47 protein-coding genes (2 of these 47 running past the window's edge) are annotated in these 57,671 nt (G+C 39.5%); 11 read left to right on the top strand and 36 right to left on the bottom strand.

Annotated features, from left to right (window positions below; translation table 11 throughout):
* The 4 genes from UABAM_RS10045 to UABAM_RS10030 all read right to left on the bottom strand — a co-directional run.
* Positions 1–528, bottom strand: the 5' end (the start) of a protein-coding gene (locus UABAM_RS10045; protein ID WP_151967871.1) for a pentapeptide repeat-containing protein. 2,334 nt of this gene lie to the left of the window's left edge; 528 of the gene's 2,862 nt are visible here — the first part of the coding sequence; its start codon is at positions 526–528; its stop codon lies off the left edge, out of view.
* A gap of 55 nt (positions 529–583) precedes the next feature.
* Positions 584–1,639: a fibronectin type III domain-containing protein gene (locus tag UABAM_RS10040; protein ID WP_151967870.1), complete on the bottom strand. Its 1,056-nt coding sequence runs from the start codon at positions 1,637–1,639 to the stop codon at positions 584–586.
* 151 nt (positions 1,640–1,790) lie between these two features.
* Positions 1,791–3,584 carry a hypothetical protein gene (locus tag UABAM_RS10035; protein WP_151967869.1) on the bottom strand — a complete coding sequence of 598 codons (1,794 nt, stop codon included), beginning with the start codon at positions 3,582–3,584 and terminating at the stop codon, positions 1,791–1,793.
* Positions 3,585–3,596: 12 nt separating this feature from the next.
* Complete coding sequence (locus tag UABAM_RS10030) at positions 3,597–4,613, bottom strand: peptidylprolyl isomerase (protein WP_151967868.1); 1,017 nt, start codon at positions 4,611–4,613, stop codon at positions 3,597–3,599.
* A gap of 21 nt (positions 4,614–4,634) precedes the next feature.
* On the opposite strand from UABAM_RS10030, the gene UABAM_RS10025 reads away from it, so the two are divergent.
* Positions 4,635–5,069 carry an SRPBCC family protein gene (locus UABAM_RS10025; RefSeq protein WP_151967867.1) on the top strand — a complete coding sequence of 145 codons (435 nt, stop codon included), beginning with the start codon at positions 4,635–4,637 and terminating at the stop codon, positions 5,067–5,069.
* Positions 5,070–5,413: 344 nt separating this feature from the next.
* Here UABAM_RS10025 and UABAM_RS10020 read toward each other — a convergent pair whose 3' ends face one another.
* The 6 genes from UABAM_RS10020 to UABAM_RS09995 all read right to left on the bottom strand — a co-directional run bounded on the left by UABAM_RS10020 (position 5,414) and on the right by UABAM_RS09995 (position 13,062).
* Positions 5,414–6,433 carry a hypothetical protein gene (locus UABAM_RS10020; protein WP_151967866.1) on the bottom strand — a complete coding sequence of 340 codons (1,020 nt, stop codon included), beginning with the start codon at positions 6,431–6,433 and terminating at the stop codon, positions 5,414–5,416.
* A 132-nt stretch (positions 6,434–6,565) separates the two neighbouring features.
* The gene (locus UABAM_RS10015) at positions 6,566–7,063 is read right to left on the bottom strand and encodes an ExbD/TolR family protein (RefSeq protein ID WP_151967865.1); all 498 of its coding nucleotides are present in this window, start codon (positions 7,061–7,063) and stop codon (positions 6,566–6,568) included.
* A gap of 11 nt (positions 7,064–7,074) precedes the next feature.
* Complete coding sequence (locus UABAM_RS10010) at positions 7,075–7,530, bottom strand: ExbD/TolR family protein (RefSeq protein ID WP_151967864.1); 456 nt, start codon at positions 7,528–7,530, stop codon at positions 7,075–7,077.
* 17 nt (positions 7,531–7,547) lie between these two features.
* The gene (locus UABAM_RS10005; RefSeq protein WP_151967863.1) at positions 7,548–8,279 is read right to left on the bottom strand and encodes a MotA/TolQ/ExbB proton channel family protein; all 732 of its coding nucleotides are present in this window, start codon (positions 8,277–8,279) and stop codon (positions 7,548–7,550) included.
* A gap of 112 nt (positions 8,280–8,391) precedes the next feature.
* Positions 8,392–9,480: a tetratricopeptide repeat protein gene (locus tag UABAM_RS10000; protein WP_173013233.1), complete on the bottom strand. Its 1,089-nt coding sequence runs from the start codon at positions 9,478–9,480 to the stop codon at positions 8,392–8,394.
* 294 nt (positions 9,481–9,774) lie between these two features.
* Complete coding sequence (locus UABAM_RS09995) at positions 9,775–13,062, bottom strand: hypothetical protein (RefSeq protein WP_151967861.1); 3,288 nt, start codon at positions 13,060–13,062, stop codon at positions 9,775–9,777.
* A gap of 112 nt (positions 13,063–13,174) precedes the next feature.
* Between UABAM_RS09995 and UABAM_RS09990 the strand changes: the two genes are divergently transcribed.
* Genes UABAM_RS09990 through UABAM_RS09980 form a run of 3 tightly spaced genes read left to right on the top strand, consistent with a single transcriptional unit; the run spans position 13,175 to position 17,635 of the window.
* The gene (locus UABAM_RS09990; protein WP_151967860.1) at positions 13,175–15,034 is read left to right on the top strand and encodes a hypothetical protein; all 1,860 of its coding nucleotides are present in this window, start codon (positions 13,175–13,177) and stop codon (positions 15,032–15,034) included.
* A 1-nt stretch (position 15,035) separates the two neighbouring features.
* On the top strand, positions 15,036–15,974 hold the full coding sequence (locus tag UABAM_RS09985; protein WP_151967859.1) for an ABC transporter ATP-binding protein: 939 nt from the start codon (positions 15,036–15,038) through the stop codon (positions 15,972–15,974).
* Positions 15,974–17,635, top strand: a complete 1,662-nt coding sequence (locus tag UABAM_RS09980; protein WP_151967858.1) for an ABC transporter permease — start codon at positions 15,974–15,976, stop codon at positions 17,633–17,635. Before UABAM_RS09985 ends, UABAM_RS09980 begins: the two co-directional genes overlap by 1 nt.
* 75 nt (positions 17,636–17,710) lie before the next feature.
* Here the strand turns inward: UABAM_RS09980 and UABAM_RS09975 are convergent, their stop codons facing one another.
* The 7 genes from UABAM_RS09975 to UABAM_RS09945 all read right to left on the bottom strand — a co-directional run bounded on the left by UABAM_RS09975 (position 17,711) and on the right by UABAM_RS09945 (position 28,102).
* Complete coding sequence (locus UABAM_RS09975) at positions 17,711–19,636, bottom strand: ABC transporter substrate-binding protein (RefSeq protein ID WP_151967857.1); 1,926 nt, start codon at positions 19,634–19,636, stop codon at positions 17,711–17,713.
* A gap of 7 nt (positions 19,637–19,643) precedes the next feature.
* Positions 19,644–20,951, bottom strand: coding sequence for a hypothetical protein (locus UABAM_RS09970; RefSeq protein WP_151967856.1), 1,308 nt, complete (start codon positions 20,949–20,951; stop codon positions 19,644–19,646).
* A complete protein-coding gene (locus UABAM_RS09965; protein WP_151967855.1) occupies positions 20,951–21,205 on the bottom strand; it encodes a hypothetical protein in 255 nt (84 codons plus the stop codon). Before UABAM_RS09965 ends, UABAM_RS09970 begins: the two co-directional genes overlap by 1 nt.
* A 9-nt stretch (positions 21,206–21,214) precedes the next feature.
* Positions 21,215–22,321: a hypothetical protein gene (locus UABAM_RS09960; RefSeq protein WP_151967854.1), complete on the bottom strand. Its 1,107-nt coding sequence runs from the start codon at positions 22,319–22,321 to the stop codon at positions 21,215–21,217.
* A gap of 2 nt (positions 22,322–22,323) precedes the next feature.
* Positions 22,324–25,143: a GumC domain-containing protein gene (locus UABAM_RS34330; protein ID WP_229759380.1), complete on the bottom strand. Its 2,820-nt coding sequence runs from the start codon at positions 25,141–25,143 to the stop codon at positions 22,324–22,326.
* Positions 25,144–25,194: 51 nt separating this feature from the next.
* A complete protein-coding gene (locus UABAM_RS09950) occupies positions 25,195–26,793 on the bottom strand; it encodes a hypothetical protein (RefSeq protein ID WP_151967853.1) in 1,599 nt (532 codons plus the stop codon).
* A 337-nt stretch (positions 26,794–27,130) separates the two neighbouring features.
* Positions 27,131–28,102 (bottom strand): S1C family serine protease, encoded by a 972-nt coding sequence (locus UABAM_RS09945; protein WP_151967852.1) that lies wholly within the window; start codon positions 28,100–28,102, stop codon positions 27,131–27,133.
* A 580-nt stretch (positions 28,103–28,682) separates the two neighbouring features.
* Here UABAM_RS09945 and UABAM_RS09940 point away from each other — a divergent pair.
* A complete protein-coding gene (locus UABAM_RS09940) occupies positions 28,683–29,525 on the top strand; it encodes a hypothetical protein (protein ID WP_151967851.1) in 843 nt (280 codons plus the stop codon).
* 4 nt (positions 29,526–29,529) lie between these two features.
* Here UABAM_RS09940 and UABAM_RS09935 read toward each other — a convergent pair whose 3' ends face one another.
* From UABAM_RS09935 to UABAM_RS09910, 6 genes are all read right to left on the bottom strand, one after another.
* A complete protein-coding gene (locus UABAM_RS09935; protein ID WP_151967850.1) occupies positions 29,530–30,522 on the bottom strand; it encodes an SPL family radical SAM protein in 993 nt (330 codons plus the stop codon).
* A 34-nt stretch (positions 30,523–30,556) separates the two neighbouring features.
* On the bottom strand, positions 30,557–31,372 hold the full coding sequence (locus tag UABAM_RS09930) for a hypothetical protein (protein ID WP_151967849.1): 816 nt from the start codon (positions 31,370–31,372) through the stop codon (positions 30,557–30,559).
* Between the two features lie 2 nt (positions 31,373–31,374).
* Complete coding sequence (locus tag UABAM_RS09925) at positions 31,375–32,961, bottom strand: hypothetical protein (RefSeq protein ID WP_151967848.1); 1,587 nt, start codon at positions 32,959–32,961, stop codon at positions 31,375–31,377.
* On the bottom strand, positions 32,961–33,413 hold the full coding sequence (locus UABAM_RS09920) for a TrmH family RNA methyltransferase (RefSeq protein ID WP_151967847.1): 453 nt from the start codon (positions 33,411–33,413) through the stop codon (positions 32,961–32,963). Before UABAM_RS09920 ends, UABAM_RS09925 begins: the two co-directional genes overlap by 1 nt.
* Positions 33,406–33,951 carry a TrmH family RNA methyltransferase gene (locus UABAM_RS09915; protein ID WP_151967846.1) on the bottom strand — a complete coding sequence of 182 codons (546 nt, stop codon included), beginning with the start codon at positions 33,949–33,951 and terminating at the stop codon, positions 33,406–33,408. The genes UABAM_RS09920 and UABAM_RS09915 overlap by 8 nt, the downstream gene beginning before the upstream one ends.
* 181 nt (positions 33,952–34,132) lie before the next feature.
* Positions 34,133–34,852 (bottom strand): SDR family oxidoreductase, encoded by a 720-nt coding sequence (locus UABAM_RS09910; RefSeq protein ID WP_151967845.1) that lies wholly within the window; start codon positions 34,850–34,852, stop codon positions 34,133–34,135.
* 144 nt (positions 34,853–34,996) lie between these two features.
* Between UABAM_RS09910 and UABAM_RS09905 the strand changes: the two genes are divergently transcribed.
* Complete coding sequence (locus UABAM_RS09905) at positions 34,997–35,293, top strand: hypothetical protein (protein ID WP_151967844.1); 297 nt, start codon at positions 34,997–34,999, stop codon at positions 35,291–35,293.
* 346 nt (positions 35,294–35,639) lie between these two features.
* On the opposite strand, the gene UABAM_RS09900 is transcribed toward UABAM_RS09905, so the two are convergent.
* From UABAM_RS09900 to UABAM_RS09870, 7 genes are all read right to left on the bottom strand, one after another.
* Positions 35,640–36,560 (bottom strand): glycosyltransferase family 2 protein, encoded by a 921-nt coding sequence (locus UABAM_RS09900; RefSeq protein ID WP_151967843.1) that lies wholly within the window; start codon positions 36,558–36,560, stop codon positions 35,640–35,642.
* Between the two features lie 151 nt (positions 36,561–36,711).
* Positions 36,712–38,652 carry an ATP-dependent DNA ligase gene (locus UABAM_RS09895; protein ID WP_151967842.1) on the bottom strand — a complete coding sequence of 647 codons (1,941 nt, stop codon included), beginning with the start codon at positions 38,650–38,652 and terminating at the stop codon, positions 36,712–36,714.
* A gap of 7 nt (positions 38,653–38,659) precedes the next feature.
* Positions 38,660–39,121, bottom strand: a complete 462-nt coding sequence (locus tag UABAM_RS09890; RefSeq protein WP_151967841.1) for a dual specificity protein phosphatase family protein — start codon at positions 39,119–39,121, stop codon at positions 38,660–38,662.
* Positions 39,118–40,008, bottom strand: coding sequence for a glycerophosphodiester phosphodiesterase family protein (locus UABAM_RS09885; protein WP_151967840.1), 891 nt, complete (start codon positions 40,006–40,008; stop codon positions 39,118–39,120). The genes UABAM_RS09890 and UABAM_RS09885 overlap by 4 nt, the downstream gene beginning before the upstream one ends.
* A gap of 27 nt (positions 40,009–40,035) precedes the next feature.
* Positions 40,036–40,794 carry a hypothetical protein gene (locus UABAM_RS09880; RefSeq protein WP_151967839.1) on the bottom strand — a complete coding sequence of 253 codons (759 nt, stop codon included), beginning with the start codon at positions 40,792–40,794 and terminating at the stop codon, positions 40,036–40,038.
* An 18-nt stretch (positions 40,795–40,812) separates the two neighbouring features.
* Positions 40,813–41,352, bottom strand: coding sequence for an RNA polymerase sigma factor (locus UABAM_RS09875; protein WP_151967838.1), 540 nt, complete (start codon positions 41,350–41,352; stop codon positions 40,813–40,815).
* Positions 41,353–41,475: 123 nt separating this feature from the next.
* Complete coding sequence (locus UABAM_RS09870; RefSeq protein ID WP_151967837.1) at positions 41,476–42,975, bottom strand: serine/threonine protein kinase; 1,500 nt, start codon at positions 42,973–42,975, stop codon at positions 41,476–41,478.
* 196 nt (positions 42,976–43,171) lie between these two features.
* Here UABAM_RS09870 and UABAM_RS09865 point away from each other — a divergent pair, with 196 nt between their 5' ends.
* The 4 genes from UABAM_RS09865 (at position 43,172) to UABAM_RS09850 (ending at position 49,113) form a co-directional block, all read left to right on the top strand.
* Positions 43,172–43,777, top strand: coding sequence for a CPBP family intramembrane glutamic endopeptidase (locus UABAM_RS09865; protein WP_151967836.1), 606 nt, complete (start codon positions 43,172–43,174; stop codon positions 43,775–43,777).
* Positions 43,778–44,001: 224 nt separating this feature from the next.
* The gene (locus UABAM_RS09860; RefSeq protein WP_151967835.1) at positions 44,002–44,910 is read left to right on the top strand and encodes a prepilin peptidase; all 909 of its coding nucleotides are present in this window, start codon (positions 44,002–44,004) and stop codon (positions 44,908–44,910) included.
* A 23-nt stretch (positions 44,911–44,933) separates the two neighbouring features.
* Positions 44,934–47,306, top strand: coding sequence for a protein kinase (locus UABAM_RS09855; protein ID WP_151967834.1), 2,373 nt, complete (start codon positions 44,934–44,936; stop codon positions 47,304–47,306).
* Complete coding sequence (locus UABAM_RS09850; protein ID WP_151967833.1) at positions 47,284–49,113, top strand: O-antigen ligase family protein; 1,830 nt, start codon at positions 47,284–47,286, stop codon at positions 49,111–49,113. The genes UABAM_RS09855 and UABAM_RS09850 overlap by 23 nt, the downstream gene beginning before the upstream one ends.
* A 115-nt stretch (positions 49,114–49,228) precedes the next feature.
* Here UABAM_RS09850 and UABAM_RS09845 read toward each other — a convergent pair whose 3' ends face one another.
* From UABAM_RS09845 to UABAM_RS09835, 3 genes are read right to left on the bottom strand one after another with little or no spacing between them, the layout of a single operon-like run.
* Positions 49,229–50,074 carry a hypothetical protein gene (locus UABAM_RS09845; protein ID WP_151967832.1) on the bottom strand — a complete coding sequence of 282 codons (846 nt, stop codon included), beginning with the start codon at positions 50,072–50,074 and terminating at the stop codon, positions 49,229–49,231.
* Between the two features lie 38 nt (positions 50,075–50,112).
* Positions 50,113–51,975, bottom strand: coding sequence for a TGF-beta receptor interacting domain-containing protein (locus UABAM_RS09840; protein WP_151967831.1), 1,863 nt, complete (start codon positions 51,973–51,975; stop codon positions 50,113–50,115).
* A complete protein-coding gene (locus tag UABAM_RS09835) occupies positions 51,976–52,659 on the bottom strand; it encodes a lysoplasmalogenase (RefSeq protein WP_151967830.1) in 684 nt (227 codons plus the stop codon). It abuts the gene before it with no gap.
* Positions 52,660–52,936: 277 nt separating this feature from the next.
* Here UABAM_RS09835 and UABAM_RS09830 point away from each other — a divergent pair, with 277 nt between their 5' ends.
* Positions 52,937–54,637: a hypothetical protein gene (locus tag UABAM_RS09830; RefSeq protein WP_151967829.1), complete on the top strand. Its 1,701-nt coding sequence runs from the start codon at positions 52,937–52,939 to the stop codon at positions 54,635–54,637.
* 36 nt (positions 54,638–54,673) lie between these two features.
* Here UABAM_RS09830 and UABAM_RS09825 read toward each other — a convergent pair whose 3' ends face one another.
* The 3 genes from UABAM_RS09825 to UABAM_RS09815 form a co-directional block, all read right to left on the bottom strand.
* Positions 54,674–55,504, bottom strand: a complete 831-nt coding sequence (locus tag UABAM_RS09825) for a DUF4388 domain-containing protein (RefSeq protein WP_151967828.1) — start codon at positions 55,502–55,504, stop codon at positions 54,674–54,676.
* A 98-nt stretch (positions 55,505–55,602) separates the two neighbouring features.
* On the bottom strand, positions 55,603–56,880 hold the full coding sequence (locus UABAM_RS09820; protein ID WP_151967827.1) for a pentapeptide repeat-containing protein: 1,278 nt from the start codon (positions 56,878–56,880) through the stop codon (positions 55,603–55,605).
* On the bottom strand, positions 56,873–57,671 hold the 3' portion of the coding sequence (locus tag UABAM_RS09815) for an FAD binding domain-containing protein (RefSeq protein ID WP_151967826.1). It continues 68 nt past the right edge of the window; 799 of the gene's 867 nt are visible here — the last part of the coding sequence; its start codon lies off the right edge, out of view; the stop codon is at positions 56,873–56,875. Before UABAM_RS09815 ends, UABAM_RS09820 begins: the two co-directional genes overlap by 8 nt.

Raw genomic sequence — 57,671 nt, 5'->3', positions numbered from 1 at the left:
TAAAATGTCTTGCTCGGAAGACTCTTCTGTGGCAAAGTGTTTTTTCTTCAGTTTGTTAAAAGTGTTGTTAAAATTTGTGATTCGTTCTTCGACGTCGGACACCAAATCCTTTTTGGTGTATTGCATGATCATAGAGCGAAACAATAACTTTTCATCTATCTTGGTAAAAGCTGTTTCTAATTTCTTATAGCTTTCGCTTGCTTCTTCTACATCGGAATTCAAATCAGCAACAAAGATAATGCCATCTACACCTTCGAGCAAAGAGAGTACCTTTTTGGACTGAAGACCTTGCTCAGGGATGCAGTATATTCCACATTTAATTTTCATGCCCGCAAGTGCTTTTTTCGGAATGTGGATAAAATGATGGACAATGACATCATCAAAATTTTCATCTTGTATTTTTGTTTTTTGTTTTGATTCAAGATGTTTATGTAGGCTACGCAGCGTAGTTTTTTTTCCTACACTATCTCGACCATAATAAATAAATTTTAAGCTGATTTCTTTTTGGAAGAAATTTGTTTGTACCATCGAAATTCACCTTCTAAGCATGGAGATCCATTACATCAATTTGCCATCTATGGTGCTACTTTTTTTGATAAGCTTTTACCTGTTGTTTCTTTTCATCTATGTAGATAATCGCTGGTGTTTCGTAAAGTCGCGGTTTTTCTACCGTTTTGTATACCGCGCGCTTTGTGACTTTGTCCATATGGCTGAATACTTTTTCTTTCACCATCTTTTTGCGTTGAGCACGTGTGGTTAGGTTGATCAACTTCCACCCAGGAGTGAAGTTTATACGCTTTTTTAAACCTTTGACTTTTACATTGAGTGCTTGTATTTCCTGGCCTTTTTTGATGTTACAAGTGGTTTCGCGGTTAGATCCACGATAATAGCGACGCAATTTGACAAAAGCGCTGTCTCCTGCGACACCGAGTAGCTCAATTTCGTACAAGGATTTGATTTTTCCTTGGACTGTTTTCGTGAAGTCACTTAGTATGGCTTTTTTGTCTTTGATTTTACCTTCTTTACCACCTTTGGCTTCTGCGTTGTAGCTGTAAGCACGCACTTTGTATGTGTACAAGGTTTTTGTTTCTACTTTTTTATCTACAAGACTTGTTTTGCCGTATCGGAATAGAAATTCTTTGGTACGGTCCTTACCATCGCGATCTTTCCAATTTTTGATAAGTTGGTAGCCTTCGATTTTGGTCATCTGTTGCACCTTACCATTTTTGCGCAGTGTGGTAGGACGCTTCCAGTTAACGGTGATTTTTTCTTTGCCTATCTTGATGCTAATACCAGAGGGCTTGTTGATCCATTGATCTTCAGGGGGAACTTCGTGTTCAAAGGTAATATTTGCCGATGGATAAATCGATTGGTACCCAGGAGATTGTGATACTTCTTTCGAAATACTCCAGTTGGCAACAACACTTTTGCTGTAATCAGCGACCGCTTTTACATCTTTTGGTTTTTCTTTGAGTTTTCTTTTGAGTTTTCTTTGAGTACTGTCTACTTTGGTGATTAGACGCTCTGCCATTTCATCACCTGATTTCATAAACCAGAACCCATTAAATGCTATACAAACAACGAAAGCTAAAATATGTCCGTACTGGACCAATAATTCTTTTGGATCCATGTCTTTCATTCGTTTTCCCTCTCAAATTTTCTATGAGGTTGCGAAGAGTAGCGCAAATTTAGAGAATAGGCGCTTTTGTAAACCTCTTTTTTTCACAAGCTTAATGCTTTACCCATTTGCATGATTGTATTCGAAATTCCGCTATATTTCAACAGCGATTTTATATTTTTTGGAGTTCGCGCAAAATCGCATCGATCTTCTTACTGTTGTTATAATGTTTTTCGTAATTCTTGTACGCTTCGCGACGTGCGTTGGTGTTTTCCTCACTCTTGTATTTTTGCAGATGATAGTTTGCGATTTCCATTAACTCTCCGGCCAACTTATCTAAGAAAGATCGCGACTTTAACAACACATAACGGTCGTTGTATATTTCGCGATGTTTCTCCTGTTCGTTGAGTATCTTGACCGCTTGAATAATATCTTCAATTTTTGTCTCTGTTATGTTTTGAGCATTAAAGGTAAACACGGTTCGCGATAAAAGTATACGTGCTTTGCCAAAGCGGGTATTTTCTTGTAAAAGTAAGACCTCAATTTTTTTGATACGTTTTACGATTTCTTGGTAGCCTTGGTTTTTCTCCTCGGGAAATGGCCACAATTTTTGTGCTTTTTTCGCCAATTCCAAAGCCTCTGTGTATTGGAATTCATTTACTTTTTCATCTGTTTGTTTCAACAACGCAATGCACTGTTTTTTGTTGCGATTGGCTTTTTTTTGCCGTAGCGCAGCTTGGTAGACGTTCTCTAACTTCGCGAGGGCACTTTTTAAGGAAGGTTCTTTCTTCATCTTTTTTGTTAGATTCTTTGCGTATTCTAGGGAAATGATGGCTTTTTCCAAATCAGCAGATTTCATATAACTTTTTGCCTGTAGTATTCTTTGCACCACTTCGTTCTTTACACGCGTCAGTTGCCGTTGCGAAAGTTGCTGTTTGCCCATCGCTTGAATTTCTTCTAGCGTTTGTGCCACTAGCTTTAGTGGTGATTTTTGATTTTCGACGATGATATGCTTGCGCACGATGGGGAAATTAACCTTGTTGATATTTTTCATGATGGTCAAGAATATGGGAGCCTTTTGTGTGTCTTGCAATTCAAAACGTCCTGAAATATCTGTTGTTCCTCGATAATTTTCCTGATCATCGTCAAAGCCTTCGTAGCTAGTGAAGATAGAAAAACCTTCTTGGGGCTGGCCTTGATGATCGACAAGCTGTATTTTTTGCACACCACCCGTAAAGTAAATTTTCTGCGCCGTTTCAAAACCACGCGGTTTATAGGCACCTAGTACATCTACTTTGCTGTAGATGTATGTCGAAAGAGAGAGAAGTTCTCCACTGCGGACATAAGTATCAGCAATACGCACGTTGTTGCGAAATAAATAGAATGTGTGATCACCCTTATCGAGAATTGACTTTGTAAAAGGAGCGCCACCACGAAAAAACAAATACAGCTCCTTGTTGTGGGCGACGAGCATACCCTGCAATCCGAAAATTTGCGGCATTATGTCATTAATTTTTTTTACCAAATCACTATGTGTAACAAACGACAACTTTACAATAGGACTAAATGTATTCGTTGTATTGCAAAATGTGCGTAGTATGGCACTACGTTCATAACCGTACACTTCAACGGCGAGTATATACTCTTGTTTTATTGCCTGACGCATTTTCGAAGGTATATCTTTCGCCGACTGAGCACGGAGTATTTTCTTTGTCAAAGTAGTGTTGTAGTATTGACTCGAATAATTGTTTTTGTACTTTTGGGAAATGGCATTCTCAAGTTGTGTTTGAAAGATGTGTTGCTGAACTTCGTGGTACGGCATATCAAATATTTTGTACAAAATCGCTGTTGAATACGGTTTCTGTAATGTCTGTGCATCATATGCACGATGAAACGCCTGCAACAACTCATCGTTTTTTTGCGCAAAAATAGAGGTCAATATTATTAATGTGCACAACCATCTCATCGTAGCACCTCGTTAGTCAATTTCATTTTTTTCGCCAAATATATTTTCTGGCCAGATAAAAGAATCGCGACGCAATTGCTTCAGCATGCCCTTTAACGCGGCCACAATTTTTTGATTTTGTAATTTGCGGCGAATTTGTGGTTGCACTTCCGTAAAAGGAACAAGTCCTCCTTCAATTACATCTTCTATTTTCACAATTTGGCAATGCAACTCGCCGTCCATCATAATTGGGTCACTGATTTCATCTTTTGACATAGAAAAAGCAATGTCATCTACTTCCTTTGCCAGAGTTCCTTTGGTGATAAAATCCCAAACTTCTTTGTCGTCTTTAAGAACGCGAGGCCAGCTTCCGCCACTTTCGGCATATGGATCATTTGAGTATATTTTTGCTATTTCTTCGAAAACAGCTCCTGAGCGCAATTCGCGAACAATGGATTCTGCTTTAACAAGTGTTTGTTCGCGGCCACCGTTTTTTGTGTAAAACAATGTGATGATACGCGTCTTAATCTTCGGCGGCTTCGTGTAATCATCCATGTTATCTTTGTAGTACTGACATATTTCGGAAGGTTGTACAAAAGTGTCGATGTTGGCGCGACGTTCACCTTGCTCGGAATATGCAGAACGCGCTTGTAGTAGGTTGCGAAGTAACTCTCGCGAATAAAAAACATCTTCTAAGGCGAATTTGTCGAGTCCACGTACTTCTTTTTGCTTTTGCAGTTCCTGCTCTACTTTTTTGCGAATGTTCTCGCGATTGGGTAGATCTAGCTTATATTTCTTCGCTTCCTGCTGCATCAACACCGTGTCGACCATATCGCGTAGTTTTGCTTGCATACTAGCCACTTTGCGCAATTCTTTTTGCTTTCGCGGCAAATTAGACGCTTCGATACTGTCGATGATACTTTTTACTTTTTTGTACACATCGCCATATGTTATGATATCTTCATTTACAATAGCTACAATTGTGTCCGATCTTTGCTGCTGACTAAGTATCGGCGCGCAAATGAGAAAAACATAATATAGCCATTTCATAAGGTAACTCCTGAGGAAAAAATGGAAAAACAACAAAAAACTATTGAGATAAATGCAGATATTGAAAAGTGCTATGCGACAATCTGCGACTTCGAATCATATCCGCAATGGCAGGAAACAATACAGTCCGTTTCCGTCTTGGAAAAAGATGCGGAAAATCGACCTACTATTGTCGAATACGATGTAAAAATATTAGTAAAGAAACTCAATTATACCCTACGTTATGAGTATGATTCCGAGAAATATACGTTAACTTGGGGCTATGTCGGTGGTGATCTTAAAAACATCGAAGGTAGTTATGTCTTCACCAAAATAGATGATCAAAAAACATCTGCGACTTGTACCTTCGAAATCGAAATAGGTCTATGGGTACCAAAAAAGATCATGAACACTTTAAAAGATGTGAGCATGATCGATTCTATGAAAGCCTTGAAGAAACGTGCTGAAAATAGTTAATTTGGCTGTGAATGGATAGTTATTGATATATTCATCTCCGTATTGGTGCCCTCCCTGCTTATTTGTACTTCAGCTAACGCTGAAGCACATAATCGCTGTCCCTCCCACAGGGAGGGACGTAACACGTCTGAATTTGTCTCCATTTGATTTCATTGATGCATATCACAGTATAACATCAATGAACTAGTTTGTTACATGACAACTCGTCCCGCACACCAAGTGAATTTTGTTTTTATCAAAAGAGACGCATTATGCCTCTCCCACAAGGAGATGCATGAGAATTAAGGGTTTTTCGCGTAGCGAAAACCTTACATTCGATGGTGAGGGCACCAATACGGAAGCGACTACTCTTCTGTAGCATCAGTCTTTTCATCGTCATCGCTGTCCGTATCTGATTCGTCCTGTGTCTTGCGCTTTTCACGCTGCTCTTTTAGGCGTTTTAATTTTCGCTCGGCGTATGAATTGGTAAATTTTTTCGCTTGTTGACGTTCGTAGACTATTCCGTAGCCAAGTAAAATACATATCACAGCAAATACAATTAAAAATAATACGGTAATTTTTTGCTGTTGATTTGATTGTAAACGGGGAATCACTTTGATGTTCTTCCCTAAAAAATATGGATTTTTCGCTTCACCACCAGAAGTAGTTTCGTAAATCCAAATTTTGAAAAACATTGCGTACAACTCAACGCCTTGGCCTTTTTTGATACCTTCTGGTGGATCTGTCGTGGTAAAAAGATACAAGCGCCCATCAGAAGAAAAAATTACCCCACGCCAAACAGCAAGTCCTTTCATCTTTCTTTGGTCTGCGTACTTGCCTTTTAATACTTCTTTGTCTAGTTTGACTAACTCTCCGGTAATACGCATGAATTTTCCACGCATTGTTTCGCGTTCTTTGATTTTAATTAAATTGCGCCATCCGAGTTTTAAGTCTGTTTGTTTTTTTATATCCTCGTCTGTCATAAACAATATTTTGTGAAGATAATGATAATAAGCCTCTGTGGTAATGTATTTTGAGTCGAGAATATTCTCTTCAACAAATTTGTTAGGTTCAAACTTCACAGGCTTTATCTGTTGTTGTTTCTCTTTGTCATAGTCTAGTTCAAAATCTTCATAATCTGTCGAGGAGTTATTTTGAGCAATTTTAGAGTAATCGTCCATACTTTTTACGATATAAAGCCCTATTCCAACGGCTAACAATATCAAAATTGCCAAATATATCCATTCTTTGCGTGAAGCAATAGGGACAGTTTTATTTTGCGACATGTCTTCCTCACTGTTGTTGGAAATTTCTTCGTTATTTTTGGTGTGGGATTTGGGTTTGACTACGATATTCGGAACAGCAGAACTGCCAAAAAGTAGCATGAGGACTGTTCCTATCGCAGTGAAATAGTTCTGTAGAACTAAGAGTGTCCTTATTGAGATTTTGGCGTATTGTGAATCTACGATTTACAAATACACTGTAAATTTTTAATAAGAACACTCTTTGTGTAAAATTTATTCATTTTCCAGTTCTTCGAGTGCTTTCGCCGCAAATTTAACCTGTAGGGGTTTTTTTCCTGGACGAGATTCGTCTACTTTGCGACATGCATTCAACGTTGATACGATATCTTGAAAAGGAACATCAATGTCGGGATCTATGACGACAGGCGGATTTGAGTTGGGACTTGCTTGAACGATACTACGTATTTTGTTGAACAGACGCGAATATTTTCTTGGCCCTTCGAACTGTTCACTCCCAACCCACACTACCGTAACATTTCTAGACGACTGTAAAATTTTCACGGTAATAGGTTCTTCAGGATCTCTTTCTGCCGATGTATTTTGCATCCCTTGGTCTTTAGGTAAGTGCGCTTGCAATATCCCCTCAAGAACTTTAAAATGCAAAGTACACATGAAGAAAATGAGTAGTAAAAACGTGACATCGATCATCGGTGTCATGTCCATATCGGCTTGTTCATTTGCCAAATTTTCTAAAGATCGAGAAACAGCCATATCAAAACTCCTTACTCATCAGATTGTATTTTAGTTGCAAAAGACACTTTGTAAATTTTCTGTTTTGAACATTCAATCATCACACGTTGAACCATTCGATAGGGAGTTTTTATGTCTGCGCGTATCAATACCTGGCGATCTGACACATCTTCGTTTTCGTTGAATTTGGCTTGTGCCTCTTCGTAGAGAAGTTGCGATAATTCTGCCCATGTGTGTTTACCAAGACTTGTTTCTATCCAACGACCTTCCTCATCGGGTTTTTCGTGGATATTCACAATAAATTGATTTTTATCTTCGACTTCTTCTTCTTGGGCGTTATCTGCTCTTGGTAACTCCAATTCAGCGCGTTCTATGGTTACCATTTGCGTTACTAACATGAAAAATATGATTAAGTTAAAGACGACGTCGATCATGGGGGTCATGTCCATTTCGACATCTTCCATCTTTGTAGACTTGCGACGTTTCATTTTTTCACCTTTTCATTTTAAGCGTCTTGCCTGAAACGTTCCAACAATTCCTCAGATATACCGTTGATTTCCATGCTGATACGAACTACTTTATTACGGAAATAGAAATAGCAAGCGATCGCTGGAATTGCCACAATAAGTCCCAGACAGGTAGTAACTAACGCCTGATAGATACCTTTCGCAAGGTCTTTCGGTTTTGGTGCGCCTGACATGGTCGCGATTTGGCTAAATGCCCCGATCATACCAGTTACTGTACCCAATAGCCCAAGCATCGGAGCTACAGCTGAAATCAATTGCATCCATGAAATTTTTTGTTGTAGTTTTACAGATTCTTCTTCACTAATGCTATGTACAGCTTCCATCATTGAATCGTAACCAGAGTTAACTCTTGGCAATGCCGCACCAATCACATTTGTAAAATAACCTGGTTCAGCAGCACATGTTTCCATTACCTCTTCGTAAGCTTCTTCTTCGAATAAGTCTTCGATTTCTTGTAGAAGATCGGGAGGAATTAGCTTGTCGCGTCGTAGAGATACTAAGTGCTCAATTGCGAGAGCTAGGGTAGCAACAGATAACAATATAATTAGCCATCCGATAGGACCAGAAACTTTTATGAGACCCCACAAGGTATAATCGTCTTGGAATTCACCTTCGATACCCGCATCGTCTTGTGCTATTAAAAGTGAACTTGCACAAAATAGAGACATTATCAATAAGATTGTTGTCCACAGCAGTTTTTTGCTACTCATGACTGCCTTTCTATATTAAATTAACTTTCTGCAGTGATTTGCAGAATTACCAAAAAGTTCAAATAAATATTTTTACTTATTGTATCAGTACTGTAATAACACTGCAATGATTTTATTCTTGACGCGCAATTTTTTGTAATCTGCGCAGCGCTTTTATCGTCCAGGGATTACCAGGGTAACCTTTGGTTAAAAATTGATAACATGCCTGGGCTCTTTTTAAGTGTCGTTTTTCTTTTGTCGCCTTTTCGTAGCATAAACCCGCTATGTATAATGCTTGGGCGCGTTCTTCTTCTGCGGCAAAATACTTCAGTATTACATTGAGTGCTCTACGTCTTGCGTCGGCTACCTTTCCTTCTTGTAGAAGGCTCATGGCTAAACCGTTTTCCGCAGCAGCGATGATTTCAACGTCACCATCCGCAGAACCTCTCATGGTTTCAAAGTGGCTCTTTGCCTGGGAAAATTTGTTGTCTTGAATGTAGCAGTTTCCTATGGCCACACCAGCTTCGCGACTTAAAGTGTTTAATTCTTTTTTCCCTGCCAGAGTTTGCGCACGTTGGTACTTACTGATGGCAGTGGTGAAGCTCTTTTGTTCGGCAGACTTATGACCTTGCCACAACATTGCTTGGATTTTCCAGTAGTCGGAATTGTTGCTACCAGCATCTGACTCTAACTTTGTTAAGTAAGTGCTTGCTTTGCTGTAATTTTTTAAGTTTAAATAGCTTTGAGCTATGCCAAAGTAACATTCGTACAGATAGCGACTACCTGGTTTTGCAGCAGTTTCGTAGTGCTTGATGGCGGTTTTGTATAAATCTGATTGCTGTGGATCACTGTCCGCCCAACTTTGGTAAGCTTTGCCCAAAAAGTAGTTATTGTAAACCTCAAACCACGGGCCGGCTGCTGGTGGCATGCTCGCTACTTCTGCTGCGCTATTTAGCAGTGCAACTGCACCCTCGTAGTCGCCCTTGTTAATGGCACCTTTACCGGCGACAAGTTCTTGAGGACCGTCGCTGTGTTCAATGAAATCTACAGTTTCTGTTTTGACAGAGATACTACGATTGCGTAGTTCATAGGACACTTTGGTATTGCTTTCACTTAGCACACGTACATCGCTACGTGAGGTACCGTTTTTAAAGTAAATCGTGTCGGCAAACGCGCAAGCGGTTACTACACACACAAAGACAAGATATCTTAGTTTTCTCATAGTTCTGTGAGAGATACAAAATTTATGATCTCCCCCTCCTTTCGCAGTCGTCAGTTTTGAAATTGCGAGTGGTGTCATCCGATGGATCTTGAACCTCGAAGTGTCATTCCTGCGAAAGCAGGAATCCACAACACGAAGTCGACTTGTAAACACCTGGATCCCTGATCAAGTCAGGGATGACACGCTAATGAAGTTTCCTGTTTTCAGAGATGTCGAAGTAATAGGTAGTTCAAAAACGTTTCCACTCGTACCATTTCTTCTAAGTAAAATAACGGCAACAGATAATTCTTCTGTCTAGCGTTCTGACAATTCTTGGAATTTCTTCTGATAGACAGGTCCACCCATCTTGCGTTGGTTGAGACGTAAGGCTTTGATTAAACCTTTTACTCTCTCTCCTTCTCCGCGCAGACTTAGAATAAGTAGCTGACGATACTTTGTTTCCCACCATTGCGGATTATCATAGTTACCAAAACGAACTTGCGGATTTTGATAGGGAGATAAGCGATCTAGAAGTTTCGAGGTGTAATCATATGCTAAGTACAAACACATATTTTTAATACGCGCTCCCGCATCTCCTGGCGCACCTTTGGCGTTTTGTGGAAGTTTTGTATTAATTGCCTGAATGGCTTTGTCGCGATATACGACCTGTAGTGTCTTGATACCACGGTCCAATTGTTCCTCTTCGGTCATTTGACTTAGTTCACTTTTTTTGCTCTTGAACTCATTGGCAAATTCTTGACGCTCGCCGTCACTGATTGCGGAACTTTCGACTTTGGCGATAATTTCCAAAGCGCGAAGATATTCATTGTAGAAAACCGTGTCAGCAGCTTCTTGTGGTTTGTGCTTGGCAATATCGCTCTGTAGTTCTTTGCTCAGGTATGTTTGTAAGAAATTGTGTAATTTATCGGTATCTTTGTAAGATACTTGTTGTGACAAACCAGCGAGAATACGTGACAAATAGTCTAGATATAGTGCGTCTTCTGGTTGATCATCGCCTGCTTTTTTGCGAGCTTCGCGGTCGTTGTCGAAGATAGGATAGAACACGTAAATAGCTTGTTCCCAGTTTCCGGTTTCTATCGCGCATTCGGCGGTCTTTTCTTGTAATTCTTTTTCCTTTTGTGGATTGTTATTCAGTGACAAACACTTGCGGAACAGTTTCAAGGCGCTACCAAACATTTTACCAGACTCTTCGTTTTTTCCGCTTTCTTTTAGGAGTTTAGCGGTAATTACTTGGGTACTGGCAATCCAATCCAGAGAATTGATCGATAGATTGTTGCGATACAAATACCACTTGTTCAGATAGTCGGAACTTTTTGTGTAGTACTGAACGCGTTTTGCCATGGCTTGTTTTAGGGCTTTGGCATCAGGTGTATCTTGCTTCTTAAGTGCTTCGTACTTGTTATCGGCATCTATGGCCAAATTATAGTACTTCCTACCCGCCAAATTGTACGCTGCGGCACGGAAAATTGCACTACCTGAAGTTCCCCCTTCGGCACCATAAATATCTTCGGTACGCTTGATAAAACCTTCGGCTTTTTTCAGGTTGCCGGCATTGATGTTCGACTTTACCAACAGATATGTTGATTGTGCGAGCATGTCGGATTGTTCCGGGAATTCTTTGCACAAACGTTCTAAGTACTTACTTCCGCGATTGACTTCATTGATACGCAAATAAGAACGACCAAGGAAATAAAATGACTCGGCTGTCGCTTCTTTACGCCGTGACTTTTTCTCTAGATCAATGTCGGAAAGACGATTGCTCTTTGTATATTTTTGATAGCCAAGAAACTCTTTGACCGCTCGTTTGTATAAATCCGCGGAAGTTTTATTCATGCGGAATGAGCCAGGCTTTTTACTTGAAGTTTTGGCCTTTTGCTCGTATTTCTTCGCGGCATTGTAGTAGCATTTTCCCACGTTTACTAAAGCGCGTTCGAAAGCATCAGCCTGTGGAGAAACTTTACGATAGGCTTTTGCCGCTTTTTCGTATGCCTTGGCAGACTTCACATAGTCTTTGGTGCTCGACGCGATACGTTCTAGATCATCCGCAGAACTGTACGAAAGGTTCTTCGCATACGGAGAGTTACTGAATTTTTTGACCAAGTAGTCGCGCATTTTGTTGGATTTTTTCTGAAGATACTTGTCTTTGGTTTGCTTGTAGGCTTCTTTGTAACCTCGATATCCCCAGTATGCAGACTTGGCGCGGATGCTAATTTTTTGTTGCACCACTTTGCCTTTGACCTTCTTTTCGACAACTTTCTTTAGCCCATATTTTCTATCCATGGCGCATTTTTCATAGCACATTGCCGATTCTTGGTATAGCCCGAGGTGCCAATAAAGCTGTCCCATTTTTTCCCAAGCGTCGATGCCGTATTTGGCAATGTCTTCTTTGCTTTTGGAGTATTTCACCACTTTTAGATAGGCCAAGATCGCTTCGTGGTATTGCTCTTTGCTGGATAAACCACTGGCGACGAGGTGGGCGTTTTTCGCATTTTGTAGTGCGGTAGGGTCTAGTTTCCCCCACTCGAGAAGTAGTCTTCGCGCCACAAATCCCCAATAGGTTTGTAAACTGGCGATTTCTTCGGCGATTTCTAGTGCTTTGCTGTATTCCCCTTGTCCTACATATGCCTTACCTAATTCCAACTTCAACGCTTGTCCGTAGTTTTCACGTTTGAGCTTGACGTTGAGTTTGCTCGCCATGTGTTTTTCAAAGTCAGTGGCGAGTTGAATGGATCTGGAAAATCTTTTCCATTTGTTGTAGGTTTGCAATTGATAGTAGCATGCTTGTAGACTGAGTTCGATGGCTTTGGGGTGATTGACATTCATTAGCGGGCGCAATACGCCGTCGTAGAATATAATCGCATCACCATAGGAGCCTTTTTCGTGTAGAACTAGACCGTTTAGGAGCATGGCAAAGTACGAACCGATGAGTCCCTCGTAGTCGGTCATGTAGTCTTCTAGTTCACTACTACACATCTCCAATCTACCCTTTTGACCAGCAAGTCCTTGGAAATAGTATACGCGACACAGTCCGTACCACGAGTGATAGCGAAGATTGGCTTTTTCGCGTACACTGGTATTCTTGGCCTCTACGTTGACGCCAGCGTCATCATATTGACCTTTGACATCGCGAAAGCGCTTTTCCGCTCCGGAAAGGATTTCGTCGACTCCGGAAATTTTTTCGTTCTTTTGACGACTTTCTTCAATAATTTCTTGTGCCTGTGTTACCATAAGGTCTGCCAGCTCTAATTTTAGCTTTGCATTTTCAATTCCGCCAACAGAACCGAGGCGACTTTCGTAACACTCTATAGCTTCACTGTAAGCGCTTTTCTTTTTTTGCGGATCAGATTGGCGCTGTGCTTTTTCTTTGATGAACAGACATCTTAAAAGCTCTGTTTCTTTGCGTTGTTGTCGGGAACCTTTTTGTTGAATGAGCTGTCTAACATCTTCAGCAAGTTCATAGTACCCGCTGCGCGCTAGAGCTTTTGCGAACTCAACATCGTCGCGACCATTGATAATGCCATCATTTGCATACATGTTTAAGCTAAAGATGGCAAAAACGCATACAATAAATTTTCGAATCATCTGTTGCCTTTCTAAAATAAAGTTAGAAGTCGATGGATTTTTGATTATAATTTCTAGCTGTTTAGAATGCAATACTCTTTATGTTTACTGTCATTTTTTTGGGAAAGTTTTCATGAGACGACCACTACTATTATTATTTTTACTTTGTTGCTGTTATGGGCAGACAGTGCTTTACGATACATTGGTTAAAACGAAGAGTAAGTTAAAAATAGAAAAGTTAAGAGCCATTGGCAATTTCTCTTCGCACGCCATGGAATACATGACGGTTTCCGGTGTATTTGTTACCGATGCTTCTTGGAAAAAAAAGAAAATCTCACTGCGTGTTCATTCGACAGATTATGGTCAAGAATGGACCATTTCACAAGATATGGAACTTTTGCCAAGTAGTAAACGTTCCTTTCGCCTATATGGCCATACAAAACGTCGTGTAGACGAAATAAAATTTTCGGTATTTTTTGATGGCAAAGAGGTGATTCGCGCCTCTTTTTCTCCTAGCCAAAGATACGACACCTTTCGAATTCTCTATGTTTCTCCGAAGAATTATCTCGACGGCTCTTTGTTGCAACCACGTATCCAAGATGATTTGAAAGGGTATCGCAACGGTGTTGAGATGGAGAAAATACAACCCCACGATTTACCCACACATTGGTTAGAGTACCGCAACGTTGACGCTCTTATTATCAATAGCGATCGTCCTTTTTTAGACATAAAGTCGATGTCTGACCCGCGTGCCACAGCTCTTTTCGACTGGCTCAAGATGGGAGGCCATGTTATTGTGAGTTGTGGTAGCCATTTGTTCTTATCGAAAAATACTTTTATGCAAAATTTATTTTCGGTCGCGGAAATCTCCACAGAATCGCGGTCTTCAGAAGAACTGCAAAAATTCTCTTTTGGTAAGTCACAATATGCGTTTAAACACCCGAAACAAAGTGCGGTCGTCGACGATTTGTTGTGGACTCTCGACTACGGCTATGGAAAAATCACTTATATCGGTGGTGACGTAAAGAATTATGCACAAGCAAACAAAGAGCGTGGTTTCTGGTTAAATTGTTTTTCTCCGCGACAAAACGCACAAAACTCCACAGTGTTTTTCAAAGATGACGAGGGGGACTACATCAATCGCGCTGATTTTACCAAAGAGCGCGCTCCGATTTTGACTCTCATCATCACATTGATGCTCATCTATGTACTGGTCATTGGTCCTTTCAATTTCTCCTTTTTACGCAAAAGAAACCGGACAATTTATTTGATATTCACTATACCCGCCATCGCGATATTATTTTCTTTTGTCGTTTTGTTTTATGGCTTTTTTTCCAAAGGTGTCTCTAATATTGGCAAAAAGATTTCTTTTTACTATTCCTTAGAGGATAACAGATGTTATGCAAAAGAATACTTATCGGTTTCTTCTGGGGCAAAAAGCCTTTACGACATCGCAGGTAGTGAAGGGGCAACCGTTACCAAATTATTTGATCGCAGAGATGAACATATACAATACCGGCAAGACAACGGTATTTTTATCAAAGACTATCCGATCAATTTATGGGAAACACGATTTTTTCGTGTAGACAGCGTTTTTGATCACAACTCTCTTACTGTAGAAAGACGCAAAAATCGTCTCTCTGTTCAAAACAATTTACAGGTAAAAATAAAAAAAGCTTACTACGTCGAAGGAACAACGCGGTATGTGTATACATTGTCTGCGGAGGAAAATTCCTCTTTTACCTTTCAGGCAAAACCTGACTATTCTCTCAAGCGTTATGGAGATAGCCAAATTTTTTGGGAAAAACAAGGAGTGCCTTCGCACTTCGCAAAAGTAATTTCCTCTGAAATACAGCGTTATATTTCCTATACCAAAAGAGATTTCATCATGACATTTATCGACAAGGATTTCACACCGACACAAACCAGTCCGCGTGTAAACTTTAACGAAAATTTACAAATTTTAATTACACCGCTAACTAGGGAAAACTAATATGATTTTATTGAAAGACTTAACAAAGATTTTCGGTAGTTTTCTTGCTGTTGACCATTTATCTTTTGAAGTGCCTGCAGGAGAAATATTTGGATTTATCGGCCCTAACGGTGCTGGCAAAACGACGACGATTAAAATGTTAGCGACATTACTACAACCCGATAGTGGTGTAGCGCGCATAGATGGTCACTGTGTGTATACAGACCCTGAAAAAGTACGACAGGTAATGGGATATATGCCGGATTATTTCGGTACATATGACAACGTGACAATCCATGAGTTTTTAGACTTTTTCGCGCGCGCTTACCGCATACCTGCCAAAACGCGCCAAAGTACGATTGATGGCTGTATGGAACTGACGGATTTGAAAAAATTACAAACGAAGCTGGTCTCTTCTTTATCGAAGGGGATGAAGCAAAGGTTGTGTCTAGCAAAAACATTGTTACACAATCCGAAGGTGCTTATTCTCGACGAACCAGCAGCAGGTTTAGATCCTAGAGCGCGAATTGAATTTCGCTCGCTGTTAAAAGAATTGCGCAACATGAAAAAAACCGTTTTCATTTCCAGCCATATCCTTACAGAGTTGTCTGATATCGTAGACTCGGTGGCGATTGTCGAAAAAGGACGTTTGGTGGTAAGTGGTGATCTACAAACGATTTCGCGATTATCTAGTACGCAAAACCATATTGATCTACGTATCAGAATACATGACAAGGAACAAATAGAGTCAGCGCTAGGTATTGTGCAGCAAACCGAAAATGTGGTAAATGCACGCGTGGAAAACGATAGTATTCTTATGGAGTATAACGAGGAAATAGATAAAATGTATTTGGTTCTAAAACAATTAGTCAACGCAGATATTCCAGTGACGGAGGTAACATCTTCGCAAAGCAATTTAGAGGACATATTTATGAGAGTAACTCAAGGAGAGGTTAGCTAATGGAATTTTTTGACAGATACATAAATCCCATTCACTTATTGGGTTTGAGATCTTACTTGCGTACCAAACGTTTTCTATACACATTTAACATTTCTGTTTTACTTATGGTAAGTGCGATGCTGTTGGGATTCTTTTTTATGTCTATTGAGCGCATGCCCACGGCCCAAATCGGTAAGAACCTATTTATGATTTTTAGCATCATGCAGTATGTGATCATCGGCCTTGTCTTTCCAGCGTTTAGTTGTACGGCCATTATTTCGGAAAAAGAAGGTAAAACCTATGATTTACTTGTTACCGCGAATCTTTCTTCGGGAGATATCGTGTGGGGGAAATTTCTTTCGGCGTATACGCATTCGGCGATGTTTTTAATTTCGTCGCTGCCGATTGTGATGATGGCATTTTTGTTTGGTGGGATCACTCCTGCACTTATTATGATTACCTATGCAATTTTATTTGCCTATGCCGCACTAATTGTCATGTTGTGCCTCTCTATTTCGAGTGTGTATAAAACAATTACCCGGGCCATTATCGCGAGTTATATCGTGGTGATTATCATCAATAGTTTTATTTCTCCGATGCTATTTTTCTTACTGTATGACTACCTGCACGACTCGGAACTGGCGCGCTTTTTTATCGCGATCGGTGGTTACGGAAGTCTCAATGTGTTTCTCACCGTTTATATCGTACCAGTGTTTGTTTTTCTATCTCTAATATTTGCACCGTACCTCGTGGCAAAAAATTCATTGCGCACCTACGCAAATAATCGATCAACGTCTCTCAAGGTCTACTTTACTTGCGTGGGGAGTGGAATACTTGCTATTTTTCTTACCTATTATATTAATTCGATTTATATGTTTATAGGGATTCAGCAATTAGACTATGAAATGATCATGATGGTCGGTGGTTTTTGTTTGGCGATTGCGGGTATTTTTGGTCTTATAGGAAGTCTCGGTTTTGCCGGAGAAAATCCCGTTCCGGAACGATTTGTGATGAAGCGTTTGAGCGAACATTTAAAAGCCGGTCGCATTCGTCGCGTATTTGCATCAAAGTTTTTTCTAGGTCTTCTCGGTCCTGGCTCTTATCGCGGAGCGCGATTCGTTACGTTGATGTGTTTTGGGTGGACCGCAATATATCTCTTAGCTACGTGGCTTCTTATCGAGAAGTTTGGTGTAAACAATACTGTATTCTGGAGAAATTATGAAGCAAGCGGTTATATGGAGTATCCCATTATTTCTGCTTTTGTGGTGGTTAGTTTCGTGTACTTTTTTTCTATGCTCGCATCGTTTTTATCGTTTCGCATCCGGCAAATAGGGTTTCGCCGTGCGGTGTTATTTTGTATGCTATTGTTTTTAACTATACTCCTACCTTTATATTCATTGTTTTCTATGGAAGTATACGGTGGCTTTCACGCAAGTATTTTAAATTTTCAATACTTATCTCCCAGTATGTGCTTTTTTTGGAGTTTTATTCCCATTTCGCAATTTGGAGGAAGCAAGTTTAGTTGCCTTATTGACGGTGTACCGATCCATTATATTGGCATTGGAGTGTATTTCTCATTAGGATTTCTACTGGATTTATTGAATTATCGTCGTTCGCGGAAAATGTGGAATGAGTTAGAGAAAGAAGAAAAAGAAATACTGGAAAGTATGGATAAAAAATAGGTGTTGTGAAAGATGCTAGTACTTAGTGCCCTCTCCAGCGGCTTTTGCCGCTGGAGGGCCCCAAATACCAAAGTCCTAGCGATCAGACACCGCCCACAAATGCACTTCGTTAAAAATATTGATGAGACCATTTATTTGCGTGTAGCCGTGAGGTACTTTGTATTCTGGTCCAGGGGACAATACTTTTAGTTTCGGGTCATGCATGATAATGTGATTGCGACTCCATAAACAAATGTACGGCGGGTCGTGATGCAAAATACTAAACGCCTTGCGCCATGCTTGTTGTAAAATTTTTACATTGGTAACATCGCGTGTACTACTGGCTATTTTATTAATTGTGGCATTATGATAACGGCCATAGTTAACGTTTTTTATCTTTTTCTGACCCTTTTTATGTTGAAACAATCTGGTTAAGTTGGGTGTACCCGTCAGTTTGACCGTACGGAAGGCAATGTCAAAGTCTCCCTTTTGCAGTCTAGGGTAGTAACTGTCAGGAACAAGATAGTCTATGGTGATTTCCATACCAAACTTTGCTAGATCTTCCTTTAAAGCTCCGCAAATCTGTTTTACCAGTTGATTCTTGCCTTGAGGGTTATTCGCAATTAATGATAATTTGGGAAAGCCCAAAAGACCACTGCTTGTTATATTTACGGATTTCCATATACCAACATCAACACCTAGTTTGTTTTGTATACGTCGTACAAACACACGATTGCCATTGATGACTTTTACGCGAACAATTTCTTCTTCTTTACGTTTTTCTAGTTCTTGCAAAAGTTCTGCGATATTTGTGATCGATACTCGTTCGACTTCCTGAATAATGTCACCCGTTTGGAATTCTTTTACACGCTCGCCAGAACCAGAGTAAACCACTACGCGTTTATCACCTTCGTAAACATCAAGGCCCCAATAGCGGTATAACTTAAGTAAGTTGAGTGCTATTGTACTGTCGTCTTTGTAAGGGCGTACGGTAGTGTTGTAAAAAAAATTGCGTCGTGGAAGAGGTGCCGCGATAATTTCTCCTTCGCCAGAAAGAGCTTTTTTGAGCATTAGGCGTTTGCGTACCATGTAGTTTAACGCGCGCCTCACAGCAGAAGGCACAAGGTATGGGTGTTCACAATTCAGAACAAAGCCACTGAAAGAATCGTCAGAGTAGCGCAGCGTTTTTACATTTTTTTTACCTAAAGTATTGTTTATATAGCTGACATCTGTCTGTAAGGTTTCAGTGATAAGATGTACGTTACCGTTAATGAACTGCTCGTTACGTGTGATACGCGCATTGGGAAATGAAAACATTTTGATATATTCTATCGGACGATGGTTGGGAGGATATTGTAAATTTTTGTAGTAAGGGTGGTCTTTTGTACGACGCATTTTTATAAAACGATTTTCTTGTATTTGGTCTACGTGGTATCTACCATAGCCAATGTGTTGCTGTTTTCTCTTGGAAACACGCGCTTTACTTGGTTCCTCATTCTTGATGTAAGAACGCTTATCCACGATAGGAAAATAAAACTCTCCAGGTAGTGGTGCTGTATTGGCAGAATTACCGTAGAAGGCGTTGAATGAATTACTACCTTGCTTGGTAATGACTAAGTTATTGTTGACCTTCCAACTATCGGGATTTAATTTTTTGTATTCTAGAGAGAACAACACATCTTCAAAGCCCAACGGTTGTCCATCGTTAAAATTGGCATTTTGTAGGTTAAAGCTCAAAACCGTTTGTTCCCGGAGCTTGACGGTTCTGAACGATGCCAAACATGGACGGTATGCTTGTTGCCCAGAGGTCACTTGGTAGATGTCAACCAACGGGTCGGTGGTAAGTTCAATGATTCTTCCTTCGACTTGTGTTTGAAATCGCGCCAATGGATTGAAGGTATATTGTCTAATTTGCTCAACAAAAGAAAGTGGAAATTCCATTTCAGCATAAACGATTTCTTCTTGCGCGAAACATAGTGAAAAAAACAAAAAAGTCGCACATATATATTGTAGTTTGTTCATAAAAATCTCAATCTATCTTTTCCCAAATTTTATTTTCTGCATATACATCTTTAGGAATATTTTTATCTTCTTTTTCGTATAAAGAGATAAGATCAGCATCCTCGAAGTCGCTCATTAGAGTACCAAGTAGAGCGTAAGCAGATCGACCTTCTCCTAAACGGCATAAGGTATCTAATAAAACTAAATAGACTTTATGCTCTGAATTTTTTTGTAATACTTTTTGCCATGCTTTTTGTGGACGGCGTTTTTCAATAAATAGTGAAATTGATTTACCGCCAAGCCAATAAGAGTACTTGTTTAGCCATGTAAAATGAGAATGGACTTCTTCGTAATCTTCTTCTTCCATCCATAAAATGACTGCTAGACCAAGATGAGCCTCACAGTATCGCGATAGCTTTTTTTTGTTCGCCACAATTTTTTGAAAATTTTGTTTGGCGGACGTTAGATCCCCTTTGGTAAACAATTTCCATGCTGTTGCCAGTGAAAAAAGTTGCAAATAGTCATCGTGCGCTTCTTGGGACATATCATTGGCATTTTGTGCAATAAAAGTTTTGCCTTGTTCCCATATGGGAATAGAGTGTTTTGCCATTACACCAAAATGAAAAAGCATATTGCCAACAACAGACTGTTCATTTACTTCAAGTTCAATTTTCTTATTGGCGATAAAGAAATATTTGTTTTTTATTATATCTTTTAAATCAGAGGACGTAACTTGTTTTTTTAGCAAAACTTTGGTAAGCAAAGTGCCTGATTGACGAATTAGACGATGTTGTTTGTCGTCGTTGACGAGTGAAAATAATCTTTTGGCTTCGTCATAGGAGTTATTTTCCAGTGCATACCAAGCTTTTGCCACAATAAAAGTTTGCAAGTTGGATTGGGAATATACTTGTAAAAAAGACTGGATACTTTTGTCGTGACCCGTTTCTAACAACAAATCGAGAACATGAAACAGCTTGTGATTACCGACATCGCGAAACTTTTGTTGATAACTTGCCGGAATTTCGGCAAAGGGGTCAAGAGAATACCCTTTCCAATAATAGAGGCGGCCGACATCCCACGCATCTATTTTTTCTTGAAAGGCACCATCAACAGCAACAAGGCACAAGATCTCACCTAGTTGTGCTTCACTAATTTCTGACTGTTGTTTGACTTTTTGAGCTTTAACAAACAAAGAGGCGCTTTGGGTAAATTGTTTCTTGCTGTAGGACTCACGGGCTTTAAGTAAAAAGTTGTCGTCAGTGTCGTTTGGTGTTATCTGGGTTTTATTGTTACAAGCACAAAAAACAACAGCACATACAAGGACAATTTTCCACATTAGAAATTTCCTTCTTGGATCGTTCCTTCCAAATAACCAGGTGTCACTTTGCGTAGACCTGACTTCATGGTACTAAGTTCTTTTTCTAGTCCATCAATCTTTTGTTGTTGTATATCTAGTTTACCTTCTAATTTTTCTAGACGAGAGCTCAAGTCATCGATAGTATTTTGTTGAATTTCAACTGTTTCTTGTAGCGGGCTACTAACACAACCGCTCAAAAGTAATATGGTGGTTGCAATGATTGCAAGACGCATTTTTTCTCCTCAAAAATCTAATAAACTTACTTTGTTATTTATAAATGGATAGCTTTTGCCGTCAATATTTAAGGAAAAATACTGTTGGTTTTTTTCAATAAGCCATCTGTTGTTATCTTTAGCAATAAAATCAATGCGTAGTGTTACATTGGAAAACTGTAACGAGATACTAGTAACTTTTTCTTGGTGCACATAAATTTGGTGTTTGTTTCCCAACTCCGTACGAATACGCGGGGTTTTTATTTTAAATGGTTGTTTGCAAGATATAACCACACTTACCTTTTTGCTGAGATTTACTACTAACTCGCTGGATTTAGCGTGTATGAAAGAACCAGTGTAAGTATATTCTCCCTTTGCTACCGAAATTTTGTATGTCTTTTGCGCGCGTACTGGAAGTAAGAAACGCAAAGAATACATACGTCTTTTCGCGTCCCAGTTTTCGAAAAAACCTATGTTGTGACCGTCAATGTTAACGCGAGCTCTTTTTGTTTCACAGTAAATTGTTGTATACGCAACAGATGCCGTTTCGACTTTTGTGATGACCTCCAGGTACTGACCATAGTCGTCACCATTGTAATTTTGACGAATATATTTGCATGTTGCTTGTGCATACTCCAAGGCTTTGAGCGGGGCAAGTTTTTTGCAAAAGCCTCTTTTCCCATTCCAATCCATGAGAACGACCAGACTTTGCGAAAAATCTTTGGGCAGTTTTAGACTAGGTGGATTGGGCACCACATAAAAATGAGTTTTTCCACGGATGCGTGGAAATGCTTTGCGTTTTGGGACAGCCGTCACGGTAACGATTAAAATTTCATTTTTGGTAGTGTTTGGTATTTTCCACGACAAACTATTTGCCGTGGAAGGTAATGTAAAAATTTCCAATGTGGCACCACCGCGTTTTACGATGGAAACATTATAAAATTTTATGTACTTCGCGGCAGCTTGTGTCGTAAGAGTTTTATTTTTTTTTTGGATTTCCCATGAATTTTCATACAGCGCATTTGCACTGTGTATTAATCCCTTGTCGGTACTAAACTTTAGTTCTATTTTCGTATCTGCGTAAACCATTGTGGCAAATACGAAAAATAGAGATATGTATTTGGTTTTTAAACTCATTTTTATAGCTCTTTGGCGACTTTGGTATCCGAAAAATATTTTTTAATAATACCGTATAGTTTACTCTTTAATTTTGATTTTTTCGCTAGATTTTTCAGCGCAGAAGCCAAGCTCTCTTTTTGCATAGAATACACTTGTGTATCTTTGACCGAGTTGATGGTCTTTAAAGAATTGAGCATTTCATTTAGCTTACGGTTTTTTATATTGTATTTGTAGTTTTCAAATACATAAAGAGCGAGTATTTCCTTTTGCGTGGTTTCTACGTTTTTTATGATGAGCTTGTCTTTCCAAGTGGAACAGAAAAGCGCAATATGGTAACTACTGTGTTTTTTTGAAGCAAAACGAATAATTCTCGACACCATTCCATGGCTTAAAGAACTAAGAGATCTTTTACTCTTACCAAATGTAACTTGCCATTTGCCATAATCAACAGTGGTGATTTTGGTTTTTATTTTCTTTGTTGCGGTTTTGATGTCGAAGTAAAAGGTGGTGCTTTTTCCTTTTAGTTTTTGTAATCCTTTTGCAAAATGAGTACTGACGGTGGGTAATTTTGCAATGTCTTCACTCCATGACTGAAGTTGTGGACTGTCACCTGCTAGATTATCAATAACACTTTTTGCTTTACTGTACCTGCGACTACGCAGTAAAGGATAGGTTTCTTTTGCAATTTGTTGCGCTTTATCTAGCCATTGTATTTGTTGCTGTAAACGGATTACGGAATTGAGTTTGCTATTGATCGTTTCGAGATTACCCAGTAGTTGGCCGGCTTTGTTTTCTAAAAGCAGATTTTTCGCCGCCTCATATTGTTTTTTCGCCACCAACTCATCAAAGTTATTCAGCACAATAACGAGTTTCTCTTTACTCTTTTGTTTTATTAATTTGGTGAGTTCGGATATCTTTTCTGGAGAATAGCTTGGATTTTCATCTTTGAAGTTGCGTAAAGTCGATAAAGCACGATTAAATTTCTCTTTTAAAATATCAGCATTGATTTTTGTTTCTAAACTTTCGAAAGCGGAAACAGAACTGAATTTTGTTAAAATCTGCTGTAAAGTTTGTAACTCTTGTTCTATTTCTTTTTTGTATGGGTTTTGTGGATACTGTTTTTGAAAATTTTGGAAATTGGCAATTCTCTGTGCCACTTCTTTTTCATCACTTATACGGAAATTTGTCGAAAGAATCGCTTTGTATTCACTCTCTATTTTTTGGCTTACGCTTTCGCTTTTGGGAAAATACTCTTTTAGATATTTGTCAATAAACTTATTGAGAAGTCCCATTTCATGAGCAATGTATCCTGACCCACCCAAAACAACTAAAATCATAAAGAATACAAAAAAGCCAGAAGAGGATTTGCTTTCCTCAATCTCTATATTGGCGACAACTTCGTCACTTTTTATACCGACTTCTTTCAGAAGATCAGGTGTGTTGGTGATGAGTTCTTCTTGGGAAGCTTCCATCGGATCTTGTTTTGGCTTTTTCTTTTTGAGGGAAATTTCTCCAGTAAGACCCATGACTTCTACGTCTTTTGGAACCTCGGATATATCGATGCTTTTTTTGCGTTTCTTCAGGTATTTTCTCAACTCTAGTAGCTCGGGCTTTTTTGCACATTTTGAGCTCTTACAACGGTAGCTACGGCCTGCTTGAAATAAAACAATTTGATACCTTTTTTCGCATACAGGACAAATCATTGTCGATGTTTTTTGACGACCAAGTATTGTTTTTATTTGCTCATTGGTTAAATAGCCTTTTTCGGCCATGATTTTACCGATTTTTTTGCCTTTGCAGTCTGTTACTTGACTGAGCAAAGCATCGTTTACTTGTTCTTCTGTTGCCATTTTTAACAGAATAGCCGCTTTACCAAACGGAGTACTCATCGATTTACCTTGGGAAGGCTTTGAGTACTGAGATTTTATTTTGTGTACTTTGTCACTTCTACCCGATGAACCTTGCGAACTGCTTTTCGCAGGGCTACTTTTCGCAGGGCTACTTTTCGCAGGGCTGCTTTTCGCAGGGCTACTTTTCGCAGGGCTGCTTTTCGCAGGGCTAATTTTCGCAGGGCTAGCCTTCTTCGAAGGTTTTTTCAATGGACTAGAAGGTTTTTTGAAGGTTTTGTCTGTTAAGTCTGGTAGTACAACATTTCCTGATATTGTAAACTCTGCACTGTCAGAGCGTAAAGCATCAAGTTCTTTAGAGGCCTCAACTTCTGCAATATCAGGGTCAGGAGCTCTAAAAGCAGGGTTTTCAAAATTGCTTTCGAGAAAATCATTGTCAAATTCTAGGATTTCTTCGTCGGGGGCAGAAGATTTACGCATTTCTTGATCTACAGCATCTATTCTATCTTTAGATTGCAACACTTCTTCGGCAAAAGTTGCCGACTTGACAAAGGTGGAACTTTCGCCAAAAACAGGTTCTTCAAAACTAGAGTCTTCGCCAATGACAGCATGTGCTGCCAAAGCAGAACCTTCACCAACTAATAGGGCATCATCGGCTTTGATTTCATTGCTTGATTCGTTGAATAGTGGATCTGCTGCTTCCATTTCCTCAATGGGATCATTTTGGCTTTTTCCCTCTTTGGCCATATCTGCATCTAGGTCGTCAACACTCATTACTTTTAATTTTAAGTCTGAGGATAAAAAGCAATCATCGTCGTCAAGCTCTTCCCAGGTCAATTTGTCCACTTGTTCTTTGGATAAAAAGTCTTTTGCTACTAAAACATCTAAGATACTCTGATCTTTACTTTTTTCTATGGAACATAAATCTATTTGCTCTTGCGTAATCCATTTTCGTGAAATCGCTTGTTCTAGTATATATTCATCAGATAGCATCTACAAACCCCTCGCAATTATTTCTAATGTATGCTGTCCGTGTATGACGGACTAATAGATAAAATCCACATTTTTTCCTGTAAATATGATGGAACTTGTTAACTGATTTTTTTCAGCTACTTCAAATTTTATGATATTCCCGAAGTCTGTTTCTTCGTTGAATACATTTATAATGCTTCCCTTTACAGGAAAATAATCCTCACATTGCCGTGGTACAGCAATTTTTATGTCCATGCCAACTAGTTTTTCTAGCGTAATTTTCTTTACAATTTTGTCTGTGTATTCTAGTTGTTTACTTACTACTTTAAGATGTTTTGCAAAAGTTTTGGCTGCACCGTTTTTGTTTTTGTCGCAGACGATAGCAAAGCGCGATTTTCGCGAGTATAGCAACTTGTCAAAATAGTTGATTAGCTCATGATCTGCTTCTGATATTGCGCTTTCGTCTTGTGGGTACCAATTTAAAAAATCTACAATCATCAGTACCGTGGAACGTAATATTTTCTCTTCTTCTACTTGCTGGTCGGTATATGTTGGTCTCGGAGCTGTAAAACTACTATCGGCTAACGCAGTATTTTTCGATACGATAAGTTGTTGGATTTCTGCTGTACTCATGGCAATCTTTTCCAACAAGTTTTGATGTAGTCTTTGGATGTCTGAAATTGCGGCCCAGACAAGTTCACCAACTTTGTAAAAATCTTGGTTGTCGTTTCCAAAAATGACCCTGAGAGATCGATATTTTATCGAAGAACTTTTCTTTTTTGAATTCAGCATACGCATGAAATCTTCTACAAGAAGTTCTGATATGTCACTTCCTATACCCGAGTATGTTGTGACGAACTTGATTTCTTGTAATTTTTCTAGGGCAACTTCTTCTATTAATTCGTCAACGCTGTCAAATTGACATCCATGGGCACGACAGTAATTTTTTACCAGTAGTTCTTGAATGAGTTGATTAATCTCTTCACATAACTGGATATTATGATAATCAATGACAAACGATGATCCATCCTCTTCAGCTATTTCTAGAAAGCCACCATATTGCAACCACTTGAAAAATTTACTTTTTTTCAATACGAGAGGTTGCTCATGTTTTTCTATACACTCTTGGATCAAGACAATGATGTCGCGGTATTTTTTTTGATGTAATAAATTTTGTATGTTTTCTAGACTTATCTGCTTTGTTTCAGCAAAAATGCCACAAAATTTTTCTATCGATTCCAGGAAATCATCATATGTACCCTTTATTTTAGGCAACATTACATCAAAATCAGTAAGTAATCTAAACGAGATTTCTATCTCTCTATCATCAACAACCGTTTCTTCTTCTCTAGAAGGCTTTTCCTTTAAACGATGTAGTTGTTGTGTTGAAAAGCGAAACTTGCGAACTTTATCATTGCGTTTTAGATTCAAATCTTGGTTTTTTTGATGGATCTCTGACATAGTTTGTTGCTGATGGAGAAGTAAAGCTTCTCCTATGGATTTGGGTTTAACATTCAAATGTCCCGTGTTTTTATTCTCTGCTTTGTTAATATTCTTGCTATGGATTTTGTTTAGGTAAACGATAAAAACAAAAAAAGCAGCAAATAGCATACCCCATTTGTAATGTTCAAACCAATATTCAATACTTCCGATGTACAATAAATCTAGCATATTACACTCAAAATATGGAGATACGTATGTGATGTAACTGACAATGTTACCATACCAGTGATCCTTAAGGATGACCAGCATTTGATAATGAATCATTAACTTTGTTTAGGGTCAATAAATTTAGTTAACAAAGTTTTTGAAGGAAGTTGTAATTTGTAGAGCTTGTGCTCTGGCTCTTGCTGATACGTAAAATATATTTTCTTTGCTCTACTATGTCAAGTAAAATGATAAATCAAACAATGTGAATTGCACTTAGTTCACGATCGAAAACGATTCGGATTTCCCTTCTGGAAAAAAAGGGATTTTTGTCGCTCGAACCTTGGAAGTTGGAGAATGTTTATCTCATGAATCTAGCTGTCAATGCAACAGGAACGACAATTATCATTTTTTTTCTGCGGATAGTTAGTGAAACTTTTTGGCCTGGGAAGTATGTTTGGATGATTTTGCGAAACTTCTCGATAGAAGTTATTTCGAAATCATTTATTTGTAAAATTTTATCTCCCACTAATAGACCTTCTTCTGCCGGACTTTCAGGCTCAATAGCAACGATTTTTGGTCGACGGTTTTCCAGGGCCAATTCCACTCCAAGGTACACAGGAAAAGTTTGTAAAAAGAAGAACTCGTCGGGAAGTGCAATTTTGTTGGCATAGTAGCGCTGTAAAAAATTATTGATGGTGGGACTGGGAATACCCAAACCTTTGTGGCGATCTTGCGCGTATCCTGAAAAGCAAGTTGCGACAATTTTGCCATGCATATTGATAATAGGTCCACCGTATATACCAGGATTAATGGCACAGTCTGTTTCCATAATGTCGCGTAAGACAATTCCCCAGCGTTCAAAGTCGTAAATACCACTTACCATACCATAACTGACACTAAATTCACTGACTTTGGCAATACTTCCATATGTATTACCGACGGATACAACTAAATCACCCACTGCATATTCTTCGCTGAGTTCTAAAGCGGGAAGTTGCGGATAATTTATCTTCAGAAGCGTCAGGGGACTGTGCTCGTCGTAAGCCACCACCTGTGCTTTTATGATGCGGTTGTCGTAACAAATACAACGGGCGGATAATTTGTCCTGCATTACCTTACGCGTGGTTAACACCAAGTTTTTACCTATAACAAAACCGGTTCCGTAATAGATACCTCGTTTGAGAATGCCTTCTTTCCGTATTTCCTCAGGAACATCAACATCCACAGCAACAATACTAGGTCTTATTTTTTGATAAAGTTCGTTGAGATAGCTTCTTTGCGCTATAAGTACATTCAAGGCAATGACAAAACAGCAGATAATTTTTTTCATTTGTTTCTCTCGTTAAAAGTAAAGTTGCTCCAGTAACCACAAACCAAAACCACAAACCAAAACCACAAACCAAAACCACAAACCATAAATCCAAAACCGGAGTCCAAAAAAAATGGACCGCAAACCAAACACAAAAAGAACAAAAATAGATGACTGAAGCCTCTCCCGTGGGAGAGGCATGAGAATTAGGGTTTTCAGCGTAGCGAAAACCTGTAATTCGAAGGTGAGGGCACCAACATAGAAGTGCTAAACCAAACAAATACCAACCACTAATTCGAAGGTGAGGGCACCAACATGGAAGTGCTAAACCAAACAAATGCCACCGAAACGAATACCAATACCGAATAAATAAACCAACACCGATAACAACGCCCATTAATTATTATATGAGATCGCCGCGAAAAAGTTAAGTTTGATTGTTTTTCGGAAAAAAAATATTATTCCGCTTGACTTGCCGTAAGTTTTCCGTATAATGGAGTGAAAGGTATAAATTGTAAAATAATAATGTTTTGTATCTTGTTTTGTATCATGGACTTTTGCAAGATGCACTATGCATCCTGCAAAATAGAGGTTGGGAAAAATGAACGAATATTTATTGCTTGAAAGCGAAACTTTTCGCAAAAAACTTTGTACAGATCAGAACACATGTGTGTTGAATGAGGTAGGTAAACTAGAGAGTTTTACCGAAAATGGTTGGACGACCACAGAATACATCGCCAAGTTCTATGATGTGGCTGTGCCCACTGTGAAAAGTGTGGTGTTGCGCAACAAAAACGAAGTGATTATGGATGGCTATAAAATCATACAAAAAAAAGACCTCCGAGCCCCGAAGTTTCGCAAAATGTTCGGTACAGATATTGAAAAGAAAATAAAACCTCTACACTCCAAAACACGTTCTATTGCATTGTTCTCAAGACGTGCGGTTCTAAGAATAGGCATGTTACTACGCGATTCTGAAGTGGCCAAAAAAGTACGTTCATATTTGTTGAATTCTGAAAATAGAACCCTAAACAACGAACAACAACACCGAAGACTGCTGGGGCAGATGGCACACCAACTTACGCAACAAGCATCGCAATTGGCAAAGAATGCAGAGCAACTCATATGCCAGGCAAATTTGGTTACAGCTGCGGTAAACGAAATTGAACGCACAAAAGAAATGGTAAAAAGAATAGATGAGCGCGTTGAGTTGCAGGAACAGAGACTACAAGCACTGGAAAATTCTTTGCGACCGAATAACAAACAACAAAAAATCTCCGAAGAACAAGTTCTCCTGTTGAAGATTGAGCTCAAGAAAAAAAAGAAACATGCTGTTAGCGTTTGGTCGAAATTTAACAAACATTTTGGTTTAAAAAGCTACGCCAATTTACCAGCGAGTTCCTTCGACGTTGCGCTAAAATGGATGAAAAATTACAAAGGCTAGTTCGCTACTCGTATACACAAGGAAAGAAAACGTTTTTGTCTATGTACTTCAAAAGTTCGGTGGTGCAAAAGTCAAACATTTCTTCTCCTAATTCGCCTTCATAAGAGACCATGCCACTTTTTTCCACAAGTGGTCCTGCAAAAAGTTTTTCATCAGGGTAGAGTTTGTGAATGTTATTAAACATCGTTTTCGGAAGTCGAAATTGACCTAAACTTACCGAGTGTAGACAATCTAAATCTATCTTAGCAAAAATCTGTGCAAATAATTTTTGGTAATTTTCGCGGTATTCTCGATGATAAATGAGTGGGTCAAAACGCAAGCCGATGTTCCATCCACATTGTTGCAGCTTTTCGATCGCTGAAAGGCGTGCACTGACACTGGGAACTTTGTCTTCTATTTTTTCGCTAATGACTTGTGGAGTAAAACTGAATGCTGCGATACAATTGTGGTCGCGCATGGCAAGCAGTGGTTTCACATTCACACTTTTTGTGCGTAACTCCAACCATGCGTTTTGCGAACGAGGAAACAGCGGAACAAAGTACTCACTAAATTTTGTTACCTGATCAAGTGCAAGACTATCGCAATCGTAACCGGAAAAAAAGTGTACCTGTTGTGTGGGGTGTTCCTTGCGAATTTGTTCTATAGATGCGGCGAAGTCCTCAAAATTAATAAACAAAAGATAGTGAGCAGAACGATACATTCCCTGTAAGAAACAATAACGACAATCATAAATACAATTCATCATATGAGAGAAGTAGAAATTCTTCTTTGCACCAATTCCATAACCTTCCGGAGCTTCCAGTACAAAATGCTGAAATTTTTTGGCTAAAATAAGAGCAGGTTTTTGTTTTTGTAAACGAAAGTTTTGTACCTTGCGGTTGAAAACCTCACCATAACGTTCACAGAAAACAATACGCGCCTTGGGAAATCTTTGGCAAATCTCTTGGGTACGTGCGTGTTCTTTAATCTCTTCTTCTATGTATATTGTATCAATCATACTTTCACTCAATTTTGACAGGATTAACGGGATATTATAAGCTCATCTCGCGAGAGGCACATTGGACTTTTTTTTCGATAAATTGTAGGACTTGTTTCATGTGAGAACACTGTTCACGCATTTCATCGTTTAGTAGTTTATTCTCTGGATTTAGTGTTTGCCATTTTTGTAGTAAATTACGCAGACGTTTCTGCCCGGCGGCTGTAAATTTCCACTGTTGAAGAATATCTTGCCACTCTTGGGGAATCTTGGGCGGTAGTGATTTTGCCACTTGCTGTAATTGCGAACAAATGTTATCGATGTGGGGCATATTTTGCTCGATGAGTTGCTGTACTTTTTGCCGTGTAATGTTCTGTATGTGTTGCTCTTCATTGTCGGAAATGACTTTGAAACAATGCACAAACTCGCTGGTGGCGAACTTGGTCGCAATCTCATAGAAGCTAGAAGCTTCCATTTCGTAAGCACTTGCAGTGGGGTAATTTGTTTCGGGAACATCCACAGTGATGACAGTCGCCGTTTGCACCGGAAGATTTACGAGTATGGGAGGGTACCACTTTTTTTGTGTATTGGCGTCAACGATTTTGTGGGCGACGATGGCCTGCCCTAGCTCCAAATCTTTGTGTCCGGCAATTCCCACATTGATCCACAATTGGTATTGTTCATTTTGCGCAGTACATTGTAAGTAAGCTGTTGCCGCGGCACAATTGATACGTCCAATTCCTGAAACAATCAGCCAAGTATCTTCATTGCGGTATATTTTAAAAGGCGTTTCGCTGTAGAGCTTGAGTTTATAAAATTTGATGAGTGTTGTGGCTTCAGATTGCAAGGCGACCACAAATAGAATTTGCATTTTTACCTTCTTCTTTTTCTTTTAACCGGGGCTTTTTTAACTACAGGCGCTTTTTTAGCGACACGCTTTTTATTGAAATTGATCATTTTTGTATGTAAAGCTACTTTAATTGCCACACATACGATAACGATAATAGGTCCCGCACTGGGGTATGGATACGTCACGTTTGGTTCTCCCGCGAGGTAGTCGAGAAATGGTTCGGTGTAGATCCCTAGCATGACACCTAAAATAATGGAAGCCGTTTCTTGAACAATGGCATTCCAATTGACCGGTGGTTTCTTTTTGTTCTTGCGTACGAGTTTACGGCGTTTGATCCAATCGTTAAAGTCAATAATGTGTAAGTACAAACACCACTTAATGAGAAAACTCAACACTGTGATAATCAGGGCCGCAAGTAAGAACGGTAGATTTCCTTTTTGTGTCCAACGGTCAGGGACATAGTCGACCCCACCGCTTGCTAAGCGTTTGACTTTTGTCTTTAAGTAACCTTTTACACCGGATCTTTCGAGAGCACTATCGTATTTTTGCGCGTATTGAGCATAGCGCTCTGCTCCTGATTTTTTCCAGAAGTCTGTATCGCGTACTATTGGTGCGACCTTGCGTACGGTTTTCCACACATTGTCAAAAAAACCGGGCTCTTTTTTCTGTGGCGTCGTTGTGGTATTTCCCGCCACTTCCTGACCTACCTGTCGATCCATTTGCCATTTCATCGGTAAAAGTGCCAGGTTCGATTCGTAGGCGTAAAACCCAAGGAAAATGCCAAGGATTGCTGTTGTGACTTGATGAGCAAAGGTGTTCCAGTTGTAAGTCTTACTAAATTTTTGGAAGCGTTGGTTGGAGACCATTTTGCCACCGCGTCTCCACGCATTAAAGTCAATAAGGGAACTGTTTAGAGCGACTTTTAAAAGTACCAGTGCGATAAATATACCAGCAATTACCCACGGATAAGGAAAAGAGGCGTTTTCATTGCGCATAAAGTTTTCGAGCGCTGGCATTAAATACAAACCACCAATCGCACTTAAACCAAAGGTCGAAATTTCATTGGCAATGGCATTTATGTTGGCGCGCTTTTTTTTCTTTTTACCGCGCTTTTGTCCTAGACGATTTAGATTGAGCATTCCGGAATATATGGCAATTTTGGTGAGAAGTGCTACGCAAACTAACAAAATACCCAAAATAAAAAATGGCTTATTTTCGGGAGTGGTCCACCTACGAGGCACGGTTTCTACCCCGTTTTTCATCAACGAATCCATTTTTTGTTGTAAATCACCGCGAAGACCCCATTTTTGCATTACGGTGTTATATTTTTGAATATTGGACAAATAGCGGTCAGCACCGGTTTTTTTCCAAAAATTGTTTACCGCAGGTATTTGTGAGAAAGCGTCAAATACAGAGCCTCCAGAAACTTGCTGTGTTTGTTGTTGGCGATGGATATCTTTTGCTACCTTGCGCTCAAGTTGCCATTTCATCGGAACAAGAGCCGCTTTGGATTCGTATCCGTATAAACCAATACCAATACCTATGAGAATAGCACATATTTCTTGCACAATTCTATTTAGATTTCTTTTCCTCTTTGGTTTTTTCGCCATTATTTATTCCTTTGTTTAAATATTTCGTAGCAAAAAATTCCGACAGAAACGGAGATGTTAAAGCTCTGTACCAAACCTACCATTGGTATATAAATGATATGATCGCAAAGTTCCTTGACTTCAGGAGATATGCCCAGTTTTTCCGCACCAAAGACGACCATACTTTTTTCCGGAAAGGTAAAATCGCAAATTTTTTGTGCATTTTCGTCAAAGTCCGCGGCGATAAATTGAAAACCATCCTCACTCTTTTGTTGATGAAAAAGCGCTAAGTCGGTGACGTCCTCCACCTCAATATCGTCCATCTTTTCGTAAGTTTCGCGCTCGTAATAGTTGTAGGAGTGATATAAATATATTTTGTCCACACCAAAGCCAAGACAAAGATTGAGAATTGCTTTGTGATTACGTGGGTCCCATGCATTGTCGATAAAAACTTGAGTTATATGATCAGCCACGTTTCCCCCTAGGAACTAAAGAACTTAAAGGTTGTAGGTGTTTGCCGTGTTGTGTGAAAATTTCATATAGCGACATCGCAACAGCAGTTGACGTCGAATACGACGCGTCGTGTAAAAACGGTGGTGAAATAAAATGATCGCAAGCCAACTCCGAAGACAGACCTTGCTCAGGTGACGGAACAACAAGAATCGTTTTTTCGGTGAATTCGTAGTCGCAAATAAACTGTGAAGTTTTTTGCTGTACAAGGCCAAGAAAATTCCAGTCTTTTTTTTGCGAAAAAAACTGCTGGAGATCTTCGACTCTCTCATAGAGAATCCATTTGTTGGCACTTGCACTAGACTTTTTACCTTGGCTCACCATACATGGGTATGGCGCATAGGTGTAGTACAAATAAATTTTTTTGATACCAAGCCCATCCGCACTTCGCGTAATGGCGGCAATGTCATGTGGGTTGGCGAAATTGTCTACTAAAATCTCTATATCAGTTATTTTATTTTTGTAGTAGGCTTCGACAAGTTGTTGTCTTCGAGGGTTCATATTTGCTATCCTAACAGCGGTAATTCTCTGTAAAGATTAAACCACATGTCGTACGGATGCACAATGAAAATTTGCTGATTTTGCGAGATGAAGACATCGCCGTTCACGCTTAGGAACATCGTGACTGTGATGTCCGATGTACCTAAACGATCGACACGAGCGTGAACGAGTATCTGATATGTTATGGTTGTTGTTTTGTGGCAGCAAGGACAATTTCGCGGATACATACATTTTGCGGTTGCGAGTAGGCGTAGTAAATTGCATTGGCGATATCGCTACTTTGGATCGCACCACCCATCGATTTTTTCCAGTCTTCGTAGCCATCTTTGATTTCTGTAGATGTTGTATGTCCCAGCAGTTCAGTTTCTACCGCTCCCGGCGCAATAGTGATTACGCGAACATTGTGTTCTGCCACTTCTTCGCGAATATTTTCGGTCATGGCATGTACAGCGAATTTGGTTCCACAGTACGCAGCATGGTTGGGAAATGTTTTGCGACCGGCGATGGAGCTAATGTTGATGACTGTACCACTATTGCAGTTGATCATTTTTTGCAATACGCAATGGATACCATTGAGCACACCATGAACATTGACATCAAACATTTTTTGCCATTCCTTCGGGTCTTGGCTGTTTGCCAATCCCAACAACATAACTCCGGCGTTGTTTACCAAACAATCGGTGGTTCCATATTTTTCTTCGGCTTTGTCGATAGCTTCTTGCAAAGCCTTACGATCAGTAACATCCACCTGTGAACATATGGTATCAGGTAAATCGAGCTCGCGTAATTTCTCAATTCTTCTCGCTAACAACAATAGCGGGTGACCTTTTTCTGAAAACAATTTTGCTGTGGCAGCACCAATTCCAGAGCTTGCCCCTGTGATTACTACGAGTTTTTCCATGATAGACCTCCGTAAAATTTGTTTTTATTGTGAATACATTGTGGTACTTGTATGATATGTTTATCATATTTTGCAGATGTGGGGATTGCAAAATGATTATCAAAAAGTGTGGACGTATTTTTCCACAGTGTAGGAGCTTGTGTCGTGGGACAAAAAATACCTTTTTACGTTGAGTATCTATGCAATGAACTCCAAGACCGAGTTGCAAGAAATCCACAGTACTCATTGCGCGCTTTTGCTAAGTTTTTAGATATTGATGCCAGTTTTCTTTCTAAAGTGATGTCACGTAAAAAAGTGCTGTCTTTAAAAAAAGTGGATGAGATAGTCGAAAAGCTTAGACTGACAGAAGAGGAACGAAAAAAGTTTATTCTTTCTATCGCAAATGAACAGAAGTGTGCGTCGTTAACGAAAGTAGATAATGATCTCACCAGTTGCGATTGATGAAGCTAGTACTACAGTTGTAACTAAATTATTATGAAACAGCGTATACCCTTGTGTGTGATGCGTGACAGCGATTATGCATCTACGAACAGAAGATAAATTTGTAAACACCTGGATCCCTTGTCGTAGCAAGGGATGACCGTGCCCAGCAGCAAGCGGTTGTTTTATTAAAATCAAACTACTTCAACTTGCTGTTGAAATTGTACAGCTTGGTCGTGCAAAGTGTTGTACAATTGTCACTTACGGTCAAAATTGCAAAACCATTTTGTTTTGTAGTTCCAGAGAACACCAAACATAATTTATCGCATTTAGGTCATGTTATGTTTTGAATAACAATGAGTTATCTTTAATTTCTTTTGAGATTGGGTGTACAGAGTAGGATGAGTCTTTTTATACCGCCAGGAGTAAAAATTTTGGATTTGTGGTATTTGGAAAAATACCATTTAAAGGCGTTTTTTTTGTCTTTGAGGTTAATTGCTTGCATAACGGCAACATTACTTTTTCTTGTGAGCCACATCTCTATCTCGGGCTGTTTGCCTCTAAAATTTTCGAATACGTATTTGAATGCATTGTAACCAGCATTATTTTTTTTATTGTTGCTAACAGAAACATTACCTACACGGTATTTTGCTGTGTATTTGTTGAGAAAATAAAATTTTCCGTATTTCGCCATTTCTAAACCAAAAAAAAAGTCTATGGCGTCTTGTCCAATCGCTCCGAGGTCGTTGTAGTTTATTTGTGTTACAATATCTGTTCGAACCATAAATGACCCGTTAAATTGTTGAAGAATCGCCATTTTCAGACTGTCAGCTTGAAGACCTTCATATTTTTTTTCACGAAAAAATAATTTATTTAGATCTTCAGAGTTTCCGTGGGGAAGATTTTGTTCGTCAATAAAGTATTGTTTGCCGTACACAGCGACAATGTCGTCACATTTGGAAAAACATCGTAAGTAGTCTGCAAGGGCTTCTTTTTCTAGTTCGTCATCATCGTGTAGAATCAGTAAGTATTCACCTTCGACTTTTTGGATCAGGAACATGGCGTTTTTGTGTTGTCCAAGATTAGAGGAATGTTTGAAGTAACGAATATTTATATTTGGTACTTCTTGTTGTAGGTTTTTAACCATTAATTTGGTTTCTAAGTTAGTTGAATCGTCACCAATAATGATTTCGTGGGGAAGATGTGTTTGCGCTAGACAACTGTCTAGTGCTTTTTTCAGTAGTTTTTTACGATTATATGTTGGTACGCAGATAGATATTCTCTTCATAGTGATTTACAGATTAGTGATTTCTAGTGTGATAAAAAATTTACAGTGAAATATTGTGCTTTCAATGGTAGTGCTGTCTTAAAAAATTAAATCAAATGCCATATGTATTCACAATGAATAGTTGTTTTGCGAAATAAATACTTGGTTTGTTCTACTTCAAACGCGTTTTTACATATAGCTGGGCAATGTCATCACGTGTATTCACATCTTCAGCGATCATGTCACCTCTAGGCCTTACACATACTATTTTTGGATCACGCAAAGAATAAACCCCCTCGTTATCTCTCACCACGCCATCAATGCGTATGGTGACAACAATCGATGGAATCAATTTAAAACCGTAGCGTGTGGCGGTACTGGTTCTTATTTCGACATTTTCTCCGGTGAGTAAACCATCGTAGGTGATGCGTTGCAGAATTTCGTGGTTTTGTTGGTACGCAAGCCCTTCAGTACGTGCGACTTGTTCGTAGCCGTTTTTGTGCCGGCAGGAGAGTAGAAAGGTACTGAATATCTTCGGGCCGCGGTCTGTGGTACTCCACAGTGCACCTGTTACTGCTAAGTCTAGGTAGATGGCGGGTTTTTTCTTGAGCCATGAGTTGTTGCGTTTTCCCAGGGCGTAGCTGTCCTTTATGATCTTTGCCATTGCCCCTTCGTAACCGCGATTTTCAAAATTCTTGAACCATTTCTTGAATTCGCTGTAGTTCTTCGCTTCCCAACCTTCGGCAACGATAATCGGAACGTTGACTTGGTAACCGGAAGAGGGCATGATGAGCTTCTCTAATAACTGACGACGTTTGTACCACGGTTCTTTTGTGAGATCTTTGCCATTTAGGTATAGAATATCAAAAACAACGTATTGCAATTTAATGGGAAGACTATAGTTTCCTTGGAGTTGACGGTAAACATCGTATACGTTTGCTGGACGCAATCCACCTTTTTCTAAGTCGACATAAGTACCGTGCAACTCCCCGTCTAGGATATACGAGTACGCTTGTAACCATTTCGCCGAGTTTTCTAATTCTGGTACTAGGTTGATCCAGTCGTTTTTGCGTCGGGTGAAGGCGGCGTATTTTACGCGACTGTTGATACTAGTGTCTTTATGTAGCATCAGACGTATACCGTCGTATTTACACTCTACCCACATGGGAAATTTGGAGTTTTTAGTGACTTCCACGGTTCCTGCGAGCGCCGGGCTTACAGGGTTTAGTGGTTTTAGAACGAGTTTCTCTAGTCCTTTGGCTCCTTTGTTTTCCAATATTTCGCAGACATTGAATATGTCACTAAGGGCAATACTATTGCCAATGATTTCTTCGCTGATGTTGTATTTTTTTGCCAGCTCAGTGTGAATGAGTGAGCTGCGATATTCGTAACCGAAGTATAAGCGTCTGAGTATCAAACGCGCTAGAAAGTAACGCTCTAGCCTTCCACATCTTTCGAATAGATCGCGCAAGATTTGTTTTTTGCGATTGGTTTTTTGACGTGGTAGGTTACGAAGAATCACGATCACTTCTTTTGCCGTCACAGGAGGGTCAGACTTTATCTTACTGACTTCTTCGGTGAATAATAAACCAAAATCAGCGATTTTGGTCAAATGTGCTCGCAGGAATTGATGTGAAACCAAGCGAATGGAGGCCAGTATGTTAATGAGAGTGTCTTGCCCCATGCGTGCTGCTTTTCCGGAGAAAGGGTCACCCATCAAAAAGTTGATTTTTTCCTCTAGAGACAATCCTAAGTCTTTGTGAAGAAATTCGCTAATGAGACCTTGGTGATTTCCGACACGGCTTTTCCAATATATTCCAAAAGTTTGTAAGGTTTTTTGTTCGTTCATCCCACAAAGAGGAAGATATAAACCATACAAAAGACTAAAAAACGATATGGAGTCGAGACTTTGATCTTTTTGCAGTCTTACGACATTTTCGAGTGCGAAGGTCAAGCTAACTGGAAGGCCAAGAAGTTCCGCTGCATAATTTTTATTTTTTTTCTTTCGCCCCAGACCTTTTTGAACTTCGATATAAGACTCTACTAAACCGCGTTTAAGACTATATTCTCGGATAAATTTATCATCAATAATCGTGATTTCTTCTGGCTTCATGATGGCCTCACTTTTGAGAAATGTAATCGATAATAAGTGGGTATAGTTCCTGCTTGTGTAGTAAATCGCACATGATTTTGATCACGTGTTTGTTGGGTTGCGCACAGGGGCGAAGTTCAAATAGGCGGTCAACGGCGCGATGGTGGTCGAAGAGTGTCAATAAGTAGCCTAGTGCGAGACCTGTGGACCTACTAACTCCTGCATGACAGTGTATAATACAATCCCCCCCTTTGCTCAGAAAATCCAGAGCTTGTTTACATTGTTGGGGAGAAGCTACGTCATATTCAGAGGATTCATTCGCACTGGCATCGTCAAATTCTAGTATAAGAAGATCTTTGGCGTGCTTCATGTCTTCGATCATGAGACGCGTCACACTTTTTTTACTGGCAATGGAGATGACACGGTAGTGATTTGGTTTTTGTGTGACAAGGTTGAGAGCTTCAAAAACGCCTGTTATTGTAATATTCATTTCATTTTACTTATCGCGGAAGCTGCGAGTTTAACATTGTCCGTTGCTAGGACGTCTGCACCATTTTCGATGAGCTTTTGATAAACTTTTTCACCTTTTTTTAATGCGGAGTTATCTAAGTTGTGCATTGTACCAAGTATGGCTTTTATGCCGTTTTGATGAAGAAGCTTGTAAACCTCTGGTTGTGGCTCACTTATACCAACAAACATGATGAGGTTTTTGCTGGGGACACCTAAGGCCAAAGTTTCTTTTACGGACTCTACCGTACTGGCGGAAGCGGATATACACAGAGAGGAATCTAGTTTGTGGTATTTGACCAACATCGGTCGATTGTACACGATGATGATGCTGTGCTTTTGTGCCTTTGTTTTGTGAATCATATCGACAATCTCTTGTGGATCAATACCTCTTTTTATATCGATGCACATAACGGCACGGGTTTTTCCCCAGTTGAGTACGTCTTCAAATGTGGGAATTTTAAATGAGGTGACTTTGCCTTCGGAATCTTTCAGGTGGAGTTTTTGTAGTTGTTCCCACGTTGCTTCATTCACCTTGCCTGTTCCTGTCGTTGTACGATCTAATGTATCATCGTGCATGAGAACTAATTTACCATCGGCAGTTTTGTTAACGTCTAGTTCCAGAATGCACGGGGCATATGTCAACGCGTTTTCAAATGTTTCTATCGCATTTTCTGGATAACCAGGCATTGGGCCACCACGGTGCGCACTGACGATTGCGGTTTGCCCTTCTTTGTAGGAGAGGTATTCCTGAAGTTCAGCAACTGTTTTTAGATTCACATAGTTTTTGTTGTTTTGGCTTTGGCTTTGGGTATTTTGCTGACAACCCAAAATAAAAACGATTAACAGTACCCATGTATATCTTTTCATAATTTTTCCCTGAATCTAGATTTGTCTTTACAAACGAAAAAAATTGCGTGCTTGTGGGGAATCTTTTACCACCCATACGTGACCAAAACCATTTTTAATCCATACAATACATAGGCAATTTCCCTCCGCTAAAAATTTTCCGTGTAACGGATGATCCGCTGCCCACACTTCTTTTTTTAACTGGTCGGGAAGATCGAAATCTTCGGCTTTGAATTGTACAAGAATACAACTTCCTATGCTTGTACGCCACGAAGAACAAAGAACAGACTTTTGCGAGAGTGTATGAACTTTTCCTCCTTGTAGGGAAAAACGGTCATCAACTTTTTTCCAAACAGGTTCAAAACCCGATTTGTTTACAAAGTATTCGCGTAGTTCATCGCGACTTTGCGTTTCTATATCGAGCATGTTTGGTTGCATATGCCATTTCGCTGAGGCATACACTAAGTCCTTTGTCGTTATATTTCTTTGAGGCAATAGTAAGAATGTTAAAACAACAAGAATAGCAGCCGCCGCCGCAGTTAGTTTTACGTATACATAACGACGTTTTGTAGGTACTTGTTGAGGGATTTGCATGAGCTTTTGTTGTAGATTTACAGGTATCTGAACATCTCCCACGGTTTTTTGTAGCACGTGCTTTTCTTTTTGTAGGAGTTTCCACTCTTTTTGTGCCCAATCAACATCTGTGATGGCTGACTCAATTTTTGAGCGTTGACGATTTTTCGGTGGAAGAACATTCGCCTCCCCCATTAAACGCCGTAGTTCTTGTTTTTTTGAATTCTGCCTCATATTTTTAACATCCGACATTCATAAACTTTCGTTTTGTTCTAGATCCATAAGTTTAGTGACAGATTTACGTAAAAATACTCGCGCACGATGGATACGCGATAATACAGTTCCCAGAGGAACGCCTAAATGCTCGGCTGCCTCCTTACAACTAAAATTTTGTAAGAAAACAAGCAAAAATGGCTCTTTGTAACGATTGTCAAGTCCATTGAGAGCTTTTTGTAAGATTTCTTTATTCGATAGCGATTTCAATATATCGGGGTCAGGCAATGACAATGAATTCTCTATCTGGTCTAAAGAGAGGTTTACTTTTGAGTGTCGAACTTTATCTCTTACCCAGTGAGCATATCGATATCGTAGAATTTGAAATAGCCATGCCTTTACTTTGTTTTTGTCCTTTAACGATTCTAACGATCGCCAGGCCTCATAGAATGTCTCTTGTAATATATCTTCCGCTGCTTCGGGATCACCACACATCCTGTAAGAAAACTTGTAAAGATCATTGGCGTATTTTTCTACCAATCTATGATATTCTGCTTTTTTTTTATTATTTAAGCTCATTTATTATCTGTCAAATTTTAAGTGGCTACAATGAGTGTTTTTATTCCATAATAAATTTTATTTTCAATAATTTAATTGTCCTACAAAAACATAAGTGCTTTTGTTGAATAAATTTGAAAATAATTACTGATTTTTTTTACGGTCTTCTTCAGCTTTTTTTTGTAGATTTTTCAAGAAATATGGTTTTAACTTATTTGGTTTTTGTAGTAAAGAACCTTTTTCATTTTCTTGTGAATTTTCTTCCTGCTCTTCCGGTTGTGGCGTTTCTTTTGGTGGTTCTTGTTCCTGCTCTTCTTCCTGTTCTTTGTCTTCTAAGTCGAACCTTTTTACTTCCGGACTATTTTTGATTTCTTGTACATTGAATTTAGGGAGCGGCCGTTGCGAGATTTTTATTTCTTCCTTGTGGTCTTCTTCTGCTACAGCTACTGCGGTAAGTGAATCTTCCTTGTCGTCGTGATGTGAATCAAAATCGTCGACTTCTTCGGCTTCCAGTGTCATTTGATCTTCATATGGTTCTGGAATATCATCTACTGTGTCGCTGAGAAATAACTCTTGTTTATCGTCAACGCTAAGAGCAATTTCTGCGGTATGCATCAAACTATCTATGTCTGCCGGTTGAATTCTTTGTCGCGGAGCATTATTTTCTAAATCAGCAATTAGATCATTGTAGCTCGCATATCTTTCTTGTGGCAATTTCGCGGTCATTTTACGCAGTATGTCGAGAACATTCGTCGGGAGATTTTCCGTATCTTTTTCTACAAAACTACAAGAAATGATCGACTCCATAATTTCTTTGCTCGTGTTTGCCTCGATCGCTGGGTGGTCGGTTAGAAGATAGTAAAACAACAGTCCTAGAGTATAAATGTCGGAGCGTACATCGGATTTTTGTTTTTGGCATTGCTCCGGAGAAAGATGAGCAGGGCTTGTCGGCGGTAGGCAAAAATCGACGACCTTGACATCATCATCAGGAGTAATAATAATGTTGGTTGGTTTTAGGTTTTTGTGCAAAATTCCATGTTGGTAGGCAAAGTTTAAACCCTTTGCCGCTTGCATAATAATATCACACGCTCTGCTCAAAGAGGCCCCTGATTCTTCTATGTAATCTTGTAAATTATTTCCAGGAACATGTTCGCGGATAATTTCGAGTTTCTCATAGGATGAGTAATATGTTACAGCTAAATTTTCGTGTGACAAACCCACAAGTTTTTCAATCTGTAAAAAGAATCTTTTGAGAAACTTTCGATTTGTTGCTAATATACCTTCAATGTATTTTATGGTACATTGGTTCGGTAAATCCTCATGAGACCCTTGGTAGGTGTTTCCTAAAGCACTACTGCCAAGTTTTTGTAAATTGGTGCACTGACTGGCATTTATGTTAAGAGATGTGGAAGCAAATTGTTGTGGAGCTATTTCTCTAAGTAATTGTTGGCCTTCTTGTTCTAATGTTTGAAGTTGTTTTGCTGAAATAACTCCTAAACGAACAAGAACCTCCCCGAGAGAAACTTGTTTTCCTTCAATAATTTCTTTACAAAATGTTTTAAGTGGAGCATCCAATAAATTATGGCTAACAAGACTCTGCTCCCATAACTTTTTCAATAATAAAATATCTTTTGGCGTAGTCATACTGCACCTTTATGAATTGAGTCTGTAAAAATGTAAATATTATGTTCACCGTGAATTATATCAGTAACTTTGCTCGTTGTAAACAACTTAACACCTATCGCGAAAAGTATTTGAATGCATGAGTGCATTTGCGTAATATCGTTTTTACAACATTTGTCCAAGACAACAACTGTCTTCTATCAAAAGAATAAATATTATGAGTGATGATAAAATTTTTGAAAAAACCGTCTCTATTACCTCCATTTGTCTTGTGGTGTATCCGTTGATGGCATTTTTGGGCATAGGGCTATGTTTTTATTATAACTACGAACTCTTTGCGGCACAGGGCTTTGCGAAATTTTATATTTTCGGAACGATTCCTGTCTTATCGCAAATTATCATGGGGCTTGTTGTGACGTTTGTCACAATTGTTTTGTGTATTTGGGGAAGTTCTTCTCTAGCGTGGTTGAAAAATACAGAAGTCGAACTGAAAAAGGTTATTGGAGATCTTACTCTACGAGAGATGGTCATCATCGGCGTTTGTTCTGGGATTGGTGAAGAAGTATTGTTCCGCGGAGCCTTGCAGCCCATGTTTGGGTTGGTGTGGACAAGTTTATTTTTCGGAATGTTACACTTTCCCGTAAATAAACAGTTTTTGTTTTATCCAATTTTTGCTACCATTATGGGGTTTATACTTGGATACCTCACAATAATAAATCATGGATGTATAACAAGTGCTATTGTTGCACATGCTTTTGTGAACATGGTCAATCTTTATCGAATCAATAAAGTTGTCGTGGAAGACACTCCGGTGGGCGATTGAGGTTTTTTGCATTTAATTTGCAAATACATGCTAGTTTTGCTAAAAATTATCAGAGAGAAGAGTATTTACTCCTGCTCTAGTCCGCTTCTGAGCAGTTTTTTTGACTTTGAATGGCGATTTGAATGTGGGTACTAAAACATGTTGGTAAAAACGTATCCAAACGAGCAGATTCGGATGGCTACTGCCGCATTAAACAATCCTGGAAAACTACCTAGGAACTACATATGTACATAGATATTATATTATCGTATAAACCCTTGTATCTTTTGGTGATGATTACTTGTGGTATTTTTGGCGCAATGGTGGGAAGTTTTCTCAACGTTTGTATATATAGACTTCCAAAAGAACACATATCTATAGTCACTCCTCGTTCGCGATGCCCTCATTGTGGAAAAGGAATATCTTGGTATAGCAATATTCCTATTGTTTCTTGGGTATGTCTAGGCGGAGCATGTGAATATTGTCGTTATCCCATCAGCTTTCGCTACACATTTGTCGAAATGTTATGCTCAACACTATTCTTATTTTTTATGCAGTATTTATTTTTGACTCCTTTGGGGAATTCACCCTTTTACGATTTGTCATTCCATCATAGAATATTCGCTCTGGTAATCGCGTATTATTTTATTGGGACGATGATTGCCGTTACATTTATCGATATCGATTATCGAATTATCCCTCAGGTATTGACTCATCCAGGGATTGTATTAGCCCCCATTGTTTCCTTCTTTTTCCCGTACTTGCATCCGCAGATTGTTGTTGTGGACAATATACATGTCGGGGGATTGCTTTCGTCTATTTTGGGAATATTGGTGGGAGGCGGGAGCCTGTATGTGACAGGTGTTTTTGGTAAGATTATTTTCGGTAAAGAAGCCATGGGATTTGGGGATGTTATGCTGATGGCTTTTGTCGGGGGATTTTTAGGATGGGATAGCGCCCTCTTAATATTCTTTTCTGCATGTTTTATCGGCACTTTTTTTGGTATTATAAATATTATGGTCACTAAAGATCACTATTTACCTTTTGGACCTTATTTGGCCTCGGCAACTTTGATTGTATTTTTATTCAAAAACAATTTAATTGAGTTTGCGTTGTACGAATGGCCACAACTATTGCGTAGTTGGTTGATGTAAATTGAGAAAAAACTGGGGGAAATATGAAGTTTTTTAAGAAAATTTTTGGTAAAAAATCCAAAGAGGATGGCGTATTAGATTTTGCTCCACTACCAATCCCCAAAGTGAGAAGTAAATCAATGAATATGGGCGTGGGGAAGCTAAAAATTGTTGAGCAAATTGGCGAACTGTATCAAGCGATGCCCAATCGTCGTGCCCAGGTGTGGCAAACTTTAAACGAAGATGGCGAAGAAGAATTTATCGCAACTGTTGCCCCAGGACAAGAAAATCAACGTTGGGTTGAATCGCGTTTAGGCGAAGAGAGCGTACGCGTAAAGTCATGGAAAGCGTCGAAAACAGAGGGGGCTCTTCGCAAATACGGATCTAAAGTAAGTGTATTGCGTTTCGATACGGTGATTAATAATCGCTATACAATACGCAAGCGTCTTGTTGACGATTCTTTTGTTGAAGTTTACAAGGCTTGGGACGAACAAAACAGTTCCTTTGTGTATTGCACAATCTTTCTACCCCAAAAAAATGTAAAATTGCCAGAAGAATTTGTTCAAAGAACATTTAGTGTTGACAAGAAAAACAAAAAATATTTAGTGAATTCGCCTGATGATAGTATTTTGAATGTTCTCGATGAAGGTATGTGTAAACCCACAGGCGTATTTTTCCCCTATCGTTTTAAAATACCACAAATATACTACGTAATTACCGAATACTGCTCCGATGTCAACTTTGTACATTTTATGAATACTTGGCGTCGTCATTTACCACTCGAAAATCTACTATCGATACTTGCACAACTTACGCACACTCTCTCGTGGATGAAAAAATATGGTTGGGTGCATGGCAATATTCGTCCTGAGCAATTATGGATGGGGGTAGAGGGCGAAAACGAAGGTAAACTTTTTCTCAATGGCTTTAGTCTAATAAAAGAGCAGAGTGATCAAGAAAGTACGGCGTTTGCGCTCATCAAAAATACTGCTGGTTGCGGTGTCAACACTTACATGTCTCCCGAGCAAGTCGATTATGAGGATGTCAGCAGCAATTGCGACCAATTCACTATGGGAATTCTACTCTCGGAGTTTGCTTTGGGTAAACATCTTTTTAAGGGTATGTCCGAGCGTAAAATTTTTACCCATCTCAAAAAAGGTGTCGAAATTAGCGAAGACGCTGATGTTCCGCAATGGGTGTCGCGTATTATCGAGCGCTGTTTGTCTATTGACCCTGAGTATCGCTACCAAGATTTAAGCGAAATTCTTTCTGAAGCGGCGGTGAAATGGAAAGAAATGGAACTCGGTGCTACGGGAGACACTTCTGTTTTATTCGATGACGAAGAAAACGTTGCACGTCTAGCGAAGTCTAGCGTACCACTCTCCATCGTCGATGAGGAAGAAGATCCTCTGGAAGATAAAAAACCGGCGAAGCCGAAAAAATCCAAAGACAAAAAGAAAGCAGTGAAAAAAGAAGTAAAGCGCCCTGTGAAGGAAGCGAGACAGCCAGTTGCCGAAGAAGAACGCGAAGTCGTACAGAAATTGCAAGCCAAAGAAGAGGACTTTGAAGACTTTGAAGAGTTTGACGAAGATGAGTTCGAAGAACTGGAAATAGAAGAGACAAAACAAGAAAAGCCTAGGTCAAAACCTCAAAGTATGGCCTTCCCACGTCCTAAACCTAAAATGAAAAAACCAAAGACCGGGACGGATAGAAAACGCAGAACAAAGGTAGATTCGACAAAGCCAAAGACAGGAATAGATACAAGGGCTAAAACAAAAGTAGATTCTGCAAAACCGAAAACGGGAACGGATACAAAGGCTAAGACGAAAGTAGATTCTGCCAAACCAAAGACTGGTACAGATACAAGGCTTAAGACAAAAATAGATGCTGCCAAACCAAAGACTGCGACAGATACAAGACGTAGGACGGGAGCGGATGCATCAAGAACAAAATCACTTTCTGCAAAGTCGCGGAGCAAAGCGGATGCTGTAAGAGCAAAAGTAAAAACCAAAGCGGATATACCGCAAAGTAAAAAGCCAAAAACAAAAGCAGACTCTGAGATAAATGCTTCTTCGCAAACCGAAATTTTAGAACGCGTGAAGAATGCAGATGCAGACCAGTTTGTCAACGAAGAGACTGCGATGATGGAGATACTAGAGAAAACTTCGTCTTTTGGCAATAACAGCATAAGTATTAAGGCGCCAGAACAAGATGTTATGCGCATGACCGCTACCGACGAATTTGTCGATTCCACCACCGGGGAAGACGACGAAGACCTATTCGATGACCTAGAAGACGAAAACTTTGACGACTGGGTTTTTGAAGAAGATGAAAATTTTGATGACGACGACGATGAAGATTGGGATGTGATGGAAGCGACGGGAAAAGATCAAGATGATAAGAAAAAACTCAACTAGTATTTTATTTATTTTTGTCATTTCCTCGACCTACTTGAGTTTTAATTCTTCTTTTCACTTGCCCAACGTCACCAACTATTTCTGGTTGGTTTCATGGGCTATTGCCGTAAACTTGGCATCTACGATTTATCACAAGGAAGTTACCTATGGTAGTTTCCTTGTGGTATTTTTTTTGGGGTGGAGTATTCTCTCCGGTTTGTGGGCAAGCGATGCCAATGTCTATTTGAGTGGCGTTATGCGCGTAATGGCGTTTTTTTTGGGTATAAGTGCCTGTAATATCGTATTTTCCCACAACAAGAAATTATCTGACTCTGTTCTCGAAAATTTACTAGGCGCTTTCCTAATTATTTCGATCATCTATTACATTTCTTTTTACTGCCAAGAAATCAGCAATGGCTTTTGCTATCCTTTTGGCAACCCTAATATGGGATCTTCGGTACTATCGTTTGCTTTGCTCGTCAACGGTGGATTCCTAATCAAACACTACGGTAGAAAGACATTTTTCTTTGGGATTGCAACGTTTTTGTGGTTTAGCTATTTTTTGATCACTCTGAGTTCCGAAGCAACGATGTTGATGCTACTGGGTTCTGTGGCTCTTACCGTTTTTTTTCTCCTTAAAATAAAAAAATACTTATTTATTGTCGGTATTTTGCTACTACTCGCGGCCCTACCTTTTTATTCCACAGTAATCAATGAGCTGTGGCCTTCTATTGAAATTCGCAAATTTATGTGGCAAGACACTCTTAATATGGTGTTATTTTCGCCAACGTCCGTTCTGTTAGGTTGGGGGGCAGGACATTTCTGTTTCGTGTTTCCTCAATTTCGGTCTGTAGAAAGTTTTTCTGCGATTTACAGCACGAAGTTTAACGATTTTCCACATTGTTTTTCACTGGAATTGTGTAGCGAACTTGGGTTGATTGGCTGTGCCATTTTTATCGTGATAGTTGCCGTTGTCTATATTGGTTTTTGGCGAAAAAAGGAGAAAAGTGCCACTGACTACACCCTTGTCACAGCAACGTTATTTTTGTTTCTTCACGCCCAAGTTTCCGTCGTGTTTTCCTATGTACAGATACAATTTTTATTGGCGATGATTATCGGGTGGTATTTGTCTTCGGTAAAACACAAAACAACATTGCGTGTGCCATGGCTAGGACAACTAGTTTACACTGCTGTGCTGATAGGTTTTTGGAAATTATGTATGTGGAGTATGGTTACCTTTCACTACAACTATAAAGCGGCGATGATACAAAAAGACCCCTACACAGCGATGGAAAAAATGCTGGAAGTGGATCCGCCCATGTATGAAGATTTCCACACCTTACAATTTCGCCACCAACTGGGGATTTTGTTGGTAGGAAATTATGAAAAATCTCCGGTTTTTATTAAAGAAAACATGGATATTTTTGAGGAATTACACGAGCGTATACCTGGCTACGGCTATTATTGGTTATACAAAGCCATTTTTTACGCCAAACAACTGAAGATTGCTTCAGCAGACGAAAAATTTATCCAGTACAGCAAAAAAAATCCCTTTGACAACGCACTGTGGTTTTATTGGGGAATAGCGGTAATTAACAAGGGCGCATCGCAGAAAACATTTATGGAATACGTGGATAAAATACATCGTCAATATCCCCATGACGGTACTTTACTTATGGCAAAAGGAATCAGTTACCATTTGCAAAGAAATAAAAAGTTGGCCAAGGAGTATTTACAAAAAGCGCAAAAGTGGGCCAGCCGTATGGGACAGCGCCACAATGAAGTAAGAGAGTGGTCGAGAGAAATAGAAAAATTGCTGCATAAGTAATGTCACTAGTGTACGAGACATCAAGACCGCAAACCAGTGACTTCCTTTCCTACACATCTAACGCGTACAGAAAAAGACGTCATTGGTGTGCGGTCTTGGTGATATGTTGGTACCACTATCCATTTTTTTTCGGCAATTGAAAAGATATGGTGTATTCCCACAGGTCATTATCCACCTTCGTATACACCTCGCTTACAACAGAATATTCGCTTTCAAAAATCTCACTTTTAATTACCTGCATTACATTTTGCTTCGCTATTTTCTTACTCTTTCCCCAAAACGTAAACGACAATAGCAATGGCTTTTTTTCGATTGTGTCCGTAAAAGAAACCTTTATCTTGCATTGCCACTTATCATCTCGTTTCAAGTAGCTTTCACAAAGGATGTTGTATTTTTTGTCTAAGTCTTTTTGATACATTTGCAATTGGCTTACTGCCTCTTTGTACGCTGTGTGTTGTTCTTTTGCCATGGTGGTCACTTCTAACTCTGAGTCTTCTACCATCAAACTAGCTAAATTGTGGAAGGAAACATCCAGGCGGCAAATCCAAATGCGCCCGCCACTCAGCTTGGTGTATTTTTCTCCGTAAATAGAGTATTTTTTTCCGGTTTGCTTGGCAATTTTTTGCGCGCGTGCTTCGGCGTTACTTCTGGCTAATGTTTGCGAGTAACCACGTCCCATGACGGGATAACGATCTTGTTTTTTTTGTGGTTGTATTTTATGAAAGGAAACATCCAGGCGGCACTTCCAAAAAGTACCTCCGGTAAATTTACTATAATTTTCGTTATAAACAGAATATTGTTTTCCCGCTTGCTTGGCCAGTTTTTCGGCGCGCGCTATTGCCCTATTACGTGCTATTTCTTTGGATTCTCCCATCGCAAAAATAGGATAGCGCTCTTGTTCTATATCGGCAAAAACAAATAAACTTAACATACATATCAGTAAGCTAAAACGCAATTTCATATGACCCCCCTATCGTTTGAGTTTGTTTAAAAGTTTTCCTAATCATCTACGAAATCAATGAATAGCCTTTTACCATTATCGTCTTGCCATTGGTAATGCTGTTTTTCAGAAATCGCAACAATCATTTCTGCATAAGTATCAGGACGAACGAATACCGTAAATCCATCTTCATAGAGTCCGATCGTTTGTTTTTCCTCTGCATGAGGAAGAAACATCACGAAGCAACCCGTCATATTTTTTTTCTGTGAATTGTGACGATCTATTGCGAACAATCCTTCTTGCCCTGGGTACCACATCAAAGCACAATCTGCCTCTTCTGTCGTATGGGTATTGAAAGAAAGCGCTTTGGGTTGATCGCTTTTCACTTCCAGAAGTTCATCTAATCCGCCAGGTGTGGATTTGCTTAACTTAATGTGCAATTCACAATCGTTTTTGTAAAGAGCTGTTGTCACACCATCTAAAAACCTGACCGTTGGTTTCGCGACAGGCTCCTCATTTTCATAAGCTACTTCTGTACGAAACCGATCATTCCAATGAGGATTGGGGAAATACCGATATAGCTCTCCGAGGCGGTTTAGTATACGTTGTGAACCATATAGCATGGCATTGGTATATTCATGTTTTGTCACTAATAACGCACATAAAATGTCTTTCTGGTTTGAGTATATGAGCCCTGCCCAATCCTCTCTTGCAAGAAGACCAGGCTCAGGGAAAGAAGACATATTGCGCGCTGTCATTTGCTCTTCATTGGCAAGCCCTTTATACAGCCACTTAAGCATATCGAGAACTTGCGACGGCAACTGATCACATGTCTCGCTGGTTTCCATGCGCAAGGTAAAGCAAATTTCGCGATGATTGTATTCTTTTAATCCGTTCGTAGTAAACTTCCACGACCAACGATTTAAAATTCGTACCAGGTCGACATCAATGCGAAAGTCACTGTCGTCTATCCTAATTGCCAAGGGAAATGCCATATCTTTATCAAAGCACTTTGTCGAGATAAACCCTTGTATGAAATGTAAGAACAAAAAGAAATTTTCTGCGCGCTCAGAAATGGTGAGTTTGGTATTATTTTGGGTATGTAGCACAACACCCATGTCGTTTTTTTCTACAGATTTGATTTGCTCCCAAGGAAAAGTAATGTTCTTTTTTCTTGCCCCAGCGACACCGTCTTGGCTGACTATGATTCCACTATTGCGCATGAAAATAAATTCGGAAGTTGTACCAATGGCGGCAAAGACCAAAAAGACAGTTTTTGCTATCATTTTCCACTCTTTCGTGGCAATTGCTTTTGGCAACTCAACAATTCCTACGATGGCCAATATGGAAAAACACACCGCCAATATTCCCATAATAACACGCCGTTGATTATCATCGTGAAAAACAACATGATTACCATTGTCGACTTCGATGGTGCAGCGATCTAATATAGTTCTGTCTACTCGGGAAATGATGTTATGCCATAGATTGTTTACATTTGAGATGGGAGGTACTTTGTGAGTTACTCCGTTGCTTAGTTTAATAACCATCTGGCTGAGTTTTTCTTGTTTTTTGTTGCGTAGAAATTGCAATGACTTGATGTCTTCATATTTGACTTGTTGGCTTTGTTTGTTGTTGCCAATCACAATATGATCCGACTCTAAAGTGATAAAAAAACTCGCGCGTTTTCGATAGTGGGCAAAACAAAAATATAAAATGGCGAGAAACATAATACCGCTGACGACAAGTAATACGTTTGACATGGTATCAGAAACTTTACCAAATTGTTTTTCCAATCCCATGAGTGTCAACCCTATCGCCACAAGCAACAGAAAGACAAATAGACCTGCATAAACAATATAAACAAAACACCCTGCACCTTTATTGGCCTTGTATATTTTATTAGGTTCTTGAGAGGACATTTATTCACCCTTTGCTGTTTTTAGTTGATCTGTTTGTGTTAACTTTATCGTTGCAAAACACAATAGAACTTGCGCGGCTATATAGGTACTCATAATCACTATTCGGTGATACGGAATAGGATGGATAAATTTATCGATGGCAATGCACGAGTCTGACACCACAAAAAGTATACTTCCACATGCCAGCAGGTAGGCCAGCATATTTTTGAGTGCGGTTATGCAGAGTGCACGCCATAACATCATGGAAATGACGAAAGCATAAATGGTAATGGGAATGAGTAAATTACCTACTTTAGGTAATAATACCCACAATAAAAATGCCATATACGTGGCTGCGGGAATTGCAGGGATGATATCTTTGGTTCGCCACGGATATAGTTTTGTGAACGTAACCGTGTAACAGCACTGTGCGCCCAAAAAGAACAGAATGCCATACACAAATTGCTTGTTCATTAGGACAACATCTCCCACTAGGGAAAACATCAATCCCATCATAAACCATTGTTTTATATGTTGGTTGCTACTACTGTCAGCTTGGTAGTTCCAGACTTGAAGTAGAAATACGACGATAAGTGGTTTGGATATATATATTACACTAGCCCATTTACAGGCAATGGCGATGAGGTGCAGTGCGCTTACGATGATCGCCATAGAAAAAAAAGTTTTTTGAGTTTTGGTATCCATGTTTGTTTTACAAATCTGTTACAAAAGAAAAGAGGAAGTTATGTTATATTGTGTATTAAGAATGTTAAGCATTGGTATTTAAAAAAACGCAACCTTGATTCGAGTCTTAAAAACTTGTGGAAATTGTATCGTGACCGTAGCCGTAACCGTACGGCTACGGACGGTCACGGTCACGAAATACCAATACTTAAAATTCATGTTCAAAAGTACTTTGTGTTCATAACATTGTACACAATTACCATTCCTGTACAAAAGTATTAAATTTTGGAGAGTGAGAATGCACAAATACATACTACTCAGTATCATGTTGTTGCCGATTCTTTTGGCAAATTCTACGAACAATATTGAATTTACCACGCAAAAAGTGATTGTATTTAAAGATGGGTATTGCCTAGTGATCAAGGAAGGTAGTGCTACCACAAACGATCAAGGTGAAATTATTAGTTACTCCGTTCCCGAATCGGCGGTTCTAGGATCGTTGTGGGCTACGGCGAAAGAAGCGAATATTACTAGTTTAAACGCCGAGTGGCGTGAAGTGGTCACCACAAAAAACAAAGAATTTACTTGTACGCAGCACATTGAAATTTTGCAAGTGAATAAAGGTAAAAAATGTAAAGTTGTCACACATGACAAGGTCTCGTATGAGGGCACAATTCACGAAGTTCTTAGTAACAAAACACGTGAAAATTTGCCACGTAATATGTGGGAAGTGCGCGATGAAATTGCCGAGGGAGCTACATCGACGATTTCCGGTATTTCGGGAGCATATTTTGTTTTGCGTACCGCGGAGCAGGACGTACTACTTGGTACTTCGCAAATTCGCAGTTTGTTTATTCCCAATATGAACGTTACGATGAAGCGACAAATTGAGATCAAAGAACGTCGTAAACAGCTGACGTTTCACTTTCCTGAGGCAAACAAAAAACATCGTATCACACTGATGTATTTTACTCCAGGAATGCGCTGGGTTCCGTCATATCGTATTTCACTACAAAACGACAACCTTGCCTCTGTCTCATTACAAGCGGAAATTATCAATGAAAACGAAGATCTCGTTGATGTTCCGATGGATATCGTGGTGGGGGTTCCTAATTTTCGTTTTCGCGATATGGTGAGCCCTTTGAGTCTAGAGAATACTTTGCGCAATGTTTTGCGCCACTCTAACCGCAGACGCAGCGATTCGCTTTCCAATGCGATTATGTCGCAACAACGATTCAATGCCTATGCTCCGCCACAACGCGCCGAAAACAATGGCAATGTCAATTTGCCTTCGGAACTTACAACCAAGGGGTCTCAAGATTTGTTTGTGTATAAACTACCTAAGCTATCGATCCGTAAAGGTGGACGTGCCGCAGTGCACATTTTTTCTGCTAAGGTGAAATACCGCGATATCTATACATGGAAGGCCGCAATTAAGCACAATTTACATCACGCACACTTTTCGAAAAGCAGCACCCAGCTAGAGTTTTCCGAAAATAAAATTTGGCATGAAATAGAACTTGTAAATAATACGCAGTTACCGTGGACCACTGGAGCAGCTATGATCATGCAGGGGGAGCAGCCTCTAGCTCAGGAGTTACTTACCTACACTTCTTCCGGAGGCAAGGTGCGTGTACGTGTGACCGTGGCCATTGATGTTCAGGGAACCATCGAAGAAAAAGAGACGAAACGCCAATTGCGAGAAATGAAGTGGGACGGATATTACTATGCGAAGATTGCCAACCAAGCGCTTCTCGATGTCTGTAATAATAAGCGCAAGGAAATAAATGTGGAGATTATTTTTAACTTTGGTGGAAAGACCACAAAGGTTTCCGACGATGGTAAGGTGACTTTGCGTGGTTATGATAGTCGCGATTGGGATAACTACCGCGGTAGTTATGCGGTGAACAACAGTTCTACAGTAAAATGGACACAAACGATTCAACCTGGAAAGAATTTTAAGCCTACGGTCGACTATTTTTACTATGCACGACACTAAAGGGTAGAGTGTCGAAATAAGGCGGTATTCACCGCCTTACATCATCTCCCCTCGTTGTTGCTCATCTTCGCGATGCGCGACTTCCATAAGTAGATATTGTACTTCGTCGTTCATTGTACGTTCGGTTGGCTTGACATCTTTTACGAAATTGAAATTTCCCGACTTCCACTCCATTATGGCGAAAAAAGCCTCTTCCCCTTTTTCTTCTCCTACTTCGCAGTGTACCACATAACCATTTTCGAATTGTATATAGCCTCTGGACTCGCTATCTATTTTGATGTAGCCGGTTTTTTTTTCGCTAGCAATCATCTGTAAGACAGTCCCTAAGTCAAGAACTTCAAGATTCCCTTTTAGAGAGGCATATAACTTTTCGACGATTTTGTTGCGTTGTTTCATTATGGTGGTTTCTGCACCTTCCATTTCTTTTGGTTCTTGTAGTTCCTTGATGGTAAAGTAGGATATATGATGTTCGCCAATCAAAATAATATCTTTGTCTTCCAAAACCCGCCGTTGACATTGTTGTGCGTTCACGTAAATGCCGTTTGCGCTTTCTAAATCGTAAATTATATAAGCTCTTTCTTCTGAATTCCATTTGACAAGAGCATGTTTTCGCGAAACATCGGTAGAGGCCAAAACTAAGTCGTTTTCTTTACTCCTTCCAATGTAAAACGGTTTTTTCTTGTTTAAGCGAAACTTGGGAAAAGGAAAACATTCTAAATAGTTTCCGGGCAATACTCTTTTATTGATTTTGTCTTCGTTTTGTAATGAAACAATTTGGTCAATTAAACTGCTCTGTTTCATTTTTTTTATGCGTTTGGTTTTTTTTAAGTCGTATGGGGTTTTTTCATGGTTGTCAGAGGCAGACATATCTTTTCTTTCTTAAGGAGAATACATAGTAATTGCACCTATATATTAGCAAAAATATTGCCATGTTACAAATGTCCATTTTCTCAAAAATATTAAAATTAACGAATAATTTTGCGGCTAAAAGAGACAACAAAAAGTCCCATGAAAACGACACCGATCAGGTATTCGATCATTGCAAGTAAACGCGCAACACCTGTTACCTGCAAATCTCCATAACCACCGCTGAAAACAACTAGGCTGGTGTTAATGGCGTTTAAAAAGTTGTTCAATTTGGCATGTTCTATGCCGAAACTAATATTTCCCGCAGCCCCTAACATGGAGTAACATGCGCCAAATAGGAAAATCAATATACCCACCACCCCTAAGGTACGAAACGGCATGGTTCCATAGCCGCAGCCTAGGTCTAAAAACAAGTATTCTCCCAAACGTTTCATTGCACTGATGGGATTTAGGGTAAATGGACGGCTTTTGCGCTGCATGCGTTTAAATTGATAGTAAGCCCAGTCTTCGTCGTCAAAACGGTTCATTGTTTGGAACGCTGTACGTAAAAAAGCATATTCTTTTGCTGCCATCTGGTAGTTCCCCGTATTTTCGGGAAAAACATGCCCTTCAATCACATTGCGTTCAATGTTAAGTCCAGGAGTAGTCGTGTTTACGAAACGGAAACTTTGGTTTTCTCCCAAAGTTACGTTAATAATCGAGATATTACGACCACTCATTACATTACTAATGTCTGTTTTGGCATGAAGAGTACAATTGTCTAAACTAACGTTTAAACCAATTACCGCACCTATGAGGAGCAGTTCGTCTTCTATACGACTTCCCGAAAAATTCATATCGTTTTCAATATTGACTTGGCGAAAGTCGGCTTTTCCTCCCCAAAAGGTACCGACGAAAGTACCACCACCAGTGACAATGCGCATACTGTTGAAGCGTCCGCCTTTACGGAACTCGGCACCTTGGAATGTCGCATCACCAAAAAAAGATGCGTATCCAAAGTTGACATTTTTTTCAAATATACATTCATAAAAAGATGTATAACTAAAACGCGCCGACTCGGCATTTAAGTTGCCTTTAAAATTGGCTCTTTGGATCTTTGCACGACCTAGTTTGGTTTTTTTGAATGTACACTTTTGGTGAAAGGTTGCCTCCGCTAAAACTAAGGTTTCTACATCACATTGACGTAGAATAAACTCTTGTTTAAACTGGGTTTTGTTAAAGTCCAATACCCCAATCTTGCACTCGGTAATTTCAACTTTCTCTTCTAGCTCAAATTTAGACAAAGAAAGACGTTCTATGTATACTTGGTGAAGCCTTTCACCTTTTTTTAATTTCTCTTTGGCTTCGTCTTGCGATAAAGTTGGTAGATTACTCATTGTTTTCCTCTGTTATCAAGTCAAAAAATTCTTGTATTAAATTACAAGCAACTTGGATACGATATTCTTTTGTGGATCGAAGATCATCAATGGCAGCTATTTCTGTTTGCAAAATACGCTTTGCTTCACAAATATCGATCTGTGCATATTGCTTTTCGCAAAAATACGCTTCTGTTTTTTTGCAGCGTATTACAGTGGGTGCCACGCTAGCTAAGGCAATTTTTATTTGTACAATCTTCTCTGGAGTAAAATTGGCAACTCCTGCCATACATAATTTGGAAATGGCTTGGGCTTTGCGTGTACCAACTTTACGATAGTAATGCAAGTTGTGTTTGTTTTTTCGCGGTAAACGAATGCGTTGAATGAGTTCGTTTTTCGCTAATTGCATTTGTTTGTAACCAGTATGGAAGTTTTCATAAGCAACTATTTTTTCCCCAGTGGCGGATACGATTTTAAGATCGGCATCGTATACCAAAAGAGCAGGAGGAGTATCTGCCGCTGGTGAGGCATTGGCAATATTGCCGCCAATGGTACCTCGGTTCTGAATGGCAACACCACCTGTGACTTTCGCCGCTTCGCATATACAAGGAAACTCTTGTTGAATGATTTCGTGTTGGCGCAGTTGGCTATAGGTGGTTAGAGCACCAATTTCTACGTAATCATCGTTTACCTCGATACCTTGTAAATCGGGAATACGGTGGATATTTACGTAGTCTCCGGGAGGAAGGTTTCCCATATCAAAAAGGACCATCAAGTCCGTTCCTCCGGCAATTGGACGCTTGCTGTCGTTC

Origin of the sequence: Candidatus Uabimicrobium amorphum (genome assembly GCF_009002475.1) — a bacterium.
Classification (GTDB): domain Bacteria; phylum Planctomycetota; class Uabimicrobiia; order Uabimicrobiales; family Uabimicrobiaceae; genus Uabimicrobium; species Uabimicrobium amorphum.
Note: the sequence above shows the minus strand (reverse complement) of the source record. Positions and strands in the feature narration are given on the sequence as shown.

Coding starts and splice junctions, on each gene's coding strand:
- UABAM_RS34330 (WP_229759380.1), bottom strand. CDS start 25,143: ATGCTATCTGATGAATATATACTAGAACAAGCGATTTCACGAAAATGG.
- UABAM_RS09880 (WP_151967839.1), bottom strand. CDS start 40,794: ATGAGGCAGAATTCAAAAAAACAAGAACTACGGCGTTTAATGGGGGAG.
- UABAM_RS09940 (WP_151967851.1), top strand. CDS start 28,683: ATGAACGAATATTTATTGCTTGAAAGCGAAACTTTTCGCAAAAAACTT.
- UABAM_RS09980 (WP_151967858.1), top strand. CDS start 15,974: ATGGAATTTTTTGACAGATACATAAATCCCATTCACTTATTGGGTTTG.
- UABAM_RS10015 (WP_151967865.1), bottom strand. CDS start 7,063: ATGGCTGTTTCTCGATCTTTAGAAAATTTGGCAAATGAACAAGCCGAT.
- UABAM_RS10010 (WP_151967864.1), bottom strand. CDS start 7,530: ATGAAACGTCGCAAGTCTACAAAGATGGAAGATGTCGAAATGGACATG.
- UABAM_RS09830 (WP_151967829.1), top strand. CDS start 52,937: ATGCACAAATACATACTACTCAGTATCATGTTGTTGCCGATTCTTTTG.
- UABAM_RS09825 (WP_151967828.1), bottom strand. CDS start 55,504: ATGTCTGCCTCTGACAACCATGAAAAAACCCCATACGACTTAAAAAAA.
- UABAM_RS10020 (WP_151967866.1), bottom strand. CDS start 6,433: ATGCTACTTTTTGGCAGTTCTGCTGTTCCGAATATCGTAGTCAAACCC.
- UABAM_RS09855 (WP_151967834.1), top strand. CDS start 44,934: ATGAAGTTTTTTAAGAAAATTTTTGGTAAAAAATCCAAAGAGGATGGC.
- UABAM_RS09935 (WP_151967850.1), bottom strand. CDS start 30,522: ATGATTGATACAATATACATAGAAGAAGAGATTAAAGAACACGCACGT.
- UABAM_RS09845 (WP_151967832.1), bottom strand. CDS start 50,074: ATGAAATTGCGTTTTAGCTTACTGATATGTATGTTAAGTTTATTTGTT.
- UABAM_RS09975 (WP_151967857.1), bottom strand. CDS start 19,636: ATGAACAAACTACAATATATATGTGCGACTTTTTTGTTTTTTTCACTA.
- UABAM_RS09860 (WP_151967835.1), top strand. CDS start 44,002: ATGTACATAGATATTATATTATCGTATAAACCCTTGTATCTTTTGGTG.
- UABAM_RS10040 (WP_151967870.1), bottom strand. CDS start 1,639: ATGAAAGACATGGATCCAAAAGAATTATTGGTCCAGTACGGACATATT.
- UABAM_RS09910 (WP_151967845.1), bottom strand. CDS start 34,852: ATGGAAAAACTCGTAGTAATCACAGGGGCAAGCTCTGGAATTGGTGCT.
- UABAM_RS09930 (WP_151967849.1), bottom strand. CDS start 31,372: ATGCAAATTCTATTTGTGGTCGCCTTGCAATCTGAAGCCACAACACTC.
- UABAM_RS09885 (WP_151967840.1), bottom strand. CDS start 40,008: ATGAAAAGATATACATGGGTACTGTTAATCGTTTTTATTTTGGGTTGT.
- UABAM_RS09835 (WP_151967830.1), bottom strand. CDS start 52,659: ATGGATACCAAAACTCAAAAAACTTTTTTTTCTATGGCGATCATCGTA.
- UABAM_RS09960 (WP_151967854.1), bottom strand. CDS start 22,321: ATGAGTTTAAAAACCAAATACATATCTCTATTTTTCGTATTTGCCACA.
- UABAM_RS09875 (WP_151967838.1), bottom strand. CDS start 41,352: ATGAGCTTAAATAATAAAAAAAAAGCAGAATATCATAGATTGGTAGAA.
- UABAM_RS09950 (WP_151967853.1), bottom strand. CDS start 26,793: ATGCTAGATTTATTGTACATCGGAAGTATTGAATATTGGTTTGAACAT.
- UABAM_RS09865 (WP_151967836.1), top strand. CDS start 43,172: ATGAGTGATGATAAAATTTTTGAAAAAACCGTCTCTATTACCTCCATT.
- UABAM_RS09895 (WP_151967842.1), bottom strand. CDS start 38,652: ATGAAGCCAGAAGAAATCACGATTATTGATGATAAATTTATCCGAGAA.
- UABAM_RS09890 (WP_151967841.1), bottom strand. CDS start 39,121: ATGAATATTACAATAACAGGCGTTTTTGAAGCTCTCAACCTTGTCACA.
- UABAM_RS09820 (WP_151967827.1), bottom strand. CDS start 56,880: ATGAGTAATCTACCAACTTTATCGCAAGACGAAGCCAAAGAGAAATTA.
- UABAM_RS09870 (WP_151967837.1), bottom strand. CDS start 42,975: ATGACTACGCCAAAAGATATTTTATTATTGAAAAAGTTATGGGAGCAG.
- UABAM_RS09985 (WP_151967859.1), top strand. CDS start 15,036: ATGATTTTATTGAAAGACTTAACAAAGATTTTCGGTAGTTTTCTTGCT.
- UABAM_RS10000 (WP_173013233.1), bottom strand. CDS start 9,480: ATGAGAAAACTAAGATATCTTGTCTTTGTGTGTGTAGTAACCGCTTGC.
- UABAM_RS09840 (WP_151967831.1), bottom strand. CDS start 51,975: ATGTCCTCTCAAGAACCTAATAAAATATACAAGGCCAATAAAGGTGCA.
- UABAM_RS10005 (WP_151967863.1), bottom strand. CDS start 8,279: ATGAGTAGCAAAAAACTGCTGTGGACAACAATCTTATTGATAATGTCT.
- UABAM_RS09900 (WP_151967843.1), bottom strand. CDS start 36,560: ATGAAGAGAATATCTATCTGCGTACCAACATATAATCGTAAAAAACTA.
- UABAM_RS10035 (WP_151967869.1), bottom strand. CDS start 3,584: ATGAGATGGTTGTGCACATTAATAATATTGACCTCTATTTTTGCGCAA.
- UABAM_RS09995 (WP_151967861.1), bottom strand. CDS start 13,062: ATGATTCGAAAATTTATTGTATGCGTTTTTGCCATCTTTAGCTTAAAC.
- UABAM_RS10025 (WP_151967867.1), top strand. CDS start 4,635: ATGGAAAAACAACAAAAAACTATTGAGATAAATGCAGATATTGAAAAG.
- UABAM_RS09965 (WP_151967855.1), bottom strand. CDS start 21,205: ATGCGTCTTGCAATCATTGCAACCACCATATTACTTTTGAGCGGTTGT.
- UABAM_RS09925 (WP_151967848.1), bottom strand. CDS start 32,961: ATGGCGAAAAAACCAAAGAGGAAAAGAAATCTAAATAGAATTGTGCAA.
- UABAM_RS09945 (WP_151967852.1), bottom strand. CDS start 28,102: ATGAAAAAAATTATCTGCTGTTTTGTCATTGCCTTGAATGTACTTATA.
- UABAM_RS09850 (WP_151967833.1), top strand. CDS start 47,284: ATGATAAGAAAAAACTCAACTAGTATTTTATTTATTTTTGTCATTTCC.
- UABAM_RS09915 (WP_151967846.1), bottom strand. CDS start 33,951: ATGAACCCTCGAAGACAACAACTTGTCGAAGCCTACTACAAAAATAAA.
- UABAM_RS09970 (WP_151967856.1), bottom strand. CDS start 20,951: ATGTGGAAAATTGTCCTTGTATGTGCTGTTGTTTTTTGTGCTTGTAAC.
- UABAM_RS09990 (WP_151967860.1), top strand. CDS start 13,175: ATGAGACGACCACTACTATTATTATTTTTACTTTGTTGCTGTTATGGG.
- UABAM_RS10030 (WP_151967868.1), bottom strand. CDS start 4,613: ATGAAATGGCTATATTATGTTTTTCTCATTTGCGCGCCGATACTTAGT.